Raw genomic sequence first — 56,682 nt, forward strand, 5'->3', positions numbered from 1 at the left:
GGAGGCGGCGTACGCCGCCAAGACCTACGCCGACCTCGCCCCGCTCGTCATGGACCTGCCCGGTGGCGACCCCGCCACCCCGGCCGTCCGGCACGCGGTGCGGCCGCCCGCGGCGCCGGGCCCGCCCGGCGTCCCGGTGGCCGGTCAGCGGTTCGACACCTCGGTGGCGATCATGGGCGGGTGCGACCGCAAGGGCGTCTGGCAGGTCGGGCCGACGCACCAGGCCTACGCCGTCATGGGCGGGGTCCTCATCGACCTGCGTGAGGCGGTGTTCACCAGCCGGGAGACCGTGATCACCTGCGGCGCGTTCTGGTCGGGCATCGACATCGTCGTCAACGAGCGCACCCAGGTCGTCGTCGAGGGCATCGGCATCATGGGCGCCTTCGAGCAGGCCCGCGACAAGGTCGAGGCCCGCCTCGACGCCGACTCGCCGGTGGTCCGGGTCAAGGGGGTCGCGCTGATGGCCGGCGTCACCGTCACCCGGAAGGGCCCGCCTAAGCCGCGGCGCCGCCTCGGTGGCGGCGGGCACCCACGGCTGCACTGACCAGGCTGACCAGCGGCTTACCCAGCGGCGGACCAGCGGCGGACCAGCGGCCGGGTGGGTCAGTGCGCGGTGGCGTCCTCCGCGGCGTGCTCCGCGGCCTGCGCCGCCGCGGGGTCCTCCTTCGCCGGCACCCGGCCGGCCCGCTCCAGGTCGATGGTGAGGTTGTCGCCGGTCTCGGGGTCGAAGAGGTGCATCTGGCGTGAGTCGACCCAGATCTCGGCCTCGTCGCCCTCGCTGATCCGGCTGGCGCCGTCGAGGGAGACGACGAGCTGGCTGCGCATCGTGTCGCCGTCGAGGTCGCGCTCGAGCTGGGTCAGCTGCTCCCGCACGGCACCCTCGGCCTCGAAGGGGATGTAGGCGTAGGCCTCGTTGCCCAGCCACTCCACGACGTCGATGGTGGTGGTGAAGGTGGAGCCACGGCCGCGCCGCGCGTCGTCGACCACCGAGGCGTCCTCGAAGTGCTCGGGGCGGATGCCGGCGATGAGCAGCTTGCCCTCGGGCACGAGGGCGGCCTTCTCCCGCGGCAGCTCGACGGTCCCGATCGGCAGCTCCACGGAGGTGCCGCGGACCGTGGCGGGCAGGAAGTTCATCGGCGGGGAGCCGATGAACCCGGCCACGAAGAGGTTGGCGGGGTTCGTGTAGAGCTCGCGCGGCGACGCCAGCTGCTGCAGCACGCCCCGCTTGAGCACCGCGACCCGGTCGCCGAGGGTCATCGCCTCGGTCTGGTCGTGGGTGACGTAGACGGTGGTGATGCCCAGCCGCTTCTGCAGGCGGGAGATCTCGGTGCGCATCTGCCCGCGGAGCTTGGCGTCGAGGTTCGACAGCGGCTCGTCGAAGAGGAACGCGTCGGCGTCGCGCACGATCGCCCGGCCCATCGCGACGCGCTGGCGCTGACCGCCGGACAGGTTGCCCGGCTTGCGCTCGAGGTGCTCGTCGAGCTCCAGCGTCCGGGACGCCTCACGGACCTTCTGGTCGACCTCGTCGTTCGAGGCGCCGGCCAGCCGCAGCGGGAAGGCGATGTTCTCGTAGACCGTCAGGTGGGGGTAGAGCGCGTAGTTCTGGAACACCATCGCCAGGTTCCGGTCGCGCGGGGCCAGGTCGTTGACCCGGCGGTCCCCGATCATCATGTCGCCGTCGGTGATGTCCTCGAGCCCGACGATCATCCGCAGCAGCGTCGACTTCCCGCAGCCGGACGGGCCGACGAGGATCATGAACTCCCCGTCCTGCACGTCGATCGAGACGTCGTTGACGGCCGGGAACCCGTCGCCGTACTTCTTCACGATGTGCTTCATGGTGATGGCAGCCATGGCGGGTCAACCCTTCACTGCGCCGGAGGTGAGGCCGGCGACGATCTTGCGCTGGAACAGCAGGACGATGACGACGATCGGGATGGTGGCGACGACGGCGCCGGCCGCGAGGAGCGACGCCGGACGGCTGAACGGGTCCGGGCCCACGAAGAAGGACAGGGCCGCCGGGATGGGGCGGGCGGTCTCGGTCGAGGTGAGCGAGATGCCGAAGACGAAGTCGTTCCAGGCGAAGAAGAACGTCAGGATCGCCGCGGTGAACACGCCCGGTGCGGCGAGCGGCACGATCACCTTCCGGAACGCCTGCCAGGAGGTCGCGCCGTCGACCTGGGCGGCCTGCTCCATCTCCCACGGGATCTCCCGGAAGAACGCCGAGAGGGTCCAGATCGCCAGCGGCAGCGTGAAGGACATGTAGGGGATGATCAGCCCCGGCCACGTGTCGTAGATCCCGAGCGTGCGCCACATGTCGAACAGCGGCCCCACGAGCGAGACCACCGGGAACATCGCGATCACCAGGGCCGTGGTGAGCACGAACTTCTTGCCCCGGAACTCCAGGCGCGCGATGGCGTACGCCGCGAGCGTCGCGATGACCACCGAGAGCAGGGTGGCGATCAGCGAGATCCCGATCGAGTTGAGGATCGCCCGCCGGAACTGCTCGTCCTGCAGGACGTCGCTGTAGTTCTGCCAGCCCGCGCCGCCCCCGGCCTGGGGGAGGAAGCCCTCGCTGCCGTTGGTGATCGCGGTCTGGGACTTGAAGGACAGCGAGATGATCCACGCCACCGGCAGCAGGCACCAGAGCAGGATCAGGACGAGCCCGATCGTGAGGCCGACCTTCTGCTTCATGGCGCTCATCCCTCCTGCCGGGCCGAGGACAGGTCCACGCGGAAGACCTTGACGATCAAGAACGCCACCACGAGGACCGAGAGGAACAGCAGGACCGAGAGCGCCGAGCCGATGCCGAGCTGGAACTGCTCGATGACCTGCCGGTAGGTCAGGAACGAGATCGACTCCGTGCCGTTCGCGCCGGCGGTCATCACGTAGATGTTGTCGAAGATGCGGTAGGCGTCCAGCGCGCGGAAGAGCACCGCCACCATGATCGCGGCCCGCATGTTGGGCAGGATCACCTTGTAGAGCCGCTGGAACCACGTCGCGCCGTCCACCTTGGCGGCCTCGATCATGTCCTCCGAGACCTGCGCCAGGCCGGCGAGCAGCAGCAGCGACATGAACGGCGTGGTCTTCCAGATCTCGGAGACCATGATCGCGACGATCGAGGAGCCGTACTCCCCGAACCAGTCGAAGTCGGCGCCGACGAAGGGCAGCCAGCCGTTGACGAAGCCGTTGTCGGCGGAGAACGCGAACTGCCAGGCGAAGCCCGAGACGACGGTGATGATGCCGTACGGGATGAGGATCGAGGTCCGGATCAGGCCGCGGGCGAAGATCACGCGGTGCATCACCATCGCGAAGGCGAAGCCGATCACCAGCTCGACCGCGACCGTGACGACCATGATCATCACGGTGTTGGCGGTGTCGCGCCAGAAGAGGCTGTCGGTCAGGGCCGTCACGTAGTTCTGCAGCCCGACGAAGCTGCGCTCGTCGGGGTCGGTGAGGCTGTAGTCGAACAGCGAGAGGTAGAGCGCCCGGATCATCGGGAACGCCGTGACCACCAGCATCAGCACGATGGCCGGGGCCACGAGCTTGCGACCGAGGGCGTTCTCGGCCTTCGCCCGGTCCGAGTCCGGGGTCTTCGGCGTGGAGCGCGGCTTCTTCGCCGTGGCGGTCTGCACCGTCGAGGTGGTCACAGCAGGGCCTTCCCGTCGAGGACGGCACGGAGGAACTCGGCCGACTCCTGGGGCGTGGAGTCGGGGTCAACCCCCGTCGGGGAGTGCCAGACCGACTGCAGGGCGCTCGAGATCTGGCTGTAGTAGGCGCTCTTGGGGCGCGGGCCACCGGTGTCGACGCTCTCGCGGTAGAGCGTGAGCAGGTCCGGAGGGTAGGCCTCCTGCAGCTCGGGGGAGTCGTAGACCGATCCGCGCGAGGGCATCAGGCCGTCGGTGACCGCGAGCTGGCCCTGCGCCTCCGGGGAGGTCACGCACACCGCGGCCTCCTGGGCCAGGTCGAGCTCCTCGGTGTAGGCGCCGACGCCGATGTTGATCCCGCCGACCGGGGGCCGGGACTCCTCGCCCTCGACGGTCTGCGGGTAGCGGGCCCAGCCGAGGTCGCGGAACTGCTCCTCGTCGGCCGGGCCGCCGGGCTGGCCGACCGCTCCCTCGTAGTTCTTGTAGACGAAGGTCCAGTTCGTCATGAACTCACCGGGACCCTCGTACATCGCGCCGAGGCTGCTGCCCTCGTTGGAGGTCGACAGGCCCGGCTGGGTCGCGCCGGAGTCGACCAGCTGCTGGATCACGGCCGCGGCAGCGCGACCGGCGTCGGAGTCGATGGTCACCTTCGCGTCCCGGCCCGCCTCGGTGTCCTCGACGATCGAGCCGCCGGCGCCCTGGACGAGGGAGTTGATCCACACGACGTACGCCTCGTAGCGGTCGGCCTGCACGCCCACCGTGGCGCCCTCGTCGGCGGCCGCCGTGATGACCTGCTCCCAGGTCACCGGCTGCTCCATGTCCAGGCCCGCGGCCTCGGCGAGGGACTTGCGGTACCAGAGGACCTGGGTGTTGGCCCACTGCGGGGCGGCGACGACGTCGCCCTCCCACTCGACGGTCTCGGCCGCGCCCGCGAGCACGTCCTCGTCGACCACCTGGTCGGCCAGGTCGCCCTCGAACGGCGCCAGCCAGCCGGCGTTCGCGAACTCCGGGACGAAGACCGGGTCGAGGCTCATCAGGTTGGTCGAGGAGTCCTTGGCCGCGAGCCGGCGCGCCAGCTGCGTGCGCTGGTCGGTGGCGCTGGTGGGCAGCAGCTGGATCTCGATGTCGTACTCGTCGGTGCTGCACGCCTCCGCGATCGCGGTGAGGGTCTCCTGGCCGTCGGGGTTGATGTACCAGTTGAACGTCGTCCGGCCGCCGTCGTCGCCGGAGCACGCACTGAGCAGGCCCGCCGTGCAGACCAGCGTCGCGAGACCGGCGAGCGCACGTCGGCGGCGCGGTCCGGGGGGATCGAATCGGTGCATGGGCGCCTCGCTCGGGATGTGGTCCACATCACTTGCCCGTTCCTGCTGGTCGTCACACCTGCGTCCGGGAGGAATCCCGGAGCGCCCCGTGCGGGCCCGAGCAGGACGGGACCGGCCCGGGGCACTACTGTGTGCCGCGTCACTTCACTACGGATCGTCCGGCACGTACCTGCCGGTGAAGGAGATTGAGAAGAACATGGCAACAGTGACGTTCGAAGGCGCCCAGCGCTGGTACCCCGGCGCCGACCGCGCCGCCGTCCCGGGCATCGACCTGGAGATCAAGGACGGCGAGTTCATGGTGCTCGTCGGCCCGTCCGGCTGTGGCAAGTCCACCACCCTGCGCATGCTCGCGGGGCTGGAGGAGGTCAACGCCGGCAAGATCTTCATCGGGGACCGGGAGATCACCCACACCCCGCCGAAGGACCGGGACATCGCGATGGTGTTCCAGAACTACGCGCTCTACCCGCACATGAGCGTGGCCGACAACATGGGCTTCGCCCTGAAGATGGCCAAGGTCCCCACCGAGGAGCGACGCAAGCGGGTCGAGGAGGCCGCCCGGATCCTCGGGCTGACCGAGTACCTCGACCGCAAGCCCAAGGCGCTCTCCGGCGGCCAGCGCCAGCGCGTGGCCATGGGTCGCGCGATCGTGCGCAGTCCGCAGGTCTTCTGCATGGACGAGCCGCTGTCGAACCTCGACGCCAAGATGCGCGTCCAGACCCGCACCGACATCGCCAAGCTCCAGGCCGACCTCGGCGTCACCACCGTCTACGTCACCCACGACCAGGTCGAGGCCATGACGATGGGCGACCGGGTCGCGGTGATGAAGGAGGGCGTCCTCCAGCAGGTCGACAGCCCGCTGCGCCTCTACGACAAGCCGGTCAACCTGTTCGTTGCGGGGTTCATCGGCTCCCCGCAGATGAACCTCATCGAGGCGACGGCCGTCGACGGCCGGGCCCAGATCGGCGAGTACCTCGTGCCGGTCGACCCGACGGCCGCCAAGGTCATGCAGGGCCGGATCACCGTCGGCGTCCGTCCGGAGGCGTGGCGCGTGGTCTCCGCCGAGCAGGGCGGCCTGCCCGTGCGGGTCACGGTCGTGGAGGAGCTCGGCTCCGACGCGTTCGTCTACGGCACCAGCGACGTGGAGGGCACGCCGGCGAACATCATCGTCCGCGTCTCCGGCCGCGACAAGGTGCACAAGGGGGAGACGATCCACGTCACCACCGACCCCGAGAACGTGCACGTCTTCGACACCGACACCGGTGAGCGCCTCTCCGACTGAGCCACCAGCGTGCGACGAGACCCCCGGCCGCCGGCCGGGGGTCTCGTCGCGCCAGGGCGAGGCCGTCGGGCGTCAGGCGCTCGCGCGGTCGGCGGTGCGCCGGATCGCCGCGGCGAACGTCTCGTGGAGCGCAGGGGGCATGTCGTGCCCCATCCCGTCGATGAGCAGCAGCTCGGCGCCGGGCACGGCCGCGGCCGTGGCGCGGCCGCCGGAGACGTGCACCATCCGGTCGGCGAGCCCGTGGACCACCGTGGTGGGGACCCGCACGCTGCGCAGCCGGGCGCTGCGGTTGGGCTGGGTGAGGATGGCCATCATCTGCCGCATGGTGCCGGCGGCGCTGATGCCGCGGTCCCAGGTCTCCTCGGCCCGCCTGCGCGTCTCCTCCTCGGGCTCGGGGTAGCCCGGTGAGCCGATCAGCCGCCACATCTGCCGGCTGGCCCGGACGTAGGCCTCCCGCGACGCGCGCTTGTTGCCCACCAGCGCCGGCAGCAGGTTCGGGTGCTGCCAGCCGACCGTCCGCTTGCCGGTCGTCGACATGATGCTGGTCATCGAGAGCACCCGTCGCGGCTCCGCGATCGCCATGGTCTGCACGACCATCCCGCCCATCGACACCCCGGCCACGTGCGCCGCGTCGATGCCGAGGTGGTCCAGGAGCCCGAAGGCGTCGGCCGCGAGGTCGGCCATCGTGTACGGCGCGCGCACGCGCCGGCCCGTGAAGGCGCGCACGAGCGCCGCCCGGGTGACCCGCCCCTCCATCCGCGAGGAGCGGCCGACGTCGCGGTTGTCGTACCGGACGACGTAGAAGCCGCGCGCGGCCAGCAGTCGGCAGAAGTCCTCGTTCCACCAGGTCATCGGTCCGCCGAGCCCCATGACCAGCAGCAACGGGTCGTCGTCGGGGTCGCCGAAGGTCTGGTAGCACAGCTCGACGTCCGGGCGGACCGGTGCGAAGAGCTCGGGGGAGACGGCCACCTCGGGAACGTCGGAGGATCTGGCAGACATGCCTGTCAGTGAACCAGAGGACCTGTGGACACCGGTCGTCCGGTTTGGCGGGTGAGCCAGGTCACTTGTGGGTAACGTCGGCACGTGAGCCAGCCGACACTGGGGGCCTTCCTGCTCCCCGAGGGATTCGCGCCCCCGCCCCTCGTCGCCCTCCTGCGCGAGGGCAGCCTCGTGAGCGAGGCCGGCCGCTACGCGCTGCGCAGCCGCACCGAGCGGCGTGCCCGCCGCGCCACGCCGTACGTCGGTCGCGTCCCGGCGCGCCTGGCCGACCCCGTGCTGCTCGTGCCCGGCTTCCTCGCCGGCGACACGTCGCTGTCGTTCATGGGCCGGGCGCTGCGCACGCAGGGCTACCGGACCTACCGCTCGAACATCCGGGCCAACATCGGCTGCACCCTCGACGCCGCCGGCCAGCTCGAGGCGCGGCTGGAGTCGATCGCCGCCCGCCGGGGCTCACGGGTGCAGGTCGTGGGCCACAGCCTCGGCGGGATGCTCGCCCGCGGGGTCGCCGCCCGCCGCCCCGACCTGGTCTCCAGCGTCGTCACCATGGGCAGCCCGGTCATGGCGCCCGGCGCGCACCACGGCGTGCTCACCCGCAGCGTGGACCTGCTGGTCCGGCTGAGCCGCGCCGGCCTGCCGGGGCTGATGTCGGAGGACTGCGTCGCGGGCGACTGCGCGCGGCAGTCGTTCGAGGAGAGCCGGATGCCGCTGGCCGAGCACGTCGCCTTCACCTCGATCTACTCCAAGCGCGACGGCATCGTCGACTGGCGCGCCTGCATCGACCCGCTGGCCCAGCCGATCGAGGTGACGGCCTCGCACATCGGCCTGGCCGTCGACCCGCGGGTCATCGACCACGTGGCCTCGGTCCTGCGCCGGCGGACCGTGGAGTCAGCGGTCGAAGTCGATCGCGGAGTAAGCGCGTAGCTTCTCCAGGCGGTGCTCGCTGGTGATCGAGCGGATCGTGCCGCTGCGCGAGCGCATGACCAGCGAGTGCGTCGTCGCGCCGCCGGAGCGGTAGCGGACGCCGCGGAGCAGCTCGCCGTCGGTGATGCCGGTGGCGACGAAGAAGCAGTCGTCGCCGGTGACCAGCTCGTCGGTGGTGAGCACGGCGTCGAGGTCCAGCCCGGCGTCGACGGCGCGCTGCCGCTCGGCGTCGTCGGTCGGCCAGAGCTTGCCCTGGATCGTGCCGCCGAGGCACTTCATCGCGCAGGCGGTGATGATCCCCTCCGGGGTGCCGCCGACGCCGAGGAGCAGGTCGATGCCCGTGTCCGGGCGGGCGGCCATGATCGCGCCGGCGACGTCGCCGTCGCTGATGAACTTGATCCGCGCGCCGGTCGCCCGGATCTCCTCGACCAGCTCGGCGTGCCGGGGGCGGTCGAGCACGACGACCGTGACGTCGCTGGCGCTGCTGCCCTTGGCCTTGGCCACCGCGTGGACGTTGTCGGCGACCGACTGCCGGATGTCGACGACCTCGGCGGCCTCCGGGCCGGCGACCAGCTTGTCCATGTAGAAGACCGACGAGGGGTCGTACATCGTGCCGCGCGGCGCCACCGCGAGCACCGAGACCGCGTTGGTCATGCCCTTGGCGGTGAGCGTCGTGCCGTCGATCGGGTCGACGGCGACGTCGCACTCGGGCCCGGTGCCGTCGCCGACCTCCTCGCCGTTGTAGAGCATGGGGGCGTTGTCCTTCTCGCCCTCGCCGATCACCACGACGCCCTGCATGCCGATCGTCGAGATCATCACGCGCATCGCGTTGACCGCGACCCCGTCGGCGCCGTTCTTGTCACCCCGGCCGACCCAGCGACCGGCCGCCATGGCGGCCGCCTCCGTCACGCGGACGAGCTCGAGGGCGAGGTTGCGGTCGGGCGACTCCGGGGCGACGTCCAGGCTCATGCCCTGAACCCTAGTGGTCTGCTCCACTTGCCGGCACCACCCGACCGGCGCCTGGGCAACGGCGCGGCCCGGGCGCCGTCCTGGTGGTGGGGACCGGGGACGGGTCGGCGGTCAGCGGGCGTAGACCGAGACCTCGGTGGCCTTCACCGCAAAGGTGACGGCCGTCCCCGGGGCGAGGTCGAGGTCCGCCGCAGCGTGGGCGGTCACGTCCGCGGCGAGGTCCCCGGCCCGCACGCGCACCTGGTCGCCGTGGGGCTCGAGGTCGGTGACCACGACGTCCAGCGCCGTCCGCGGACTGCCGCCCGGGGCGCCCCGGAACACCGAGACGGCGTTCGGGCGGAAGACCGCCACCGCCTCGTCACCCTCGGCCAGGGCCGGACCGCTGGGGGAGCCGGCCACCACTCGGCCGTCCGCGGCGCGGACCGCGCCCGCGGACCAGCGGCCCGCCACCATGTTCAGCCCGGCGACGCGCGCCGCGAACGCGCTGCGCGGCCGGGCGAGGACGTCCCGGCTCGGGCCGTCCTCGACGACCCGGCCCTGGTCGAGCACCACGACGCGGTCGGCCAGCAGCAGGGCGTCGAGCACGTCGTGGGTCACCAGCAGCGTCGTGCGGCCCTCGAGCACCCGCCTCAGGGTCTGGCGCAGCGCCGGCGTCACCGCCACGTCGAGCGCGGCCATCGGCTCGTCGAGCAGCAGCAGCCGGGGCTCGGCGGCCAGCGCGCGGGCCACCGCGACCCGTTGGGCCTGGCCGCCGCTGAGCTGTCCGGGCCGGCGGTCGGCGAGGTCGTCGACGCCGACCTCGGCCAGCCAGCCGCGGGCGCGGTCGCGGGCCGCCCGGCGACGCGCGCCGGCCGAGCGCGGGCCGAAGGCGACGTTGTCGACGGCGGAGAGGTGGGGGAACAGCAGCGGGTCCTGCGCGAGGAGCGCCGTACCTCGTGCGTGCGGCGGCACCTGCCGACGTCCGGTGAGCTCCTCCCCGTCCAGCACGACGCGACCCGCGTCGGGTCGCAAGAGGCCGGCGGCGACCGCGAGGACCGTCGACTTGCCGGCGCCGTTCGGTCCCAGCAGCGCGACGGTCTCGCCGTCGGCGACCTCCAGGGCGACCTCGACGTCCCGGGCGGCCACGGTCGCGGAGAGCTCGAGCGTCACAGCAACGCCCCCGACCGGCCGGGGCGCTGCCGGGCGACGCCGATGACGACGACGGCGACGACCACCAGGACCAGCGACAGCGCGACGGCGCCGTCGACGTCGGTCTCGCGCAGCAGGTAGATCTCGGTGGGCAACGTGCGCGTCACGCCCTGCAGGCTGCCCGCGAACGTCACGGTCGCGCCGAACTCGCCGAGTGCGCGGGCGAAGGACAGCACCGCGCCGGACAGCAGGCCGGGCAGCACGAGGGGGAGGGTCACGCGCCGGAACACGGTGCTCGGGCGGGCGCCGAGGGTGGCGGCGACCACCTCGTACCGCTCCCCGGCCGTGCGCAGCGCGCCCTCCAGGCTGACCACGAGGAAGGGCAGGGCGACGAAGGTCTGCGCCATGACGACCGCCGCGGTGGAGAACGCCACCTGGATGCCCACGACCTCGAGCGACTCGCCCAGCAGGCCCCGGCGGCCGAAGGTGTAGAGCAGGGCCAGGCCCCCGACCACCGGCGGCAGCACGAGCGGGAGCAGCACGAGCGAACGGAGCAGCCCCTGGCCCGGGAACGACGTCCGGGCGAGGACGGTCGCCATCGGCACGCCGAGCAGCACGCACAGCACGGTGCTCGTCGCCGAGGTGCGCAGGCTGAGCCCGAGGGCGTCGCGGGAGGACTCCGAGGTGACCAGCTCGCCGAAGTCCGCCCAGGGCACCCGGGCCACGATCGCCACCAGCGGCAGGAGCACGAACGCCGCGCCGAGCGCCGCGGGCGCCAGGACCCAGCGCGGGACCCCCGGCGTCACGGCAGGCCGAAGCCGGCGTCGCGCAGCACGCGCCGGCCCTCGGCGCCGAGCACCAGGTCGACGAACTCACCGGCCAGGTCCGGCTCGCCGCTGTCGGCGAGGGCGGCGACGGGGTAGTCGTTGACCACCTGGTCGGCCTCGGGCACCTCGATCCCCTCCACCGCGTCGTCCGCGGCGCGGACGTCGGTGACGTACACCAGCCCCGCGTCGGCCTCGCCCGAGACCACCTTGCCGAGGACGTCGGTCACCGACTGCTCCTCGCTGACCGGCTCCAGGTCGACGCCGGCCGCCTCGGCGAGGCGCTCCGCCGCCGCCCCGCACGGGACCGCGGGCGCGCACACCACGAGCCGGACGTCGCCGCCCAGGTCGTCGAGCCCGTCGACGCCGGCGGGGTTCCCCGGCGGCACGGCGAGCTGCAGCGTGTTGGTGGCGAAGACCTCCGGGGCGTCGGCGGTGAGGTCGTCGCCGACCAGCTGGTCCATGTTCGCGGTGTCGGCGGTGGCGACGACGTCGGCCGGGGCGCCCTCCTGCACCTGCGCCACGACGTCGGAGGAGCCACCGACGGACAGCTGCACCTCGACGCCCTCGTGCTGCCGCTCGAAGTCGGCCGCGAGCTGCTCGAACGTGCCGGTCAGCGACGCCGCTGCGAAGACCCGCAGGACGGTCCCGCCACCTGGTCCGGCCGACGCGTCCGAGCCGCCGCCCAAGCCGCACGCCGTGAGCGCGCCGGCGCCCAGGAGGAGGGCGGCCGCGAGGGCCGGTGCGCGCCTCACGGGCGCTCCACCACGACGTTGGTGGACTTCACCGACGCGATCGCGCGGGCGCCGGGCTCGAGCCCGAGCTCGTCGGCCGCCTCGGCGCTCATCAGCGACACGACCCGGTAGGGCCCGCAGACCATCTCCACCTGCGCCATCACCCGGTCGCGCACGACCCGGGTCACGATGCCGGCCAGCCGGTTGCGCGCGCTGACCGACGAGGCGCGCGTCTGCTCCCGGTCGGGGTGTTCGGCCAGGGACTCGGCCAGCGCGGCGAGCTGGTCCCCGGCGACCACCGTGCGACCGCCCTCGGTCGTCGTGGACAGCCGGCCGGCCTCGACCCACCGCCGCAGCGTGTCGTCGCTGACCCCCAGCAGGTCGGCCGCCTCCGCGACCCGGTACGTCGTCATGGGGCGATCATGCCGCATCTGCGGCTGATCTGCGCAGGAACGACCGCACGTGCGGCACTCGCGTGGGGGAAGAGGGCGCGGGATGCCGGTCGGCGGAACGGGGCTGCGAGGATGGACCCGTGAGTGAGACGGGCAGGCCGGGCCGCTACCAGCGCACGACGAACGGCCTGATCGCCAGCATGATCGTCTCGGTCCTGTTCGTCATCGCCTTCGTCGTCTTCCGCTCGGTGTTCCGCAACGACCTCGAGGTCGAGCCGGAGCCGGTCGACTACCTCGACGCCGTCGGAGCCGTGCAGACGACCGGCCGCGACCTGGCCTACCCGTCGGAGCTGCCCGCCGGCTGGATCGCCACGAACGTCGAGGTCTCCGCCACCGGGCAGGAGCCGAGCTTCTTCCTCGCGGTGCTCACCGACGACGGCCGCTTCGTCGGCCTGCGGCAGGAGGACGACAGCCTCGAGGACCTGCTGGAGGAGCACGTCGACGAGAGCACCGACGAGCAGGAGCCCCTGGACGTCGACGGCTCGGTCGCCCCCACCTGGGAGGCCTACGCCGACGAGGGCGGCGACACGGCGTACGCCGCGGAGCTCGGCGAGGAGACGGTCCTCGTCTACGGCTCCGCGTCCGAGGCGGACCTGCGCACCTTCGTCGAGCTGCTGACCACCGACCCGGTCGCGTCCCGGGGCTAGGCCCGGCCCCCGTCCCCGTCCCCGTCCCCGTCCTCCAGCGTGGCGTCGAGCCGCTCGCGGGCTCCGTCGAGCCAGCGCTGGCAGGCGGTCGCGAGCTGCTCGCCGCGCTCCCACAACGCGAGCGACTCCTCCAGGGTGGTGCCGCCGGCCTCCAGCCGCCGCACCACGTCCACGAGCTCCTCGCGGGCGGCCTCGTAGGACAGGTCCTGGTCGGGCTTGCTCTCAGCCATCGGTTCCTCCGGTCGTCTCGAGGGGGTCCGCCTCGACCCCGGTGGTGGTGGCGTGGACCCGGCCGTCGGCGACCCGCACGCTGATCGATGCACCGGCCGCGAGCCCGGCGACCGAGGTGACGACGTGCCCGTCGGCGTCCTGGAGCACGGCGTACCCGCGCTCCAGCGTCGCGAGCGGCGACAGCGCCCGGGCCCGGGCCCGCTGGTGGCCGATGTCGTCGGTGGCCCGGTCGAGGCGGTGGCCGAGGGTGCGGCGGGCGCGGGCGCGCAGCTGCGCCACCTCCTCGACGCGGGCGTCGACCAGCGACCGCGGGTCGGCCAGGGCCGGTCGGGAGCGCAGGGCGTCCAGGCCGGCCTGCTCGCGGGCCAGGAACCCCGCGACGAGCGAGCGCAGCCGCTCGCGGGCGGCCGTGACGCCGCGGAGCTCGTCGACCACGTCGGGGACGACCAGCTTGGCCGCGTCGGTGGGGGTGGAGGCCCGGACGTCGGCGACGAGGTCCAGCAGCGGCTGGTCGGGCTCGTGGCCGATCGCGGAGACCACCGGCGTGCGGGCGGCCGCGACGGCGCGGACGAGCGCCTCGTCGGAGAAGGGCAGGAGGTCCTCCACCGAGCCCCCGCCGCGGGCGATGACGACGACGTCGACCTCCGGGTTGCGGTCGAGCCGGTCGAGCGCCTCCATGACCTCCGCGCACGACCGCGGGCCCTGCATCGCGGCGTACGCCACCTCGAAGCGGACGGCGGGCCACCGGCGGCGCGCGTTCTCCAGCACGTCGCGCTCGGCGGCGCTGCCCGGCGCGGTCACCAGGCCGACGCAGCCGGGCAGGAAGGGGAGCGGGCGCTTGAGGTGGGACGCGAAGAGGCCTTCGGCGGCGAGCAGCTGACGGCGGCGCTCGAGCCGGGCCAGCAGCTCGCCGAGCCCCACCATCCGGATCTCGCGGGCCGCCAGCGACAGGCTGCCGCGGTTGGCGTAGTACGACGGCTTGGCGTGCACGACGACGCTCGCGCCCTCGACCAGCGGCGGGTTGAGCCCGTCGAACAGCACGCGCGAGCAGGTGACCGGCACCGAGATGTCGGCGACCGCGTCGCGCAGCGTCATGAACACCGTCCCCATGCCGGGACGGCGGTTGACCTGGGCGACCTGGCCCTCCACCCACACCGCGCCGAGCCGGTCGACCCAGCCCGCTATCGCGTTCGCGATCTGCCGCACCGGTGCCGGTGCGGCAAGGGAGGTCTCCAGGGCCATGGCCGCGAGATTAGGGGATGCCACCGACGTCTCTATCCTGGTGGCATGAGCACCGACATGGGCATGCCCCCGATCCTGTCGCCGGAGGAGGCCGAGAAGGCCGTCCTCCTCGCGGCACCGCGGGGCTACTGCGCCGGTGTCGACCGCGCGGTCGTCACCGTCGAGCAGGCCCTGGACCTGTACGGCGCGCCGGTGTACGTGCGCAAGCAGATCGTCCACAACAAGCACGTGGTGGCCGACCTCGAGCGCCGCGGGGCGATCTTCGTCGAGGAGCTCGACGAGGTGCCCACCGGCCGGACCGTGGTCTTCTCCGCCCACGGCGTGAGCCCCGAGGTCCACCGCCAGGCCGCCGAGCGCGAGCTGAAGACGATCGACGCGACCTGCCCGCTGGTCACCAAGGTCCACCACGAGGCCAAGCGGTTCGCCGCCGAGGACTACGACATCCTGCTGATCGGCCACGAGGGCCACGAGGAGGTCGAGGGGACCGCCGGTGAGGCGCCGGAGCACATCCAGCTGGTCCAGGGCCCCGAGGACGTCGCCGGCATCGTCGTGCGCGACCCGGCCCGCGTCGCCTGGCTGTCCCAGACCACCCTCAGCGTCGACGAGACGCTCGAGACCGTCGCCGCGATCCGCGAGCGGTTCCCGCTGCTGCTGGACCCGCCGAGCGACGACATCTGCTACGCCACCCAGAACCGCCAGCTGGCCGTCAAGGAGATCGCCCTCGGCGCGGACCTCGTCATCGTGGTCGGCTCGGGCAACTCCTCGAACTCCGTCCGGCTGGTCGAGGTCGCCCTCGAGGCCGGCGCCAAGGCGTCCTACCGCGTGGACGACGCCTCGGAGATCGACGAGTCCTGGCTCGACGGCGTCCGCACCGTGAGCGTGACGTCGGGCGCGAGCGTGCCCGAGTCGCTGGTCGACGGCGTGCTGGCCTACCTCGCCGAGCGCGGGTACCCGGACGCCAAGGCGGTGCACACCGCCGAGGAGAGCCTGATCTTCGCGCTGCCCAAGGAGCTGCGCCGCGACCTCAAGGCCGCGGCCGCGCAGGCCCGCTGAGGCCGGCCACCCGGCGCGCCCGAGCCTTCCGCTCGGCCGCCCTGCGGTCGGCGGCCGTGCCGGTCGCCGGCTCGGCCGCCGGCCCGACGGTCGTCGGTCCGACGGCCCCGCTGGGGCGCGGAGCCTCCTCGGTACGGGCGGGCTGGGTCGCTCGGGCCGGGCGGGCCGGTCGGCGTCGCCGGAGGACCGGGGCCAGCCGGGTCGCGAGCAGCGCGACCAGCAGGAGCACCAGCGCCGCCGCCGCACCGAGGAGCCAGCGCGCCCAGGACCGCCGGTCGCCGGCGTCCGTGCCGTCGGCCCCGGGAGCGGCGGCCACGCCGGGCAGGGCGGACGGGTCCAGGTCGGCCACCGGCCGGCCGGCGTCGCCGTCGCTGACGAGGGCGTCGCCGGTGAGCGTCTCCCAGCCGTCCCGGTCGGCCTGCTCGGCGAGCCGGAGCGCCAGTCCCGCCGAATCCGGGCCCAGGTCGCCCAGGACCAGCAGCGGCAGGCCGTCGGGGTCGCCGGCCTGGAGGGCGGCGCCCGGGGCGCCGTCCGGGTCGGGCAGCAGCGCGGTCCCGGCGGCGGCCGAGTCCTCGGCGGTCGCGCCGACCAGCAGCCCGGAGCGGTCGCCGTCGAGCAGGTCGGCCGGCTCCACGAGCCCCACCTCGAGCGGGTGGGACGCGGCGCGCTGCAGGCTCGCCACGAGCAGCGCCGCGCCGGTGGCGGCGGCGGTGCGGTCCGGGCCGTCGCCGCGGAGCGCGACGGGGAGCACGCCCGCGAGCACCTGCGGGAACTGGGCGAACCCGCTCTCGGGCTCGGGGTCGAGGCGCCCGGTCAGCACGGACGCCTCCGGGTCGATGCGGACCGTCAGCGGTGGCAGGTCGCCGGCCGTGCAGCCGTCCTCGGGGACGGCGGTGAGCACCACCTGCAGCTCCGAGCCGGCGCCCAGGCGGGAGCCCGGGATGGTGGCGGCGACCCGGAACGGCCCGCCCTCGGCCAGCGGGCGGGAGTCCAGCAGGCGCCCGTCGAGGTAGGTGTCCAGCCGGGCACCGGTGCCGGCGGGCGCCGCCGAGGTGGTGCCGGTGAGGTCGACGTCGAGCCGGTCGACCGAGCCGCCGAAGGCGTCCTGCCGCAGCTCGAGGGCGGAGACGGAGCGGCCGTATCCGGTGAGGGTGGTGTCGGCGCCGGTCGCGCCGAGGTCGGTCAGGGTGCGGCGGGCGGCGCCGCCGGCGCCGGCCGCCGGCCGGGCCGGTGGTGCCTCGACGCCCACGAGGCCGACGGCCGCCCCGCGGAGCTCCTCGCCGGACCCGGTCACCGTCGCGGTCGGGAGGCCGTGGCGGACGGCGGTCGCGGTGGTCGGCGCGCCGTCGCCGGGGGAGATGCGGAGGACGCGCTGGCCGGCGCCGGTGCGGGGCAGCACCACGTCCGCCGTCGTGAGGCCGACGGGCACGTCGGCGGGGTAGCGGGCGGCCAGGGCCGCCACGGTCGCGAGCCCGGCCGCGAGCACGTCGTCGGGGGCGGCGCGCGGGACGACCACGTCGACGCGCGAGGCGGCGTCGGGCAGGAACCCGGCCGGGTCGAGGTCGACGGCCTCGGCGCCCCGGTGCAGCAGCGTCAGGTCGGCCAGCCGTACGTCGTACGGCTGGGCGGGGCGGCAGCCGCTCCGGTCGCCCTCCGGGCGGAACCGCACACCGAGCTCGACCGTGCCGTCCGGCCGGACGTCGCTGCGGCGGACCGGCACGGCGACCCGCTGCGAGGGCTTCGCCGGCACCGAGGCGGCGACGGCGCCGTCGACGAGGAGCAGGACGGTGCCGCTCGCGTCGTCCCCGACCGTGAGCGCGCCGGTGACCCAGCGCGGCCGCACCCCGTCGGGCACGGGGACCAGCACCGTGGACGTCTGCTGGGCGCGGGTGTCGAGAGTGCCCACCAGGTCGGCGCGGGCGGCGGACGCGGGTGGCGCGGCGGCCAGCGGTCCGAGGGTCCCGACGGCGAGCGCCGTCGCGGCCACCGCGATGCCGTACCTGCTCCGACGCAGACCTGTTCCCACGAGCGCGCACCCCCCAGTCCTGGCTCACGGACCCGGGGAGCATCCCCGGCGCGGGGGCCGGCCAAACGCCCCGCGCGCGTCCGGTCTGGACGGGACTAGGCTCGCGGGGTGGCCCGCTTCGTCGACATCCATCCCGACAACCCGCAGCCGCGCCTGCTGCAGCAGGTCGTGGACGCGCTCCACGACGACGCGCTGATCGCCTACCCGACCGATTCCGGCTACGCCCTCGGCTGCCGGGTGGGCAACCGGGACGGCCGCGACCGGATCCTGCGGATCCGCGGGCTCGACGACCGGCACCACTTCACGCTGGTCTGCCGGGACTTCTCCCAGCTCGGCCAGCTGGTCCACGTCGACAACGCGGCGTTCCGGGCGATCCGGGCGGCGACCCCCGGCCCGTACACGTTCATCCTGCCGGGGATGCCGGAGGTCCCGCGGCGGCTGCTGCACCCGAAGAAGAAGACCGTCGGCGTGCGGATCCCCGACCACGTCTTCGTCCAGGCGCTGCTCGAGCAGCTGGGCGAGCCGCTGCTGTCCAGCACGCTGATCCTGCCCGGCGAGACCGAGGCTCGGACGATGGGCTGGGAGATCAAGGAGGAGCTCGACCACGACGTCGACGTCGTCGTCGAGTGCGGGGAGACGCCGTCGGAGCCGACGACGGTCGTGGACTGGTCCGAGGGCGAGCCGCAGGTGCTGCGCCGCGGCGCCGGCGACCCGGACCGGTTCGAGGCCTGACCCCTCAGGAGCCGAGCAGGTCGGTGTGCTGGCCCTGGCCGGCCAGCACCCGCTGGCGCACGTAGAGGCAGGCGAGGCAGAGCAGGTAGCCGACCACAAGCGCGAGGCTGTGGGTCGACAGGCCGGACACGACCGCCTGGACCGTGCCGTCGTGCGCCTCGGCGATGGTGTCGGGACCGGTGGTCCCCAGCAGCACGAAGACCCCGAGCATCAGCAGGGGCGGGGCGACGCCGACGACGAAGAAGTCGCGGGGGCGCACGCGCAGCGCGATCACCACGCACAGGGCCACGAAGCACAGGTCGAAGAGCAGCCCCAGGTCCTCGAAGAGCCAGACGTCCACGACCACCGCGGTCAGCGCGACGGCGAGCCCGAGGGCGACCACCTGGAAGGCAGGCTCACGCCCTTCCTCCCACAGCGTCCGGGAACGCTCCACGACTCCTCCTCGCCGCCGGTGCAGCGGCCACTCAGGCCACGGTAGGGCCGCGGTCGGCCTCGTCGGGGGCGCCGCGCCGGTCACCGCGGTCCACCGCCCGCAGCTCGACGGCCCTCGGGGTGGCCAGCTCCTCGTCGGTCACGGCGAGGTCCTGGAACCGCCGCGCCGCCACCAGGACCCGGGACTCCAGCGACCCGACGGCGGAGTTGTAGTGGCCCACGGCGGCGTTCAGGGACCGGCCGACGGAGTCGAGGTGGCCGCCGAGCGTGCCGAGCCGGGCGTGCAGGTCGCGCCCGAGCCGGTGGATGTCGCGGGCCTGCTCGGCGAGCGCCTCGTGGCTCCACCCGTGGGCCACCGTCCGGAGAAGGGCGATGAGGGTGGTCGGCGAGGCGAGCACGACCTGGCGGCTCGCGGCGTGCTCGAGCAGCGCGCCGTCGGCGTCCAGCGCGGCGGCCAGGAACGACTCGGCGGGGACGAACAGCACGACGAACTCCGGCGTCTCGGGCAGCGAGCGCCAGTAGGCCTTGGAGCCGAGCTGCTCCACGTGGGTGCGCAGCTGGCGCGCGTGCCGGGCCAGGTGGTGGCGGCGCTCGTCCTCGTCGTCGGCCGCGCTCGCGTCGAGGTAGGCGTCGAGCGGCACCTTGGCGTCGACCACGACCCGTCGTCCGCCGACGAGGTTGACCACGAGGTCGGGCCGGAGGGCGCCGTCCTCGAGCCGCACCTGCTCGCTGAAGTCGCAGCGGTCGACCAGCCCGGCGAGCTCGACGGCCCGGCGCAGGTGCAGCTCGCCCCAGCGTCCCCGGACCTGCGGCTTGCGCAGCGCCGTGCTCAGGGACTGGGTCTCCCGCCGCAGGTCGTCGACCTGCTGGTGGAGCCGGCCGGTCCAGCCCTCGCGCTGCAGGTCGAGGTGGTGCAGCTGGTCGCTGAGCCGGTCCAGGCCCTGCATGACCTCCGCGGACTCCAGCGCGCCCTCGACCACCGCGGGGCGCGAGCGCGCCCACAGCACGCCGAGCACCGCGCCCAGCGCCAGGCCCACCGCGAGCGCCAGGAAGAACGTCACCGTCTGCATGGGCGACAGCATGGTGCCGCCCACCGACAGTGCCCTGCAGAAGGGCCGAGCGGGCGGCCGTGCCCGGCGCCGGGAGGAGGGTCAGTCGAGGTCGACGACGACCGGCGCGTGGTCCGAGGCGCCCTGGCCGGCCCGCTCCTCGCGGTCGATGAACGCGCCGGTCACGCGCTCGGCGAACGGCGCGGAGCCGAGCACGAAGTCGATCCGCAGCCCGCGGTTGCGCTCGAAGCGCTGCCGGTAGTAGTCCCAGTAGGTGTAGACCTCCGGACCCGGCGCGTGCGGGCGGACCACGTCGACGTACCCGTCGTCGAGGAACCCCTGGAACGCCGCCCGCTCGCGGGGCGTCACGTGCGTCGACGTCGCGAACTGCCGGGGGTCGAAGACGTCCTCGTCGGTGGGGGCGATGTTCCAGTCGCCGACCAGTGCGGTCGGGGTGTCGCGCCACGGCTGCGCGGCGTCGCGCAGCCGGGCCAGCCAGTCGAGCTTGTAGACGTAGTGCGGGTCGTCGACCTTGCGGCCGTTGGGGACGTAGAGCGACCACACGCGCACGCCGCCGCAGGTGGCGCCGACGGCGCGCGCCTCGGACTCGGCCGGGTCGCCCCACCCCGGCTGTCCCGGGAAGCCGACCTCGACGTCCTCGAGGCCGACACGGCTGAGCACCGCGACGCCGTTCCACTGGTTGGTGCCGGCGTAGGCGACCTCGTAGCCCATCGACTGCAGGCCCATCAGCGGCACCTGCTCCTCGCGCGCCTTGGTCTCCTGCAGGGCGAGGACGTCGACGTCGTGCCGTTCGAGGAACGCCTCGACGCGGCCGATGCGGGAGCGGAGGGAGTTGACGTTCCAGGTGGCGAGGCGCACGCCCGTCAGCCTAGGGAGGGGGCCGCGGCTACGGTCGTGCGGGTGATCGTCACCTTCGACCTGTTCAGCGCGCTCACCGACAGCCGGTCCGGCGCCGCCCTCGTGCTGGGCGGCCTCGCCGCCGAGCGGGGCTGGCCGCAGTCGGGGGAGGAGCTCTACGACCGCTGGGACGGCCACAACAAGGCGCTGCAGCGGACCGCGCGGCCGCCGCTGACCTTCCACGACCTCTCCCGCGAGGCGCTGGCGCGCGCCTGGGACGAGCTGGGCGTCGACGCGTCGTACGTCGACGGCGACCTGGCCACCCTCGAGGAGTCGGTCGCCGAGTGGCCGCTGTGGCGCGACGTCGCCGCGGGCGTGGCCGCCGTGGCGCGGGACCACCGCGTCGGCCTGCTCTCGAACGTCGACGACGCGCTCGCTCGCCGCACGCGCGCCCACGCGCTGGTCGACCCCGGGCTGGTGCTGACCTCGCAGCGGCTCGGCGCCTACAAGCCCAGCCCCGAGCTGTACGCCGCCGCGGCGGCGACCGTGGCGCCGGAGCGGCTGGTGCACGTCGCGGCGTCGGCGCGCGACGTCCGGGGCGCTCTCGAGGCGGGCCTGGCGACGGTGCGGCTGGCCCGGCCCGGTCACGTGGTGGACGACGCAGGGCCGCGGCCGCCGGTCGAGGTGACCGACGCCGCGGCCCTGGCCGAGGCGGTCGCGGCCCTCTGAGGAGCCGTCGCCGCAGGGGTGCCTCAGGTGGTCGTGACCACCAGCGCCGCCCAGGCGACGAGCGGGGCGATGAGCACGATCGACATGCCCCACTGCATGAGCCGCTTGAAGACCAGCTCGCGGTCGGCGGCGTCGGCGTTGGCGACGACGAGCGCGCCGTTGGTGGAGAACGGGCTGCAGTCGACGACCGAGCTGGAGATCGCGAGCGCGGCGATCAGCCCGATGGCGTTGACCTGGTCGGTCAGCAGGAACGGCACGGCGAGCGGGATCAGCGCGCCGATGATGCCGGTGGTCGAGGCGAAGGCGGAGACGATCGCGGCGATCAGGCAGATGAGGAGCGCGGCCACGAGCGGCGCGCCGACCTCCGCGACCTGCTCGCCGAGCCAGTCGACCACGCCCTGGTCCTGGAGCAGGTTGACGTAGGTGACGATGCCGCCGATGAGCAGCACGGTGCCCCAGCTGATCTTCTCGACGGCGCCCTTGGCGGAGTCGGGGAAGACGAGGGTGAGGACCACCGCGATCGTCAGCGCCGTGAACCCGACGTCGAGGTCGAAGCCGAGCGCCCCCACCATCAGCGCGCCGAGGCCGAGGAGCGTCACGATGCGCTGGGCGTTCAGGGTGTGCTGCTCGGCGTCCGCCCCGTCGCCGGTGCCGTCGCCGGTGCCCTGGCCGGCGCCGCCGGCAGTGCGGCCGGCCTCGACGGCCGAGTGCGGCGTGCCGGCGGAGCGCTCGCGCATGACCGCGTGGCTGGCGGCCTCGGCCTCCGCGCCCATCGCGGCGACCGTCTCGGTCTCCTTGCCGCGCGCCAGGAGCGCGCGGCCGCCGAACGCGACGTAGGTGATCGCCGCGATGATCGCGGCCGCGGTGAAGGTCGTGAGGAAGAGGACGAGCTGGTTGCCCGGCAGGTCGTTCTGGTCGACGACGCCGTTGGTGATGCTGCCGAAGACGCCGATGGGGGAGAAGCTGCCCGCGGTCGCGCCCTGCACGACCATCATCCCCATCATCACCGGGTTGATCCGGTAGCGCAGCGCGAAGCCCATGGCGACCGGCGCGACGATGGCCACCGCGGCCGGGCTGACCGCGCCGATGGCCGTCACCGCCGCGCAGACGAGGAACATCGCCCAGGGGACGAGCGCCACGCGGCCGCCCACCGCCCGGACCGCGGCGTGCACGATCCAGTCGACGGTGCCGTTGTTCTTCGCCAGCGCGAAGAGGTAGGTGACGCCGACGAGGATCACGAACAGGTCGCTCGGGAAGCCGGCCAGCACGCCGTCGACCTCGAGGTCGTAGACCGCCAGGCCGACGACGAACGCCGCGACCAGGGCGAGGGCGCCCATGTTGACGCCGCGCACGGTCGCCACCAGGAACACGATCACGAGGACCGCCAGGGACACGATTTCGGTGGACACTCACTTCTCCTCGATGTGTGACGCGCGTCATGCGCAGATCGGTCGATCATGTCAGTGGCTAGGCCACCTGACAACCGGGCCACCCGTGCCTAGACTCGCGGCATGTCCGGTGATGAGTCGCGCCGCCTCCCTCCGCTGCGGCGCGAGCGCCTCTACGAAAGCCTGGCCGCGCACATCTCGGACTTCATCGAGGCGCAGGGGCTGGTGGGGGGCGACCGGCTCCCGCCGGAGCGCCAGCTCGCCGCGGAGCTGGGGGTGAGCCGGGCGACCCTGTCGCGGGCGCTCGCCGCGCTCGAGACCCGCGGCCGGATCGAGGTGCGGCACGGCGTCGGTGCGCTCGTCCGCGAGCCCGAGCCGGTCGGCGCCCCGGCGGGTCCGGGGTGGGCCGACCGGATCGGGGAGCGTCCGCGCTCGGAGGTCCTCGTCGCCCGGGAGGCGGTCCTCGCCGGCATGGCCCGGGTGGCCGCCGGTGCCGACAGCGCGCTGCGGATGGCGATGCTGGCGCCGGACGGGCGGCAGCGCTCGTTCGACCACACCTGGCGGTGCGTCCGCCGCCTCTCCGGCGACGGGCTGCTGGCCGAGCTGGACGAGGTGCTGGCCGCCCACGCCCCCGGCCCGCCGGACTCCCCGGCCGTGCACGCCCGGCTCGACCGGCTCGCGGAGGCGGTCCTGCGCGGCGACGCCGCCGCCGCGGCCACGGCCTGCCAGGGCATCCTCGACGCCTGAGCACCCGCCCCGCCCGAGGAGCGAGGCGGGGTTGTGGTTCAGTGGTCAGGCCAGTCCGCGCCAAGCCGAGTGCGCGGTCGACGGAGGGCGGGAACGGTGGACGGCGTCCTCGAGCACGTCTGGGTGGCCCTCGCCGGCTTCGGCGCCGGCCTGCTGACCTCGACCGTCGGCGTGGCCAGCCTGCTGAGCTTCCCGGTGCTCCTCGCCGTGGGCCTGCCGCCGGTGGTCGCGAACGTGTCGAACACCGTCGGGCTCGTCCCGGCCGGCGCCGGCGGTGCCGTCGGGTACCGCCGAGAGCTGGCCGTCCACCCCCGGCTGACCGCGCGCGTGATCGTGCTCTCCGCCCTCGGGGGCCTCGGCGGGGCGGCGCTGCTGCTCGCGCTCCCCTCGAGCGTCTTCGAGGCGGTCGTGCCCTGGCTCATCCTCGGCACCTGCGTGCTGGTGGCCGCGCAGCCGCGGATCTCGGCGGCGCTGCGCGCCAGGCACGGCCCGGAGGAGCGCGCGCCGCGCCTGCGGCTCTCGGCCCCCACGACGGTGTTCGTCGTCCTCACCGGGGTGTACGGCGGCTACTTCGGTGCCGGGGCGGGCGTGATGATGATCGCGGTGCTGGCCCTCGGGCTGGATGTCGACCTCGGCGTCATCGCCGGGATCCGGACCACCTCCCTGATGGCCTCGAACATCGTCGCCGGACTGGTCTTCACCGTCGTGGCCGACGTCGACTGGGCGGTCGTCGCGGTGCTGGCCCTCAGCTCGGTCGGTGGCGGCTACCTCGGCGCACGGATCGCCCGGCGCCTGCCCGCGTCGGTGCTGCGTGCCGCCGTCCTGGTCGCCGGGGTCGTCGCGGCGGTCACGCTGCTCGCCTAGGGACGGCCGGGCGCGTCACCGCCGGGTGAGGTCCTCCAGCGCGGCGAGGAGGCGGTCGACGTCCCCGGCCGAGGTGTACGCCGCCAGGCCGGCGCGCACGCCGCCGGCGTCGCCCAGGCCCGCGTGCCGCGACGCCTCGATCGCGTAGAAGTGTCCGGCCGGGGCGTTGACCCCCGCGGCGGCGAGGTGCCGGCTCACGTCGGCCGGTGCGCGCCCCTCCACCGTGAGCAGCACGGTCGGGGTGCGCCGGGCCGGGGCGCCGTGGAGCGCGACCCCGTCGATCGCGCGCAGCCCGACGAGCAGCCGCTCGAGCAGCGCGGCCTCGTGGGCCTCGACGGCGCCCATGGAGGCGGTCAGCCGCTCGCGTCGGCTGCCGGTCCCGGGCTCGACGCCGGCCATGAAGTCGACCGCGGCGGTGATACCGGCCAGCAGCTCGTGGGGGAGCGTGCCGAGCTCGAAGCGCTCGGGCACCGCGTCGGTCGACGGCAGCAGCTTGTCAGGGTGCAGGGTCTCCAGGAGGGCCGGGTCCGCCGCCAGGACGCCGAGGTGCGGGCCGAAGAACTTGTACGGCGAGCACACGAGCACGTCGGCCCCGAGGGCCACCCGGTCGACCGGCGCGTGCGGCGCCAGGTGCACCCCGTCGACGTGCACCAGCGCTCCGACCTGGTGCGCGGCGTCGGCCACGCGACGTACGTCGGGGCGGGTGCCGAGGAGGTTCGACGCGGCCGTGACCGCGACCACCCGCGTGCGCTCGGAGAGCAGGGGTGCGACGTCGTCGAGCTCGGCGGTCACCGGGTCGAAGCCCAGCCACCGCACGGTCGCGCCGGCGCGCTCGGCGGCGATGACCCAGGGCCGGATGTTCGCGTCGTGGTCGAGCCGGGTCACCACGACCTCGTCACCGGGGCCCCAGGACCGGGAGAGCGTGCGGGCGAGGTCGAAGGTCAGCTGCGTCATCGAGCGGCCGAACACCGCGCCACGGGGGTCGGTGCCGAGCAGGTCCCCGACGGCCGCGCGGGCCTCGGCGACGACCCGCTCGGTGCGCCGCTCGGCCTCGGTGGTGGTGCCCCGGTTGCCCAGGCCGGCGGTCATCGCGCCCGCCACGGCCTCGGCCACCTGGCGCGGCACCTGCGAGCCGCCGGGCCCGTCGAAGTGGGCGACCCCGAGGTCGAGGGCGGGGAAGCAGGCACGGGTCCGGTCGACGTCCACGCGGCGATGCTGCCACCCCCGGCGTGGCGCCGGTTGCGGCGACCCGGAGGCGGGCACCGGAGCAGTCCAGCACGTCGAGGAGGGAGACCGAGATGAGCAAGCTGAACCAGGTGGTAAGCCGGGTGGCGGCCGGTGCGAGGCGGACGCCGCGGACCGGCGGGGCCGGCACGGGAGGCATCGGGACCGGGCGGCGCACGCCGGGCACCGGGCGCCGGCCGCAGGACGAGGCGGTCGGGCGCGGGGTCCGCGGCCTGCTGCGCCGCTTCCGCTAGGACGTCACGCCCCGTCAGGGACCCGGTCGGTGATTCGGCCGGGTCCCTCGCGTCTCCGTAGACTGCCCGCCCGTGGCTCTCACCATCGGCATCGTCGGTCTCCCCAACGCGGGCAAGTCCACCCTCTTCAACGCCCTGACCAAGAACGACGTGCTCGCGGCGAACTACCCGTTCGCCACGATCGAGCCGAACGTCGGGGTCGTGGGCGTGCCGGACGAGCGGCTGCCGGTGCTCGCCGAGATCTTCGGCAGCGCCAAGATCCTCCCGGCCACCGTGGAGTTCGTCGACATCGCCGGCATCGTCCGCGGTGCGTCCGAGGGCGAGGGCCTGGGCAACAAGTTCCTCTCCCACATCCGTGAGTCCGCGGCGATCTGCCAGGTCACGCGCGTCTTCCGCGACGAGGACGTCACCCACGTCGACGGCGAGGTCAACCCCGCCAACGACATCTCCACGATCCAGACCGAACTCGTCCTCGCGGACCTGCAGACGGTCGAGAAGGCGATCCCGCGCCTGGAGAAGGAGGCGCGCGGCAACAAGTCCCTCGTGGCCAACCTCGACGCCGCCAAGGAGGCCCTCGGCCACTTGGAGGCCGGTACGCCGGTCATCGCCACCTCGGTGGACCGCGACCTCGTCCGCGAGCTATCGCTGCTGACCGCCAAGCCGTTCATCTACGTGTTCAACTGCGACGCCGACGAGCTCGCCGACGAGGCGCTCAAGGACCGGATGCGCGAGATCGTCGCCCCCTCCGAGGCGATCTTCCTCGACGCCAAGTTCGAGTCCGAGCTGGTCGAGCTCGGCGACGACGACGAGGCGCGCGCGATGCTGGCCGAGATGGGCGTCGAGGAGCCCGGCCTCGACGTGCTCGCCCGCGTCGGCTTCGACACCCTCGGGCTGCAGACCTACCTGACCGCCGGCCCCAAGGAGACGCGGGCCTGGACGATCAAGAAGGGCGCGACCGCCCCCGAGGCCGCCGGCGTCATCCACACCGACTTCCAGCGCGGCTTCATCAAGGCCGAGATCGTCTCCTTCGCCGACCTCGTCGAGGCCGGCTCCATGCAGAAGGCCAAGGAGGCCGGCAAGGTCCGCATGGAGGGCAAGGACTACGTCATGGCCGACGGCGACGTGGTGGAGTTCCGCTTCAACGTCTGATCCCGTCCGTTTGGCGGGCACGCTCGCGGGGCAGGTCAGGAGGCGTGAGCGCCCCCTCCCGCCGTCAAGCAGCACTCGTCGCGCTCGTGGCCGTGGCCCTCTCCGGCCTGGCCGCCTGCTCCTCGGCGGACGCGGTGGACGTCGGCGACGTCGAGGCGTACACCAGCGGGACGCCCGCCGGCACCGAGGTCTCCGTCGTCGTGCCCGTCGGCACCCTCGAGGTGGTGGTGGCCGAGCCTGCCGAGGAGATCGGCGAGCTGCGCGCGCCGGACGGGGGGAGCCTCGTCCGCGTGGCGACCCGGTTCCGGGACGGGCTGGGCCGCGCGGACGTGTGGGACCTCGCCGGCCGCGCGGGAGCCGCCCGCTCCGTCGAGCTCGCCCTCGGCGCCGGTGACCGCGACTACGGGCTGGGCGTGGTCCGTGACGGCGACGGCACGGACGCCGGTGGGTCCGTCCGGGCGCCGGAGGACCTCGTCGTGGCCGTCGACGGCACGCCCGAGGAGCTGGCCGACGGGCTGACCCTCGAGGTCGGCTACGACGGCCTCACCCAGACCGTGTCCGTGCCCGGTGGTGAGCGGACCGCCGGTCCCGCCGACGCGCTCTACGAGGACACCCCCGACCCGTCCTCGCTGCCGACCCAGGACTGCGAGCCGCGGCTGCGGCCCGCGGGCGCCACGGTCGCGGGCCTGCGCTGCGAGGTCGGCGCCGTCCGGGCGCTGCCCTACGTGCCCGACCTGGGCTGGGCCGCCGAGGGCACGACGTGGCTCGTCGTGGGGGCGGGGCTCGAGCTGCCCGGCGCCGAGGTCGACGGGGCGACGTACGCCGTGGAGTCGGTCGACCTGGCGGTCGAGGCCGACGGGCAGGCGCCCGACCTCGTCCTCGACGCCGCGGAACGGGGCGGCCGGGTGAGCGGCCAGCACGTCTTCGCCGTCCCGGCGGACTCCCCGAGCGCCCGGATCTCGATGCGGGCGCGGAGCGAGCTGCGCCTGCAGCAGGGCGCCGGCGCGCCGGCCGCCCGGCAGCTGGTCGCGACGGCGAGCACCACGGTGGAGGTGCCCGACACCGCAGCGCAGTGACCGACCGGCGTACGACCCCATTCGTCTGATCCCCGCTCCCGGGGCGCACCTGCAGGAGGAACCATGGCTTACGAAGGCATCGAGGGCGTCGACCTGGTCGAGCTCGACATCATCTCCAAGGAACGGCTCCCCGCCGTGGCGGACGACTTCCGCTCGGCCGAGAGCCTGGTCCACGAGGGCTCGACGACGGCCTTCGAGCGGTCGGGGCCGATCGGCAACTACCCGCTGGGCCCATCGGCCGAGTGGGGCCGCCTCGCCGGGCTGCTCAACGCCGCGCTCGAGACCAGCATCGGCCACCTCGACGACACCTCCGCCGCGATCCAGGTCTTCCTGGCCGACATCCTCGCGCAGGACGAGGGCGCGCAGGAGCGGATGGACAAGGCCCGCGCCGAGATGGAAGGGGTGGACCACCCGTGAGCTACGAGGAGCTCCGCAGCCACGCGGAGGAGATCAAGCGCCTGGCCATCGAGAAGACGGTCGAGGAGATCGAGGACGCCCTCGACGGCGACCCGGACCAGGACACGGCCGTGGCGATCGTCCGGCGGCAGGCCGAGGAGACCTTCGCAGGCGTCGAGGCCATCTTCGACGACTGGACCGACCTCCCCGACCCGTGGCTGCTGGGCGGAGGCACGGGGAACATCGCCGCCGCGCTTCCGTTCCTGGCCTCGTCGAGCTACCTCGACGACGCCACCGCGAACGAGTGGGCCGGGGCCGCGGGCACCTCGCACAACATCAGCCAGATCGAGCCCACCGGTGCCTTCATGCAGGGCTGGACCAGCGGGACCTCGCTCAGCTACGCCAACTTCGCGAGCCTCTTCGGCCCGGTCACCTCGAACCTCTCGATGGCGGCCCACGTGCTCAAGGGCGCCTGCGAGGCGGAGGAGGCGTTGTGGACCGAGGCCCGCAAGTCGATCGACGAGCTGGCGCACGCGACGATCGACGCCCTGGGCAGCGTCAACGACAAGGACCCGAAGGGCGTCTCGACCGCCCTCACCGTCATCGGCGCCGTCGCCGGGATCGTGGCCGTCCCCTTCACCGCCGGCGGGAGCCTGGTGGCCGCCTACTCCTTCGCCGCCATCGCCGGCGGGCTCTCGATCGGCGGGGCGTTCGTCCCGGAGGCGGAGGAGACCGCCTCCTCGATCAGCGGCAGCTCGCCCCGGGAGATCGTCGAGTCGCTGCGTGCGGAGATGACCAAGCTCAACAACGACATCATCGCCAAGGAGGACGACATCGCCCGAGCGCTGAGCGACAGCGCCGACGACTTCGAGGCCGCCTACGCGCTGGAGCCCGGGCAGTCGCCGGTGAAGATGCCGCGGCCCTCGGTGGCCGACAACCCCACGTTCGGGGGTCGCGAGTGAGCGACGTGGCGACCAACGCCCGGCGGCTGGCCGACCGCATCGCGGACTCGGTGGTCACGGTCTCCATCCCCAACGAGCGGGTCTTCGGGGAGGTGAGGGGGGAGCGACGGGTCAAGGTCTGGTTCGCGCCCGGTCACTACGCGCGGGTCGCTCCCGCACAACTGGAGCGGGAGCTCTCGACCCTCGCTCGGCTCCTCTTCGCCGCGGCCCTGCGCGAGCACGCCGTCGCGCAGAAGGAGGTCACCGGTCGCGTCTTCGAGCGGCGGATCCCGCTCGGCCGCCGCGACCGGGAGTACGCCGCGGCGCTCGAGTCGCTCGCCGCGGAGGGCGCGTCCGACGACGGGTCGGTGACGGTGCGTGCGGTCGGCCAGCAGGCCTACACCGTCGGCATCGCACCCGGTGCGCTCGACCGGCTCCCCGAGGACTCCTTCCGCCACGCCTGCGCCCAGGCGGCCGAGTCGCTGCTGCGCGACACCGAGAAGCAGGCCGCCATCGCCCGCGTGCGGATCCACGAGCCGCTGCCCGGGTTCTCCCTGGACGACCTGCGTCCCGCGGGGCGGGCGGGGCACCGCTGACCCCTCGGTCCGCCGGACCGGCCTGGGCGTGACCCGCTGCCCGGTGGCGGTGCGTCGGTGTCGCACGTCCCGGGCGGGGTAGTCCGGCACGAGCGCGCCCGTCCCGTGGGTCGGAAGGGCCCCGGTGTGCCGGACTACCCCTTCGTCGGCCGCCGCACCGCTGACCGTTGTCACGCCGGGACTGCTGTGGCATCCTTCACAGCACGCGAACCGACCGAGCGGTCGGTCTGTCGAGATCCGGAGGCGACCTTGAGCCAGCCCGCTGCTGATCGTCACTCGTTGCTCGTGGAGGTCTACCGCCAGGTCGTGACCATCCGCTTCGCCGAGCTGCGCATCCGCGAGCACGTCGAGAAGGAGGGCTTCGGGGGCTTCTGGCACCCAGGCATCGGCCAGGAGGGCCTCCAGGTCGGCGCGGTGAGCGCCATGCAGGACGACGACTACCTCTACTACGCCCACCGCGGGCTCGGGTACGCCTACGCCAAGGGGATGGCGCTCGAGGCGCTCTTCGGCGACCTCCTCGGTCGGCGGACGGGCAGCACCGGAGGCAAGGGAGGCGGCACCGTCCACTTCGCCGACGCGTCCCGGCACGTGCTGGGCCAGGGCGGCACCCTCGGCTCCAGCTTCGTGATGGGTGCCGGCACCGCGGCGGCCTCCCAGCTGCTGGGCGACGGTCGGGTCACGGTCGTCTTCTTCGGCGACGGCGCCTCCGGGCGCGGGACCTGGCACGAGGCGGCCCTGCAGGCCTCGGTGTGGAAGCTGCCGGTCGTCTGGATCTGCGAGAACAACGGCTGGGCGCTCTCCGCCCGCTTCACCGAGCAGAGCCCGACCGAGCACGTCGCCGACCGCGCCGCGGCGTACGGCATGCCCGGGGTCGTCGTCGACGGCCAGGACGCGATGGCGGTGCACGACGTGACGTCCGAGGCCATCGACCGAGCCCGGCGGGGAGAGGGCCCGACGCTGGTCGAGGCCAAGACGCTCCGCATCCGGGGGCACTACGAGGGCGACCGCCAGCCCTACCGGGACGACCCCGTGCTGGGCGATGAGATCCCCGACGACCCGGTGCACCGTCTCGGCGAGGACATCTCCGACGACGTCCGCCGCGGCATCGACGCCGAGGCCCGGACCCTGGTCGAGCAGGCCTTCGACGCGGCGCTGGCGGCGCCGCGCGCCGACCGCTCGGTGATCTTCGAGGACGTGTGGGCATGACGACGACCGGCACCGCGACGACCGGCACCGCGACCAGCACCGAGACGGACCGCGTGATCGGCTACTCGCGAGCGATCAACGAGGCGCTCGCCGAGGAGATGCGGCGCGACGAGCGCGTCTGGATGATGGGCCAGGACATCGGCCGCCTCGGTGGCGTCTTCGGGCTCACCCGGGGCCTGCTCGAGGAGTTCGGCCCGCTGCGGGTCCGCGACACCGCCATCAACGAGACCTTCATCGTCGGCGGCGCCGCCGGCGCTGCGCTCGCCGGGACGGTCCCCGTCGTGGAGCTGCAGTTCGCGGACTTCCTGTTCACGGCGGCCGACGAGATCTTCCACAAGCTCGCGAAGTGGCGCTACATGCACGGCGGGCAGTTCACGATGCCGGTCGTCGTCCGGCTGCCCTCGGGCGTCGTGGGCGGCGCCGGCGCCGAGCACTCCCAGAGCCTGGAGACGATCGCGATGCACGTCGCGGGCCTCAAGGTCGCGGTGCCCGCCACCCCCGCGGACGCCAAGGGCCTGCTCAAGGCCGCCATCCGGGACCCCGACCCCGTGCTGTTCTTCGAGCACAAGGGCCTCTACCGGGTGAAGGGACCGGTCCCGGAGTCCGACGAGCACGTGGTGCCGTTCGGCTCCGCCCGCATCGCGCGCCCGGGCGCCGACCTGACGGTCGTCGCGACCGGCCTGATGGTGGACCGCGCGGTCGCCGCCGCCGAGCAGCTGGCCCCCCGGGGCATCGACGTCGAGGTGATCGACCCGCGCACGCTCGTGCCGCTCGACATCGACACCATCGTCGCCTCGGTGGAGCGGACCCACCGCCTGCTCGTCGTCCACGAGGCCTCGCGCACCGCCGGTTTCGGGGCGGAGATCGCCGCACAGGTCCAGGAGCGGGCGTTCTTCGCCCTCGACGCGCCGGTGTGGCGGGTCTGCGGCACCGACACCCCGCTGCCCCAGGACCCCGAGCTGGAGCAGGCATGCATCCCGTCGACGGACGACATCGTCACCGCGGCGCTCGCGCTCGCGGCCATCTAGGAGCTCACCCATGGCGCACGTCCTGATGCCCCGGCTGGGCGTCTCGGTCACCGAGGGCACGGTCTCGACCTGGCTGAAGCAGGTCGGGGACCCGGTCGAGGTGGGGGAGCCGATCTGCGAGGTGGCGACCGACAAGGTCGACACCGAGATCGAGAGCACCGTCGCCGGCGTCCTCACCGAGCAGCTGTACGCCGTCGACGAGGTCGTCGCCGTCGGCGACCCGCTGGCCACCGTGGCGACCGCCGACGAGGCCCCGGCCGCCCCGCCCCCCGCCGAGCCGGCGCCCGCCGAGCCGGCCCAGCCGCCCTCGATCGTCCCGGACCCCGCCACCTTCGGCGAGGCTCCAGCGCCGACCTCGCCGCCCGCCGCGGCCTCGGCGGTGCTGATGCCCCGGTTGGGCGTCTCGGTGACCGAGGGCACGGTCTCGACCTGGCTGAAGCAGGTCGGGGACCCGGTCGAGGTGGGGGAGCCGATCTGCGAGGTGGCGACCGACAAGGTCGACACCGAGATCGAGAGCACCCTCGCCGGTGTCCTCGCCGAGCAGCTGTACGCCGAGGGGGAGGTCATCGCGGTCGGTGAGCCGCTGGCGACCGTGACCGCGGACGGCGCTGCGCCGGCGAGCGCGCCGGCGAGCGCGCCGGCTGCGGCCGCGCCGGCCGCGGCGCCGGTCGGCACGGTCCCCGCTGCACCCGCCGTCGCGGCTCCCGCGGTCCCTGCGCCGGCCGGACCGACCGTCCCGGGCGAGCCGGCCCGGCTGCGCCCCGGCCCGTTCGACCACCACCAGGCGGTCCGGCGGACCCTCGACGCCATCGCGCGCTCGGGCCGCCCGCCGGCCTCCCCGGCGGCGCGGCGGCTGGCGGCGACCGCCGGGGTCGACCTCGCCGCGGTGGCCGGCAGCGGCGGGGCCGGGCACGTCACGCGCGACGACGTGCGTCGGCACGCCGCGCAGCCCGCCGCGGTCCCCGCCGTCGCCCCGGCCGCCGTGGAGACCGTCGCGGCGCCGGTCCCCGCGCCGACCGCCCCGGCGCCGGTCGGGCCGGACGGCCTCCCGGTCGGCTACGAGGACGTGCCGTACGACGCCGTGCCGACCAGCCGCATCCGGCGGGTGACGGCCGAGCACATGTCACGCTCGCGGCGCACGGCTGCGCACATGACCACGGAGGTCGACGTCGACCTCGGGCTGCTGACCGACGTCCGGGCCCGGCTCAACGCCCAGCGGGCCGCCCAGGGACGCTCGAAGCTGTCGTTCCTGCCTTTCGTCGCCCGGGCGACCTGCGCGGCGCTCCTCGACCACCCGGACCTCAACGCGACCTTCGAGACCGAGCGGCTGCTGCGCTGGGGCGAGGTGAACCTCGGCATCGCCGTCGACACCCCGCGGGGGCTCATGGTCCCGGTGCTGCGGGGTGCCGAGCAGATGACCGTGGAGTCGCTCGGTCAGGGCATCGCCGACCTCGCCGGCCGGCTGCGGGACGGCAGGCCGGGCCCCGACGACTTCCGGGCCGGGACCTTCACGATCTCGAACCCGGGCTCGGTGGGAGCGGTCTCGGCGCCCGCGATCATCAACCAGCCACAGGTCGCGATCCTGGGGATGCCGACCATCCAGCGCCGCCCGTGGGTGGTCACGATGGCCGACGGGCAGGAGTCGATCGCGATCAGGCCGATCCTGCGGCTGGCGCTGACGTTCGACCACCGCGCGGTCGACGGAGCCGACGCCACCCGCTGCCTCGTCGACATCCGGCGGCGGCTCGAGGCGTGGGGCGTCGACGAGTACCGCTGACCCGCGACCGGGCGTGCGGCACGCCCCTCCGTCCACGGGACGAGGGGCGTGCCGCGGGCGCGGGAGTGCCCGGCGTCAGGCCGGCGGGGTCGCCCGCGCGGTCGGCAGCGGCAGCTGGTCGGTGCCCAGGCCGTAGACCAGGAAGTTCCAGAACTGGTACGCCAGCTCGCGCGAGCGCAGCCGGCCACCCGGCCGGTACCACTGGTAGGCCCAGTTGCACATGCCGAACGTCGCGAGCGCGGCCAGGTGGGCGTCGGCGGACCTGAAGACGCCGGACTCGATGCCGGCGGCGATCAGGTCCTCCACGATGCGCTCGTAGCGGTCCCGCTTCTCCTTGATCGGGCCCCGCGCCTCGGGCGGCAGCTCGCGGTGGTGCTCGAAGAACACGCGGACGTGGCCGCGGTGCGTCTCCATCAGCTCCAGGATGTCGGCCATCACCTCCAGCAGCAGCTGCTCGGGCCGCAGGCCGGTCTCCGCGCGCGCCTCGTGCCGCTCGATCAGCAGGTCGATGAACTCGCCGTGGATGGCGTGGAGGATGTCGTCCTTGCTCGGGAAGTAGTGGTACAGCGTCGGCTTGGCGACGCCGACGTCCTTCGCGATGTCGTCCATCGTCGTGTTGGAGTACCCGGACTGGTCGAACAGGCCGGCCGCTCTCGTCACGATCTGCTGACGTCGTTCGGTCGACGACATGCGGCGTCGGGCCGCTCTGTCCACTGTCTTCACGTGCGCGCGTCCTTCCGTGGCTGACGAGGTGTGACTGTAGTGCTCGTCAGCGCGACAACCGACCGGCTGGTCGGGAGATTCCCAATGACGGGTTCAGGTCGGCTCGCGGGTCGGTCACGCGTCGGCGACCGCCAGCGAGCCTCGGGCCATGGTTCCCGCAGGGGTCCGGGCGCGTCAAGCGGCGGTGAGCCTCGAAGATTTTGTGACCGGCGCCACGAGAACCCCTTGACAGTGTGATCGGGGTTACCTAGCGTCCCACCCAGTGAACCGACCGACGAGTCGGGTGGATCGAGGGGGCAAACCGATGGATCGAGCAGTCGTCTCGTTCGGCACCGCGGCACGCGGCGCCAGCTCTGCGGTCCTGGTCGACCGGTCGTGCGGGCGGTGCTCGACCTGCCGGTCGGGTGCGGGGCTCTGGTGCTCGGCCCCGGTCGACCACGGGCGCGTCGTCGGACCCGACCTGCCGGCCGCGGCCGCCGAGCGGCTGCGCACGGCGGTGCTCGCCGCCGCCGCCCTCCTGGAGGCGCCGGCCGCACGCACGACGCTCGTCGTGACCGAGCCCGGGTCGCCGACCGCGGTGCTCGCCGAGCGTCTGGTCGACGGCTTCGTGCTCGCCACGCCCTGTCTCACCGACGACGCCGTCCGGGCGCAGGTCGCCGGCCGCGAGCCGTCCGGGCGGGCCGCGGTCGTCGTGGCCGGGGCCGATGTCCGGTCGGCCGTCCGCGCCGTACGTCGCGGGGGGCACGTCTGCGTGCCGCCCGTGTCGCCCATGTCGCCGACCGCGGGGCCGAGCCGGCCGAGCGTGACCGAGCTCGTCCAGCGCGAGGTCACCCTCCTGGCCCCCCGGCAGGTCACCGACGTGGTGGACCGGCTCGCCGCACCCGACTGGGGCGCGGCGATCGCCGCCGCCTGACGCGGCTCGACCGCGACGCCGGGCCGGACCGTCACCCCCCGCAGCAACCCCCGCAGCAACCCCCGCAGCAACCCCCGCAGCAGTCCCCGCAGCAGTCCCCGCAGCAGTCCCCGCAGCAACCCTCGCAGCAATCCCGCAGCAATCCCGCAGCGATCCCGAGCACAGGAGGAAACACATGGGCCGCACCGCAGATGGCAAGTGGTCGGACGAGTGGACCCCGCCGGTCTTCTCCGTCGACGCCAACGGCAAGGTCATCGGCTACGTCAACGACCGGACCCCGAACAACTGGGGGCGCTGGGGCGACCTCGACGAGAAGGGCACCGCGAACCTGCTCACCCCCGAGCGGGTGGCCGCGGCAGCCCGGCTCATCGAGACCGGGAAGGTCGTCAGCTGCGCGATCCCGCTGGACAGCACCGGCCCCGTCCACCCCACGCGGACCGGCGTCGTGCACCTCTACGGCTACACCGGCTCCGACTTCGTCGCCGGCACCAAGGCCGGGCAGGACTACCCCAACTTCCAGGGCACCGACGACTACATCTTCATGCCGCTGCAGGGCAGCACCCAGTGGGACGGCCTCTCCCACTTCTTCTACAAGGACACGATGTTCAACGGCTTCTGGATCGGCAACGTCGAGTCCTACGCCGGCGCCCGGCGCGGCTCGATCCACCAGATGAAGGACACCCTCGTCGGCCGTGGCGTCCTGCTCGACCTGCCCAAGCACAAGGGCCTCGACCGGCTGCAGCCGCAGTACGGCATCACGCCCGACGACCTCGACGCGTGCGCCGAGGCCCAGGGCGTGACGATCGGCGAGGGCGACATGCTCGTCATCCGCACCGGGCACGTGCCGTGGTACTACCAGCTCGAGGACAAGATGGAGTACTGGAAGGTCGGTGCTCCGGGCATCACGCGGGCCGTCGTGGACTGGCTGGCCGAGAAGGACGTCGCGTCCCTCGCGATGGACAACATCGCGGTCGAGGTCGAGCCGCACGAGGAGCCGTTCGAGCACGTCTACCCGCTCCACGCGCGCCTGATCCGCGACCTCGGCCTCACCCTCGGCGAGGTGTGGTGGCTCGAGGACCTCGCCGCGACCTGTGCCGAGCTCGGCCGCTACGAGTTCTTCCTCTCCGCGCCGCCGCTGAACGTCACCAACGCGTCCGGCTCCCCGGCGAACCCCGTCGCGGTCTTCTGAGCCGCCGCCCGGGTCGGGCCGGTCTCCCGCCGGCCCGACCCGGTGCCCGACCCCGTGCCCGACCCCCTCCGCACCCCGAACCTCTCCCGGACCGCCTGCACACCTGAGGAACAGCGCATGCACACCACGCACCACGACAGCGGGCTCTCCCGCAGCCGCCGGCTCGTCCTCGGCGAGATCCTGGCGCGCAACGCCCGTCGGGCGCCGGCGCGGACGGCGGTCGTCTTCGAGGACGCCTCGCTGACCTTCGCCGAGCTCGACGAGCGGACCAACCGGCTCGCGAACGCCCTGGCCGACCGGGGCGTCGGCCACGGCGACAAGGTCGCGGTGCTGATGTACAACCGGCTCGAGGTCGTCGAGTCCTTCTTCGCCTGCCAGAAGCTCGGCGCCTGCCCGGTGCCGGTGAACTTCCGCCTGGCGCCCAGCGAGCTGGCCTACGTCCTCGAGGACTCCGACGCCGTCGCGCTGCTCACCGACGGCGAGCTCACCGCGCTCGCGCTGGAGTCGACCGCCGGCCTGGACGCCGTCCGGCTGGTCGCGACGACCGGTGCACCGGAGGGGCGCGCGGAGTCCTACGAGGAGCTGCTCGCGAGCGGGTCGGCCGCTGCGCCGGACGTCGACGTGGCCGAGGAGGACCTCGCGTTCCTCATGTACACCTCCGGCACGACCGGCCGCCCCAAGGGCGCGATGCTGACCCACCAGAACCTGCTCAGCAACACCGTCAACTGGATCCTCGAGATGGAGGCCCGCCCCGGGGACAGCTGGCTCTCGGGCCTGCCGCTCTTCCACATCGGCGGCGTCAACGGCCTGCTGCCGTTCATCTACCTGGCGGGCACCTGCATCATCACCCCCTCCACCGGGTTCGACCCGGAGGAGTCGCTGCGGCTCCTCGAGCGGCACCGGCCGTCGATGTGCTACTTCGTGCCCACCCAGTGGCAGCAGATCTGCGAGCTGCCCCGGGCGCGCGAGATCGACACCTCCAACCTGCGCCGCGCGCTGTGGGGCGCCTCGCAGGCGCCGCCGAGCACGCTCGAGCTGCTCGTCGCGACGTTCCCCACCGTCGGCATCGTCAACGCCTTCGGGCAGACCGAGATGTCGTCCAACACCTGCTTCCTCAAGGCCGACGACGCCGTGCGCAAGATGGGCTCGGTCGGGCTGCCGGCCGTCAACGTCGAGGTCCGCATCGTCGACGAGGTGGGCCGCGACGTCGCCCGCGGCGAGGTCGGCGAGATCGTCTACCGCGGCCCGACGGTGATGAAGGGCTACTACAAGCTGCCCGAGGCGACGGCCGATGCGTTCCGCGGCGGGTGGTTCCACAGTGGGGACCTCGTCCGGCAGGACGACGAGGGCTTCATCTACGTGGTCGACCGGGTCAAGGACATGATCATCAGCGGCGGCGAGAACATCTACCCCGCCGAGGTCGAGCGCGCGGTCGAGCGGCACCCCGCCGTACGGGAGGTCGCCGTCGTCGGCGTGCCGCACCCGCGGTGGGTGGAGACGCCGGTCGCGGTGGTGGTGTCCAAGGACGAGGAGCGTCCGCCCGCCGAGGAGGTCCTGGAGTTCCTGCGCGCCGACCTCGCGTCGTACAAGAAGCCCTCGGCGGTCGTGTACGTCGACGAGCTGCCCCGCAACGCCTCGGGCAAGGTCCTCAAGCGGACCCTGCGGGACAGCTACTGGGAGCTGTTCGCGGCGACGGGGCAGACCGAGTGAGCACGCCGCCGGTCGCGACCCGCACCGACGCCCGCGGGATCCGCCACTACGACGTGCCGCTGCCGGCCGACCTGGTGGACATGCTGCGACGGACGGTCGCCGCGCGCGGCGACCACCCTGCGTTCCTGGTGCCCGGGGGAGCCGCCACCTGGGCGGAGGTCGGCGCGGAGACCGACGGCCTGGCCCGCCGGATGCGCGGCGCCGGGGTCGACGAGGGGGACCGGGTGGCCGTCCTGGCCGGCAACGGGCTGCCGTTCACGGTCGCCGTGCTGGCGACGTGGACCGCCGGCGCGATCGCCGTCCCGCTCAACCACCGGCTGACGCCGACGGACCTCGCCGCGCTGCTGCAGGACAGCGGGGCGCGCCTGCTCCTGGTCGGCGACGGCCTGGAGGACGCCGCGGCGCGGGCGGTCGCGGCCGCCGGGACCGGTGAGGTGCGGGTCGAGAGCACCGACGGCGACGGCCGCTTCCTGGCGGGCCGGCCGGCCGGGGACCTCCCCGCCGCCACGCCCGGCACGGACGCGCCCGCGGCGGTGATGTACACCTCCGGCACCACCGGTCGGCCCAAGGGCGTGGTCATCAGCCACGGCAACGCGCTCCAGAACGCCGTCACCTGCACGACCGTGATCGGGCGGCGCCCTGAGGACGTCGAGCTGGTGATGGTCCCGCAGTTCAACATCACCGGTCTCTGCTCCCAGACGGTCCCGGTGGTCCTGCTCGGCGCCACGGCGTACCTCCTCGACGGCTTCGAGGCCGGCCGGGCCCTCGACGCGGCCCGCGACCACGCCTGCACCTCCACCGTGGGTGCCCCCACGATGTGGTGGCGGCTGCTCGAGCGCGCCGCCGAGCGGGACGACGACGCGCTGGCCGGCCTCCGGCTGGCCCTCTTCGGGGGCGCGCCGATGCCGACCGCCCTGCTGCAGCGGATGCGCGCGGCCATGCCGCTGGCGACCCTCGGCAACGGCTTCGGGATGACCGAGACCTGCTCGATGATCACCTACGTCGGCGGGGAGGACGCCGTGCGGATGCCGCACAGCGTCGGCCGGCCACTGCCGCTCACCGAGCTGCGGCTGCGCCGGCCGGGCACCGACGAGGACGCCGGACCCGACGAGATCGGCGAGATCGTCGTCCGCGGCGGCCAGGTCGCCCTCGGCTACTGGGGCGCCGACGGCCCGACGCCGCTCACCGACGAGGACGGCTGGATCTCCACCGGCGACGCAGCGGTGCTCGAGGACGGCTTCGTGGTCCTGCGAGACCGGCTCAAGGACGTCATCAAGCGGGGCGGGGAGTCCGTCTTCAGCTTCGAGGTCGAGAACGTCCTCCACCAGCACCCGGGAGTCCTCGACGCCGCCGTCGTCGGCGTCCCGGACGAGCAGTACGGCGAACGCGTGGTGGCCCACGTCGTCGCCAAGCCGGGATCGGACCTCACACCCGACGAGCTCCGTTCCTTCTGCCGCGACCACCTCGCCCACTTCAAGGTGCCCGCGGCGGTCGAGATCCGCGACGAGCTGCCGCGCAACCCCGGCGGCAAGGTCGTGAAGTCCCAGCTCCGCGGCGCCGACGCATGACCGCCCGGCGCCCCACCCACACCACCACCTCCTGGACCCAGTTCCACCTTGCCCTGAAGGAGCACGGAATGAAGCGCACCCTCCGCCTGACGGCGGCCGCCCTCGCGGTCTCCCTCTCGCTCGTCGGCTGTTCCATGGACAGCGACGACGAGCCGAGCAGCAACAACACCGGCAACAGCGACGGCGACAGCGGGAGCAGCGGCGAGGCCGGGGGCCCGGTCGAGGACCTCTCCGTCGGCTTCGTCGCGGTCAACCTCAACTCCCCGAGCATCAACGGCATCAAGGACCAGTTCGTCGAGGCCGCCGAGGAGAAGGGCTGGTCGGTCGAGGTCTTCGACGGTCAGGGGGACCAGGCCGCCACGAACAACGCCGCCAGCGACCTGATCAGCCGCGGCGTCGACGTCATCGTCAACAACTCCTCGCCCAACGCCCAGATGACCGGCGTGATGAAGGAGGCCGACGCGGCGGGCATCCCGTTCGTCTCGATCTACGGCGGCTTCGTCGAGGGCGTGGACGCCGAGATCGGCACCAACGAGTTCATCAACAGCGCGCTGATGACCGCCGAGATGGCCAACCGCCTCGAGGGCAAGGGCCGCGTCGTGAAGCTGAACTGGACCGTGCTCCAGGCCCTGCGCGATCGGGACGCCGGCTTCAACGCCGTCATGAGCGAGAACCCCGACATCGAGGTGGTCCGGGAGATCGAGGTCAAGGTGCCGGGCCAGGTCGACGACACCTACGCCCAGCTGACCAACCTGCTGCAGTCGGACAAGGACATCGACGCGATCTGGCTGGGCTGGGACGAGCTGGCCCCGCCAGCCGTGCGCGCGATCAAGGAGGCCGGGCTGGAGGACAAGGTCTTCGCGGTCGGCTTCGACGGCAACTCCTTCGCCTGGGACCTGATCCGGGAGGGCTCGCCGTACAAGATGGAGCCGGCGAACCCCTTCCCGCTCATGGGCGCCAAGGCGGTCGAGACCATCGAGACGATCGTCGGCGGCGGCACGCTGCCCAGCAAGGTCGTCTACATGAAGCCGTGCCTCGTCAACGAGGAGACGGTGCCGGCCGAGGGCGAGGAGCCCGACTGGGAGAACTGCGCCTTCTTCCCCGGCGACATCTGAGCCGGCCGACCCATCCACCACAGGCGACAGGCACCTGACGTGACGACACAGCACGAGCCGGGGCGGGACCCCGCCGCCCGCCCCGGCCCGCTCCTGACGGTCCGCGACGCGGTCAAGGACTACCCGGGCACGCGGGCGCTCGACCACATGGACTTCTCCCTCGACGCCGGTGAGGTGCACGCCCTCCTCGGCGAGAACGGTGCGGGCAAGTCCACCCTCATCAAGGCCCTGGCCGGGGCCATCCAGCTGACGTCGGGGACCGTCGAGATCGACGGCGCCGAGGTCGACGTGCGGAGCCCGCAGCGGGCCCAGGCCCTCGGGGTCTCGGTGGTGCACCAGCACGGCAACCTCGTGCCGGAGCTCTCGGTCACCGAGAACGTCCTGATGGTCGAGGGACTCGGCCGCCGCGCCGGCGTCCTCGTCGACTGGCGCCGGGCCCACCGGCGCACCCGCGAGCTGCTGGACCGGGTGGGCCTGCCCGACCTCGACCCGCACCGGGAGGTCAACAGCCTCGGGCCGCACCAGCAGGCGATGGTCGCGGTGGCCAAGGCGCTGGCGAGCAACGCGCGCGTCATCATCCTCGACGAGCCGACGACGTCGCTGCAGCCCGCGGAGGTCGACACCCTCTTCGCCCAGATGCGCCGGCTGGCCGAGGAGGGGATCGGGTTCGTCTTCGTCACCCACCGGCTCAACGAGGTCTTCAAGGTCTGCGACCGGATCACCGTCATGCGCGACGGCGGCCTGGTCGGCACGTGGCCGGCCGCCGAGCTCGACCACGACCGTCTCGTCGACCAGCTCGTCGGAGCGGAGAAGGCGATCGCCCACGAGGCGTTCACCGCGACCGCACCACCGCGCGAGGTGGTCCTGGAGGTGCGCGACCTGCGCGGGGACGTGCTGCGTGGCGTCGACCTCCAGGCACGCGCGGGCGAGGTCGTCGGCATCGCCAGCCTGCCCGGGGAGGGCGCCGGGGAGGTCGTGGAGTCGTTGTACGGCATCCGCCGCTCCCAGGGCGACGTCCTCGTCGAGGGCACGGTGCGCCGGATCCGCAGCCCGCAGCAGGCGGTCGCGGCGGGGATGGCGCTCGTGCCGCGGGACCGCCTCGCGCAGGGGCTGGTCAGCGAGCTGTCGGTCCGGGAGAACGCCACGCTGGCGTCCACGGCGTCGTACCGCACCGACCCCGTCCTGCGCATCATGCGCCGGGGCCGGGAGCGCAGCGAGGTCGCGGAGGTCATGGCCCAGCTCAGCCTGAAGAGCGGCGGGCTCGAGACCGAGGTCCGCACGCTCTCGGGCGGCAACCAGCAGAAGGTCGTCATCGGCCGGTGGCTGCTGCGGCGGGCCAAGGTCTACCTGCTCGACTCGCCCACCGCCGCGGTGGACGTCCACACCAAGGCCGAGATCTACGGCCTGGCCCGCAGCCTCGCCGACGGCGGCGCGGCGGTGGTCTTCACCTCCACCGAGCTCGAGGAGTTCGTCCGCGTCTGCGACCGGGTCCTCGTGCTCCACGACGGAGCGGTCGTCGGCGAGCTCGCCGGCGACGACATCACCGTCAACTCGATCATGCGACTGTCCTTCGGGAGGAAGAGTGTCTAGCTCAGCAGCAGTGGCCGAGTCGCCCCGCGCGACCGGCCCCCGGCGGGAGACGACGACGAGCGACAAGCTCATCGACGTCGTCAGCCGCTACGGAACCATCGCCAGCCTGGTGGCGTGCATCGCGATCTTCAGCCTGCTGAAGCCCGACGTCTTCGCGACCAGCCAGAACTTCTTCAACATCCTCAACCAGGTCTCGATCCTCGGCATCATCGCGCTCGGCCTCACCGTCGCGCTGGTCCAGGGCCTCTTCGACCTCAGCCTGGCCGGCATGGCCACCCTGGGCGGGTTCCTCGCCTGCAAGTGGCTCTCCGAGGGGACGATCGGCAGCCCGGTCCTCGCGGTGGTCGCGGTCATGGCGCTGGCGCTGGTGATCGGCGCCTTCAACGGCGTGGTCGTGGCGTACGGCGGCGTGTCGGCGTTCATCGTCACCCTCGCCGTCGGCTCGATCCTGACCGGCGTCGTGCTGGGCGTCTCGGACTCCCAGACCATCCTCTCCGGCATCCCCGACGGGTTCCTCGTCATGGGCCAGGGCGAGATCGGGCCGGTCCCGGCGCCGGTCGTCTTCCTCGCCGTGGTGGCCGTGGTCCTCTACGTCTTCCTCGAGCAGACCCAGCTCGGGCGCCACATGTACGCCATCGGCGGCAACGCCGAGACCGCGCGCCTCTCGGGCATCCCGGTCCGCCGCTACGCCCTCCTGGCGCTGGGGATCTCCGCGGCCTGCGCTGCGCTCGGCGGCATGATCGTGGCCGCGAACCTCGGCGTCGGCCGCCCGCAGGGCGTCGGGGACACCTACCTCCTCGACTCCTTCGCCGCCGCGTTCATCGGGGCGTCGACGCTGCGGCCCGGCCGGTTCCACATCCTCGGCACGGTCATCGGCGTGCTCCTCATCGGCGTCATCAACAACGGGCTGTCGATCATGGGCGTCGAGACGTTCTGGCAGTACGCCGTCCGCGGCATCATCCTGCTGCTCGCCGTCTTCGCCGCCAGCTTCCTGGTGATGAGGCGCCGATGAGCCAGCAGCGGCCCCGCGTCGTCGTCGTCGCCGGCGGCGCCCGCGCCGGCGGCATGGGACGGGCCATCGCGGAGTCGTTCCTCCGGCAGGGGGACACCCTGGTGCTCTCCGACGTGGGGGCGCCGCTGGCCAGCCACCCCGACTACGAGGTGGCGCCGCCCGACCACCTGGCGACGGCCGCCGCCGAGCTGTCCGCGCTGGGACCGGTGACCGCCCAGCCGTGCGACGTGACGAGCGAGGAGCAGGTCCGCGCGCTCTTCGACGCCGCGGTCGCCGAGCACGGGCGGGTCGACGTGCTGGTCAACTGCGCCGGGCTCGCCATCGGCCTGTCCCCGGTCACCGAGCTCTCGCTCGCGGACTGGCGGGTCAACCTCGAGGTGATGGCGACCGGAGCCTTCCTCTGCGCCCGCGAGGCAGCCCGGCGGATGGTGCCGCAGGGCAGCGGACGCATCATCACCATCGCCTCCCAGGCCGGGAAGACCGGCCAGCCGCTGCTCGCGGCGTACTCCGCCGCGAAGTTCGCCGTCATCGGGCTGACCCAGTCGATGGCCGCGGAGCTCGGCGAGCACGGCGTCACCGTCAACGCGATCTGCCCGGGCACCATCGACACCCCGCTGCTGGCGGTCCGGGGCGGCGTCTACGAGACGTTCTCCGGCGCGGCCGGCCGCACCGAGGAGGACTACCGCCGCCGGCTGGCCCGGCAGATCCCGGCCCGCCGGTTCGGGACGCCCGAGGACGTCGCCGCCGCGGCGCTCTACCTCGCCTCCGACGGCGCGTCGTTCGTCACCGGCGAGGCGCTCAACGTCACCGGTGGACAGGAGATGCACTGAGATGCCCCACCCGCTGGGAGTCGTCCTGCACGCCCCGCAGGACGTGCGCACCGAACCGCTCGAGCAGCCGCCCGTCGGGCCCACCGACGTGCTGCTCGACGTGGAGGCGTGCGGCGTCTGCGGGTCCGACCTGGCCTCCTACGCCCACGGGCACTACGTCGAGCCGGGCCAGGTGATGGGCCACGAGCTCTCCGCCACCGTCGCCGTCGCCGGGGAGGCGCTGTCGGGCCTCGAGCCGGGCACCCGCGTGGCCGTGCGCCCCATGCGCTCGTGCGGCCGGTGCGCCTACTGCCGCGACGGGGACACCCACCTGTGCGGCGCCACCGCCGGGCGCTCCCTCGGCTACGGCGCCCAGGGCGCGTTCGCCCAGCAGCTGCACCTCCCGGACGTCGAGGTCGGCCGCGACGTGGTACCCGTGCCGGCCGGCACCGACCCCTTCGACCTGCTCTGGGCCGAGCCGCTCGCCGTCGCGCTCCACGCCGTGCGCCTCGCCGGGGGCACCGCGAACGAGCGGGTGCTCGTCACCGGCGCCGGCGCCGTCGGACTGACCGTCGCGGCCGCGGCGATCGCCCAGGGGATCACCGTCCACGTCGTCGAGCCCGTCGAGCACCGCCGCGAGGCGGCCGAGCGGCTCGGGGCGACGGTCTCGGTGCCCGGCGAGCCCACCGAGGGCGCGCCCCACGACGCACTGCTCGACGCCTCCGGCGTCCCGGCCGCGGTCACCGCGGCCCTGCCCCTGCTCGCGCCGACCGCCCCCGTGGTGCTCGTCGGGCTGGACGACGCCCCCGTCCCGTGGCCGGTCGGCGCCCACCGGCTCACCGGGTCCTTCGGGTACGTCGACGCCGACTTCGCCACCGCCGTGGACCTGATCGTCGCCGGCCGCGTCGTGCTCGGCGACCTGGTCACCCACCGCTACCCGCTGGAGCAGGCCGGCCGTGCGCTGGACGCACCCCGGCCGGAGGACCACGTCGTCAAGGCGGCGATCGTGCCGCGCGCCTGACCCCGCCCCGGCCAGCCGGGCGGCCTCCGCCGCCGGCGGCCCCCACCCGCCCCCCGCGCCTGAACCGGCACGCTGCCGCGGCTCCCGCCCGCACCTGCCGCTAGGAGATCCGATGACCGTCCCCACCACCCCCACCGCCGTCCCGGGCCCGCCGCGCTCCTCGGTGGCCTTCGACCTCACCGACCACCGCGTCTGGGTCACCGGCGCCAGCCGGGGACTCGGCCGGGCGATGGCGCTCGGCTTCGCCGCCGCCGGCGCCCGGGTCGCGCTCACGGCCCGGTCGGCCGACACGGTCCAGCAGGTGGCCGACGAGATCGAGGAGCTCGGCGGCAAGCCGCTGGTGCTGGTCGGCTCGGTCTCCGACAGCGCCGCGGTCAGCGCGGCGGTGGAGGCCGTCCGGGAGAGCTGGGGCGGCCTCGACGCCCTGGTGAACTCCGCCGGCGTGAGCCCGATCTTCAAGCGCGCCGAGCTGGTCGACGACGAGGAGTGGCGCCACGTCCTCGAGGTCAACGTGACCGGGTCGTTCCTGTGCGCCCGCGAGGCCGGGAAGCTGATGCTCGACGGCGGCGGGGGAGCGGTCGTCAACATCTCCAGCATCCACGGCCAGGTCGGCATGGAGCGGATGGCGGCGTACTCCGCCAGCAAGGGTGCGATCGACGCGCTCACCCGCACGCTCGCACTGGAGTGGGCCGAGCGCGGCGTACGCGTCAACACGCTGTCGCCCGGCTACTTCGAGACCGACATGACCGAGGCGCTGCGCGGCCACCGGAAGTGGCGGGGCCACCTGCTCTCCAAGATCCCGCTCGGCCGGTTCGGCGTCCCCGAGGAGATCGTGTCGGCGGCGCTGTTCCTCGCCTCCGACGCCTCCGGCTTCATGACCGGCTCGAACATGGTCGTCGACGGCGGGTGGACCGCGGCATGAGCGTCGTGCCTGACGTCGGCGTGTGGGAGGCGCTCTACACGACCCGGGCGATGCGGCGGATGCGGCCCGATCCCGTGCCGGTCGACGTGCAGGCCAGGATCATGGACGCCGCGGTCCGGGCCCCCAGCGGCGGCGACACCCAGGCCTGGCGGTTCCTCCTCGTCGACGAGAGGGAGGTGCTCGCCCGGCTCTCCGGGCCCTACCGGGAGGCGGTCGCGCTGCTGTGGCGCGGCCACTACGCCGGCCAGGTGGCGGCGGCCGAGGCCGAGCCGGAGGCCGCGGCATCGGTGCGGTTCCGGCGCCTGCAGGCCAGCGTCCAGCACCTCGCCGACCACTTCGAGGACGTGCCGCTGCTCTTCTTCGCCTTCTCCCGTGGCGACCGCGACGGCAGCTCGACCTACCCGGCGGTCTGGTCCGCGATGCTCGCCGCCCGCGCGCAGGGCGTCGGCAGCGCGATGACCAACGTGCTGGACGTCTTCCGCCCCGACACCACCAAGGCGGTGCTCGGCGTGCCGCCGGACCGGGGGTGGACGCTCGCGGCGACCGTCGCGATGGGCTACCCGCTCGGCCGCTGGGGCGTCGCCCCGCGACGGCCGGCGCACGAGGTCACCTACCGCAACCGGTGGGGCGAGCCGGCCGGCTTCGACACCTCCGAGCCGCTCTGGTCACCGGACGGGCCGGCGTGACCGCGCCCGCACTGCCGCCGGTCGTCATGCCTGTCTCCGAGCCTGTCTCCATGCCGGTCTCCATGCCGGTGGCCGCGCCGCTCTACCCACCGCCGCCCTACGAGTTCCGCGCCGCCCGGCAGACCTGGGTGGTCTACGAGTCCGACCCCGGCCCGCTCGCGGCGTACCTCCCGGCCGGCGTCGTGCCGGACAGCGACCCGGCGGTCTGCGCGGCCTGGGCGTGCCACTACCCGACCTCGACGTTCGGTCCCTACCTCGAGGCCTACCTCGTCGTCCGCGTCCGGGTCGGCGACGAGCGCTTCTGGTACCAGCCGGTGATCGTCACCGACGCCGAGGCGCCGATGGCGGCGGGCCGGGAGCTGTGGGGGTACGGCAAGAAGCTGGCCGCGATCACCTGGTCCGGCCGCGACGGCGGCGGGCCCGGCACCGAGCAGCTGGTGATGACGGTCGAGCGACCGCGCGGCGTGCGCCTGATGACCCTGTCGGTGCTGCCCGAGCGGCTGCTCGGCCCCGAGGAGCTGGTCTCGCTCCGGACCGCGGAGCTGCTGCCCACGCTGAGCCACCGCCTGCTGCCGGCCTCCGAGCCGGGCCGCGGCCCGGTGGTCGACGAGCTCGTCGCCGTGGACGTGCGCGCCCGGTCGCACCGCGGCGCCGACGGGCGGCCGGAGCTGTGGCGCGGGCGGGGCGCGGTCGAGCTCGGCGCGGGCAGCGCCGCCGACCCGTGGCACGTGTTCGCGCCGCTGCGCGTGCTCGACGCCTTCACCGCGCTCACCGACTTCACCCTGCCCCTCGGGCGCGTGGTCGCCCGTCCCTGAGCGCCGGCGCCCGCCCGCCCCGCCCACGCGCCCGTTCGTCCACCCGTCCCCGAAGAAGGAGGCCCCCATGGGCTACCGCCGTACCCCCGAGGAGCTCGCCGCCGTCCGCGCGACCCTCGCCGACGTCGAGTTCGTCGGCGGGGAGTCGCTGAGCGTCGACTTCCTGACCCGCCCCGACGTCGTCCGCGACATCCTCCCCGCCGAGCTCGACCCGGGCGCCGAGCCGCGGGTGACCGTGCAGGTCAGCCGGTGGCGCAGCAGCTGCGTCGGCGACTTCGCGGCGTCCGCGGTCTACGTCAGCGCCAGCCACCGCGGCGTCGCCGGTGACTACGTGCTGACGATGTGGATGGACGACGACGTGCCGCTGCTCTTCGGACGCGACCTCTACGGCGAGCCGAAGAAGATCGGCACCTCGACGCTCTGGCGCAACGACGGTCACATGACCGGCGCCCTGGAGCGCCACGGCACCCGGCTCGTGGAGATCGAGGCCGACCTCGGGCCGGACCGCGGACCCACCGAGGTCGTGGGACGCAACTTCAACGTCAAGTACGAGCTCTGCCCGGGCGGCGACGCGCTCGCCGGGCCGCCGACCCTGATGATGGCCGAGTTCGCCCAGCGCACGACCCTCGTCCGCAAGGGCCCGGCCGTCCTGCGGCTGACCGGCACCGTCCACGACCCGCTCGACGACCTCGAGGTGCTCGAGCTGCGTGACGCGGTCTACGTGGAGACCGGCATGAAGGCCACCTGCGTGCCGCTCGGCCCGATGGACCCCGACGCCTTCCTCCCGCTCGCGCTGGGCCGCTCGGACCACTGGCCGGCGCTGGCGACGGCCCACCTGCCCGGGTGAGCCGAGCCGGAGCCGTCGGCACCGGCCTCCCTAGAGTGGGGGCATGACGGCTCCGGGAGTGGCGGACTGGCGCACCTACGACGCGCCGGCCCTGCCGCGGGTGCTGGACGCCGCGCTCCAGCGGTTCGCCGAGCAGGGCTACCACGGGACGAGCATCCGCCACCTCGCCGCCGACGCGGGGCTCTCGGTGCCGGGCGTCTACCACCACTACCGGTCCAAGCAGGAGATCCTGCTCGCGCTGATGATGGCGGTGATGGACGAGCTGCTCGAGCGCAGCGCCGCGGCGCTCGCCTCGGCACCCGAGGACCCCTCCGGCCAGTTCGACGCGCTGGTCGAGTCGCTCCTGCGCTTCCACATGTTCCGTCGGCGGCAGGCGTTCGTGGGCTCGAGCGAGATCCGCAGCCTGCTGCCCGAGAACCGGGCTCGCTACGTGGAGCGCCGCGACGAGCAGCAGCGGATGCTGGACCGCATCGTCGTCGGCGGGGCCGAGGCGGGGGTCTTCGGTACGCCGTACCCGCTGGACGCGGCGCGGGCGGTGGCGACGCTCTGCGTGGGCGTGGCGTCCTGGTACCGCGAGGAAGGCCCGCTCGCGGCGGACGAGCTGGTCCACCGGCACCTGGTGCTGGCACGGGGGCTCGTCGGCGCCTGACCGTCCCCTCCGGCGTTGACGGGCCGGGTCGACCGCTGCGAGACTGACCGAGCGAGCGATCGGTCGGCCGACTGCGCGCCCGCCCGAGGAGGCAACGATGAGTGACCAGAGGAACGACCTGGTGGCCCGGACGCGGGCGTTCGTCCGCGAGCACGTGCTGCCGGTGGACGACGAGCACGACGGCGACGTCGAGGCCGCGGGCGGCGACGGGCTGCGGGTGCGCCTGCAGGAGCTGGCACGGGCCGCGGGGGTGTTCGCGCCGCACGCGCCGGTGGACCTCGGCGGCCACGGGCTCGGGATGGTGGCCCGCTCGGCGGCTTTCGAGGAGGCCGGCTACTCCCTGTTCGGGCCGCTGGCGACCGGCATCGCCGCGCCCGACGAGGGCAACGTGCACCTGCTCGACCACGTGGCGACCGACGCCCAGCGGGCGACGTACCTGGCCCCGCTCGCGCGCGGCGAGGTGCGCTCGGCGTTCGCGATGACCGAGCCCGCCCCGGGCGCGGGGAGCGACCCCTCGGCGCTGCTGACCCGCGCGACCAAGGTGGACGGCGGGTGGGTGGTCAACGGCCGCAAGTGGTTCATCACCGGCGCCGACGGCGCGTCGTTCTTCATCACGATGGCCCGCACCAGCGGCGAGCCCGGCGGCGCCGGGTCGGCCGGCTCGGGCGGGGCGACGATGTTCCTCATGCCGGCCTCCACCGAGGGCCTCGACGTCGTCCGCCACGTCGGCACCGTGGACCGGTCGATGGTCGGCGGTCACTGCGAGGTCACCTTCACCGACGCCTTCGTCCCGGACTCGGAGGTGCTCGGCGGGGTCGACGAGGGCTTCCGGTACGCCCAGGTGCGCCTCGGGCCCGCGCGGATGACCCACGTGATGCGCTGGACCGGCGCCGCCCGCCGGGCCCACGAGGTCGCCGTGCGGCACGTGGCCGGGCGCCAGGCGTTCGGGTCGCGGCTGGCCGACCTCGGGATGATCCAGCAGATGGTCGCCGACAACGAGATCGACCTCGCGGCGACCCGTGCGCTGCTGAAGGCGGCCTGCGAGGAGCTCGACGCGGGGGAGCGGGCCTCGGCGAGCACCTCGATCGCGAAGACGTTCGCCGGCGAGGCGCTGCACCGCGTCGTCGACCGCGCGACCCAGATGTGCGGCGGGCTGGGCGTGTCCACCGAGCTGCCGGTGGCGCGGATCGCCCGCGAGATCCGGCCTTTCCGGATCTACGACGGCCCCTCGGAGGTGCACCGCTGGTCGATCGCCAAGCGCGCGGTGCGCCGGATCGAGAAGGAAGGGTCGTGAGCGGGGAGCCGGCCGCCTCCTCGCCGGAGCTGTCGCCGGACGAGCTCGCCGCGGTCGGCGAGCGGATGCTGGCGGCCGGCGCGCAGCTCGAGGGGCCGCTGACCGCGCGCCTGATCGCCGGCGGCCGGTCGAACCTGACGTACCGCCTCGACGACGGAGCCTCCGCGTGGGTGCTGCGGATGCCGCCGCGGTCCGGGCGCACCCCCTCGGCGCACGACGTCGCCCGGGAGTTCCGGGTGACCAGTGCGCTCGCCTCGGCCGGCGTGCCCGTCGCGCCGCCGGTGGTGCTGTGCGAGGACGAGGCCGCCATCGGGCTGCCGTTCGCGGTCGCGGCGTTCGTGCCGGGACGGACGGTGCAGTCGCGCACCGACCTCGACGACCTCGACGACGTCGCGCTGGAGGCGACCGTCGCGCGTCTCGTGGAGACCCTCGCCGGGCTGCACGCGGTCGACCACGTCGCGGCCGGGCTGGAGGGCTTCGGCCGCCCCGACGGGTACGCCGCACGGCAGGTGCGCCGTTGGAGCGGCCAGTGGGACATCGTCGGCGACCCCGCCCTGTCGCCGCTGGCGACCGAGCTGGGCGGCCGGCTCGCGGCGGCCGGGTTCGAGCAGCGCTCGACCGGCGTCGTCCACGGCGACTACCGCATCGACAACACGCTGCTCTCCCTGCGGTCGCCCGAGGACGGCGGGCCGCAGGTCGAGGCGGTGGTGGACTGGGAGCTCTCGACGATCGGCGACCCGGTGGCCGACGTCGCGATGATGTGCGTCTACCGCCACGCCGCGCTCGACCTGGTGCTCGGCTTCCCGACCGCGTGGACCAGCGAGCGGCTCCCGGCCCCCGACGCCCTCGCCGCGGCGTACGAGGCGGCGGGCGGGGTCCCGCTGGTCGACTGGGACCGCCACCTCGCCCTGGGCTACTTCAAGCTGGCGGTCATCGCCGCCGGGATCGACCACCGCTACCGCGCCGGGGCCACCCACGGCGAGGGCTTCGACAGTGCCGCCCGGGCCGTCGAGCCGCTGCTGGAGGCCGGTCTCCAACGGGTGTGACGTGGTCCCGAGGTGGTCCTGGTGCTTGGCGGGGGGCCTGCACGGGTAGGGGGTACGGGACCGCGAGGTGAAGGAGGACCCATGCCGCCCGAGACCATCGCCGGCCGGTACGACGTCGTGCGCGAGGTCGGCCGTGGCGGCATGGGTGCCGTCTGGCTGTGCCGCGACCGCACCCTGGGCCGCGAGGTCGCGGTCAAGCAGGTCGGCGGCCTGCCCGGCGAGTCGACGCCCCACCTGGCGCGTGCGCTGCGCGAGGCCCGCTCGTCGGCCGCGCTCAACCACCCCAACGTCGTGTCGATCTTCGACGCGATCGAGGACGGCGGCCACGTGTGGCTGGTCATGGAGTACCTCCCGTCCCGGACCCTCTCCGAGCTGCTCAAGGACGGCCCGCTCGACGTGCGCCGGGCGGCGCACCTGGGCGCGCAGGTCGCCGACGGCCTCGCCGCGGCGCACGCCCGGGGCGTGGTGCACCGCGACGTGAAGCCGGGCAACATCCTGGTCACCGACGACGACGTCGCGAAGATCTCCGACTTCGGCATCGCCCGCACCCTCGGCGAGGAGCAGCTGACCCAGACCGGGATGGTGGCGGGCACCCCGCTGTACTTCTCCCCGGCGCTCGCGCGCGGTGGCCAGCCGACGCCCGCGGACGACGTCTGGGCGCTCGGCGCCAGCCTGTACGCCGCCGTCGAGGGCCAGCCCCCGTGGCCGGCGCAGGAGAACTCGATCGCGATGCTCATGCACATCGTCGGCCACGAGCCGCCGGTGCCGCAGCACGCGGGGGCGCTCACCGGCCCGATCCGGCGGATGATGAACACCGACGCCGAGGCGCGGCCCAGCATGGCCGAGACCGCCGCCGCGCTGCGTGCGATCGCCGCCGGCAGCACGACCGCGCTCGCCGACGATGCGCCCACCGAGGCGCTCGCCGCCACGGCCGTCGCCCCGGCGGTGGTCGACCCCGACCCGACGCCGGACCCCACGCCTGCTCCCACCCCGGTCGCCCCGGTCGCGTCCGCGGCGACCGCCGCGGAGCCGGACCGTCGCCGCCGGCCCGTGGCGCTGCTGGCCGCGGCCGCGGTGCTCGTGCTCGCGCTGGGCGCGGCGCTGCTGGTCGGTCTCCTCGGCGGCGACGAGGAGGACGATCCCGGCACCGCCGGCGACCGGCCGAGCGGCCAGGCCTCGCGGACGCCGGACCGGGAGTCCGCGACGCCGAGCCCCACGCCGAGCCCGACGCCGACCCCGACGGAGGGGACCACGCCCTCGGAGGAGGAGTCGGCCGAGGAGCCCGAGGACACCGGAGGCCCCGGCACGTCGCCGGTCAGCAGCGGCAACGAGCAGCAGGTCGTCGAGGACTACTACTCGCTCCTGCCCGGTGACTACGAGACCGCCTGGGACGTGCTGTCGCCGCAGTACCAGCGCGAGCTCGGCTACGACTCCTACTCCGGCTTCTGGTCGACCATCGGCTCGGTCACCGTGGACGGGGTGGAGCCGCAGGGCGAGGGGACCGTGCTGGTGGACCTGACCTACGACGGGGGCGAGAGCGAGACCCGCCAGATCACCGTCCGCGGCGGGCGGATCGTCGCGGACGCGGTCGTCTGACCCCGCGGGGCCGCCGTCCGCCGTACCCTCAGGTGTGCGTCGATCACGGAGGGTGACGGACGGCGGTCGCGCGCTGCCGGCGTACTTCACCTCGCGCGCTCGACGTGCGCGCGCGGTCACCCGCCGGCTGCGGGAGACCGAGCGGCGGGCGGCCGAGACCAGCGAGCGCTACCGGTCGCTGTTCGAGTACCACCCCAGTGCGGTGTTCTCCCTCGACCTCGAGGGCCGCTTCGTGGAGGCCAACCCGGCGGCCGAGCGGGTCAGCGGGTACGGCGCGGACGAGCTGATCGGCATGGAGTTCGCCCGGATCCTGCTGCCGGAGGAGGTCGAGACGGTCGCCACGGCGTTCCTCGCGATCCTCGCCCGGGAGACCCGGCAGCTCGAGACGGCGGTCGTGCGTCCCGACGGCTCGACGGCCGAGGTGAGCGTCACCGGCCTGCCGATCGTGGTCGACGGGGAGGTGGTCGGGGTCTACGGCATCGCCGAGGACATCACCGCCCGCAACCGGATGCAGCGCGAGCTCGCCCGCACCCGGCGCAGCGCGGAGCAGGCCAACGAGGCGAAGTCGATGTTCCTCGCCAACGTGAGCCACGAGATCCGCACGCCGCTGACCGCCGTCATGGCGACCACCGAGCTGCTCGTCGACAGCGGCCTCGACCCCGACCAGGAGCGCCTCGCCGAGGTCGTGCAGCGCTCCAGCCGGCGGCTGCTGCGACTGGTCGACGACATCCTCGACTTCAGCGCGATCGAGTCGGGACGGGCCTCGGTGCACGACGTCGCCCTCGACCTGCCGGCGCTGGCCGCGGACGTGGTCGAGCTGGCCCGGCCGCAGGCGGAGGACAAGGGCCTGACGCTGACGCTCCTGGTGGACCCCGCCGTCCCGCGGGAGCTCACCGGCGACCCCGAGCGGCTCGCGCAGGTGCTCACCAACCTGCTGGACAACGCGGTGAAGTTCACCGGCGCCGGCGACGTCCGTGTCCGGATGGAGGTGGCCGAGGAGCGCCCGGCGAGCGTCAAGGTCCTGGTGCGGGTCGAGGACACCGGGATCGGCATCACCCACGAGCAGCAGGCCCGGCTGTTCCAGTCCTTCAGCCAGGGTGACTCCTCGATCACCCGCAGGTACGGCGGCACCGGGCTCGGCCTGGCGATCTGCAAGCAGCTGGTGACGTTGATGGGCGGCTCGATCTGGGTCTCCAGCGCGCCGGGCCGGGGGAGCACGTTCGCCTTCGCGCTGCCCCTCGGGCGCCCGGTGCTCGCCGACGACCACCTCTAGCGGTGGGGGGCGCTCGGCGCGGGGTCGGTCCCGGGGTCAGGTGCTGGCGTGGACCCAGCGGCGGAGCACGGCGTGCAGCTCGTCGGGGTGCACCGGCTTGGGGACGAAGTCGTCCATGCCGGCCGCGAGGCAGCGGTCCCGGTCCTCGCCCGAGACCCCCGCGGTCATCGCGATGACGGGCGTCCGGCGGACGTCGCCCTCGCGGCGCCGCAGCTCGGTCGTCGCGTCGTACCCGTCGAGCACCGGCATCTGGCAGTCCATCAGGACCGCGTCGTACCCCCGGGCGGCGAGCATGGTGAGCGCCTCGGCGCCGTCGCCGGCGACGTCGGCGGTGTAGCCGCGGGAGGCGAGGATGCCCACCGCGACGAGCTGGTTGATCTCGCTGTCCTCGACCACCAGCAGGTGGCCGCTGCCGGTCCGCGGGCGGTCCGGGGCAGGCGCGGCCGGGGCGGGGGCGGCGAGGGCCTCGGTGGCGACCTCGCGCAGCCGTGCCATGTGCAGGGGCTTGGCGAGGACCGGGCCGATCCCGGCGGCCCGGGCGTCGTCGAGGTCGACGGCGGGCTCGGAGGTGAGCAGCACCATCGGCGGGGCGTCCCCGCGGGCGGAGATGCGCCGGGCCAGCTCGAGGCCGTCCACCTCCGGCATGCACAGGTCCAGCAGGACGAGCGCGGGCTGCAGGCCGCCGGTCAGCAGGTCGAGCGCGGCGTCGGCGTCGGCGGCGAGGGTGACCTCCACGCCCCAGGCGCCGAGCTGGCCCTCCAGGACGAGCCGGTTGGTGGCGTTGTCGTCGACCACGAGGACGCGGCGACCCGTCAGCAGGTCGCCGCGGGCCGGGGCCGCCGGTGCGGGGGTGTCCGTCGCGAGCCGCATCGGCACCCGGAACCAGAACGTGCTGCCGGCCCCGGGCTCGCTGGTGACGCCCAGGGTGCCGCCCATCGCCCCCACGAGCTGGCGGCAGATGGCCAGGCCGAGCCCGGTGCCGCCGTACTCCCGGGTCGTGGAGGAGTCGGCCTGGGAGAACGGCTCGAAGACCTGGTCGCGCTGCTCGTCGGTGAGCCCGATCCCGGTGTCGCGCACCTCGAACCGCACCAGCACGCCGTCGTCGGTGTCCCCGTCGAGGTGCGCGGAGACGACCACCTCTCCCTCGTGGGTGAACTTCACGGCGTTCGAGGCGAGGTTGAGCAGCACCTGGCGCAGGCGGGCGGGGTCGCCCCGCAGCGCGGTGGGCAGGTCCGGGGCGCAGTAGGCGAGCAGCTCTAGCCCGCGCTCGCGGGCCTGGCCGGCGACCAGCTCGGCGGCGCCCTCGACGACCGCGACGAGGTCCAGGTCGACGGTCTCGAGCTCGAGCTTGCCGGCCTCGACCTTCGAGAAGTCCAGGATGTCGTCGATGATCGTCCGCAGCGCCTCGCCGGCCCCGCGCGCCCCCTCGGCGTACTGCCGCTGCCGGTCGGTCAGCGGGGTGTCGAGGAGCAGGCCGGTCAGCCCGATGACGCCGTTGAGGGGCGTCCGGATCTCGTGGCTCATCGTGGCGAGGAACGCCGACTTGGCCTCCGACGCGGCGCGGGCCGCGACGAGCGCCTCGGCCTCCCACCGCAGCTGGCGGGCCGTCCGGACGACGGCGACGGCCGCCAGGACCGCCGCGGCGGCCGCGACGACGAGGACGTCGGAGTCGCGGCCGAGCAGGTCGTCGACGACGAGGACACCGATGGGCGCCAGCAGCGGCACGATCGCGACCGCCATCCGGGTGCGCGCGTGGTCGCCGGCCGAGGCCTCGTCCCGGGTGGAGCCGCGGCGGGAGGGGCGCGGGCACGCCGACCGGGCGAGGAGCACCGCGCCGACCAGCCAGCCGAGGTCGAGCCAGGCCTCGGTCGCGCCGGAGAGCGGGAAGAGGAGGTAGCCGAGGTCGGAGAGGAGCCAGCAGCTGACGCCGACGGCGAACTCCAGCCCGATCCGGTCCCGCGTCGTCCGCGTGGCGAGCGCGCGGATC

At 74.0% G+C, this 56,682-nt stretch carries 56 protein-coding genes (2 of these 56 running past the window's edge); 36 read left to right on the plus strand and 20 right to left on the minus strand.

All coding sequences use genetic code 11. The features are described 5' to 3' along the window. A protein-coding gene (locus AB0N29_RS00835; protein ID WP_364863327.1) for a DUF1707 domain-containing protein crosses the window boundary here: on the plus strand, positions 1–544 show its 3' portion. The gene continues 161 nt to the left of window position 1, outside the view; the window shows 544 of its 705 coding nt (coding positions 162–705); its start codon lies beyond the left edge, outside the window; its stop codon occupies positions 542–544. Between the two features lie 59 nt (positions 545–603). Here AB0N29_RS00835 and ugpC (AB0N29_RS00840) read toward each other — a convergent pair whose 3' ends face one another. From ugpC (AB0N29_RS00840) to AB0N29_RS00855, 4 genes are read right to left on the minus strand one after another with little or no spacing between them, the layout of a single operon-like run. Then, on the minus strand, positions 604–1,851 hold the full coding sequence (gene ugpC / locus AB0N29_RS00840) for a sn-glycerol-3-phosphate ABC transporter ATP-binding protein UgpC (RefSeq protein ID WP_364863329.1): 1,248 nt from the start codon (positions 1,849–1,851) through the stop codon (positions 604–606). A gap of 6 nt (positions 1,852–1,857) precedes the next feature. Beyond that, positions 1,858–2,691, minus strand: coding sequence for a carbohydrate ABC transporter permease (locus AB0N29_RS00845; protein ID WP_364863331.1), 834 nt, complete (start codon positions 2,689–2,691; stop codon positions 1,858–1,860). 5 nt (positions 2,692–2,696) lie between these two features. Then, positions 2,697–3,647: a sugar ABC transporter permease gene (locus AB0N29_RS00850; protein WP_364863333.1), complete on the minus strand. Its 951-nt coding sequence runs from the start codon at positions 3,645–3,647 to the stop codon at positions 2,697–2,699. After that, complete coding sequence (locus tag AB0N29_RS00855) at positions 3,644–4,966, minus strand: extracellular solute-binding protein (protein WP_302269954.1); 1,323 nt, start codon at positions 4,964–4,966, stop codon at positions 3,644–3,646. The genes AB0N29_RS00850 and AB0N29_RS00855 overlap by 4 nt, the downstream gene beginning before the upstream one ends. Positions 4,967–5,162: 196 nt before the next feature. Here AB0N29_RS00855 and ugpC (AB0N29_RS00860) point away from each other — a divergent pair, with 196 nt between their 5' ends. After that, positions 5,163–6,245 carry a sn-glycerol-3-phosphate ABC transporter ATP-binding protein UgpC gene (ugpC, locus tag AB0N29_RS00860; RefSeq protein WP_302271578.1) on the plus strand — a complete coding sequence of 361 codons (1,083 nt, stop codon included), beginning with the start codon at positions 5,163–5,165 and terminating at the stop codon, positions 6,243–6,245. Positions 6,246–6,317: 72 nt separating this feature from the next. Here the strand turns inward: ugpC (AB0N29_RS00860) and AB0N29_RS00865 are convergent, their stop codons facing one another. Beyond that, positions 6,318–7,244: an alpha/beta hydrolase gene (locus AB0N29_RS00865; RefSeq protein WP_302269955.1), complete on the minus strand. Its 927-nt coding sequence runs from the start codon at positions 7,242–7,244 to the stop codon at positions 6,318–6,320. Positions 7,245–7,328: 84 nt separating this feature from the next. On the opposite strand from AB0N29_RS00865, the gene AB0N29_RS00870 reads away from it, so the two are divergent. Next, entirely contained in the window at positions 7,329–8,165 is an 837-nt protein-coding gene (locus AB0N29_RS00870; RefSeq protein ID WP_302269956.1) for an alpha/beta fold hydrolase, read from the plus strand. Here the strand turns inward: AB0N29_RS00870 and glpX are convergent. From glpX to AB0N29_RS00895, 5 genes are all read right to left on the minus strand, one after another. Then, positions 8,130–9,134 (minus strand): class II fructose-bisphosphatase, encoded by a 1,005-nt coding sequence (gene glpX, locus AB0N29_RS00875; protein ID WP_302269957.1) that lies wholly within the window; start codon positions 9,132–9,134, stop codon positions 8,130–8,132. The two genes, AB0N29_RS00870 and glpX, sit on opposite strands and share 36 nt — an antisense overlap. A 111-nt stretch (positions 9,135–9,245) precedes the next feature. Then, positions 9,246–10,283 carry an ATP-binding cassette domain-containing protein gene (locus AB0N29_RS00880; RefSeq protein WP_364863337.1) on the minus strand — a complete coding sequence of 346 codons (1,038 nt, stop codon included), beginning with the start codon at positions 10,281–10,283 and terminating at the stop codon, positions 9,246–9,248. Beyond that, on the minus strand, positions 10,280–11,068 hold the full coding sequence (locus AB0N29_RS00885) for an ABC transporter permease (protein ID WP_302269959.1): 789 nt from the start codon (positions 11,066–11,068) through the stop codon (positions 10,280–10,282). The genes AB0N29_RS00880 and AB0N29_RS00885 overlap by 4 nt, the downstream gene beginning before the upstream one ends. Beyond that, complete coding sequence (gene modA, locus AB0N29_RS00890) at positions 11,065–11,841, minus strand: molybdate ABC transporter substrate-binding protein (RefSeq protein ID WP_364863340.1); 777 nt, start codon at positions 11,839–11,841, stop codon at positions 11,065–11,067. The genes AB0N29_RS00885 and modA overlap by 4 nt, the downstream gene beginning before the upstream one ends. Then, positions 11,838–12,233, minus strand: a complete 396-nt coding sequence (locus AB0N29_RS00895) for a helix-turn-helix transcriptional regulator (protein WP_364863341.1) — start codon at positions 12,231–12,233, stop codon at positions 11,838–11,840. Before AB0N29_RS00895 ends, modA begins: the two co-directional genes overlap by 4 nt. Before the next feature lie 119 nt (positions 12,234–12,352). On the opposite strand from AB0N29_RS00895, the gene AB0N29_RS00900 reads away from it, so the two are divergent. Further along, complete coding sequence (locus AB0N29_RS00900; protein WP_364863343.1) at positions 12,353–12,919, plus strand: DUF4245 domain-containing protein; 567 nt, start codon at positions 12,353–12,355, stop codon at positions 12,917–12,919. On the opposite strand, the gene AB0N29_RS00905 is transcribed toward AB0N29_RS00900, so the two are convergent. Both AB0N29_RS00905 and xseA read right to left on the minus strand, forming a co-directional pair. After that, on the minus strand, positions 12,916–13,149 hold the full coding sequence (locus AB0N29_RS00905) for an exodeoxyribonuclease VII small subunit (protein ID WP_364863345.1): 234 nt from the start codon (positions 13,147–13,149) through the stop codon (positions 12,916–12,918). The two genes, AB0N29_RS00900 and AB0N29_RS00905, sit on opposite strands and share 4 nt — an antisense overlap. Then, a complete protein-coding gene (gene xseA, locus AB0N29_RS00910) occupies positions 13,142–14,392 on the minus strand; it encodes an exodeoxyribonuclease VII large subunit (protein WP_364863347.1) in 1,251 nt (416 codons plus the stop codon). Before xseA ends, AB0N29_RS00905 begins: the two co-directional genes overlap by 8 nt. A gap of 45 nt (positions 14,393–14,437) precedes the next feature. Here xseA and AB0N29_RS00915 point away from each other — a divergent pair, with 45 nt between their 5' ends. After that, complete coding sequence (locus AB0N29_RS00915; RefSeq protein WP_364863349.1) at positions 14,438–15,445, plus strand: 4-hydroxy-3-methylbut-2-enyl diphosphate reductase; 1,008 nt, start codon at positions 14,438–14,440, stop codon at positions 15,443–15,445. Here the strand turns inward: AB0N29_RS00915 and AB0N29_RS00920 are convergent. Continuing rightward, the gene (locus AB0N29_RS00920) at positions 15,417–17,432 is read right to left on the minus strand and encodes a hypothetical protein (protein ID WP_364863351.1); all 2,016 of its coding nucleotides are present in this window, start codon (positions 17,430–17,432) and stop codon (positions 15,417–15,419) included. The genes AB0N29_RS00915 and AB0N29_RS00920 overlap by 29 nt on opposite strands. A gap of 147 nt (positions 17,433–17,579) precedes the next feature. Here AB0N29_RS00920 and AB0N29_RS00925 point away from each other — a divergent pair, with 147 nt between their 5' ends. Then, a complete protein-coding gene (locus tag AB0N29_RS00925) occupies positions 17,580–18,203 on the plus strand; it encodes an L-threonylcarbamoyladenylate synthase (protein ID WP_302269970.1) in 624 nt (207 codons plus the stop codon). Between the two features lie 4 nt (positions 18,204–18,207). Here the strand turns inward: AB0N29_RS00925 and AB0N29_RS00930 are convergent, their stop codons facing one another. The 3 genes from AB0N29_RS00930 to AB0N29_RS00940 all read right to left on the minus strand — a co-directional run bounded on the left by AB0N29_RS00930 (position 18,208) and on the right by AB0N29_RS00940 (position 20,563). Beyond that, the gene (locus AB0N29_RS00930) at positions 18,208–18,636 is read right to left on the minus strand and encodes a DUF6542 domain-containing protein (protein ID WP_302269971.1); all 429 of its coding nucleotides are present in this window, start codon (positions 18,634–18,636) and stop codon (positions 18,208–18,210) included. Between the two features lie 31 nt (positions 18,637–18,667). Next, complete coding sequence (locus tag AB0N29_RS00935; protein ID WP_302269972.1) at positions 18,668–19,705, minus strand: DNA recombination protein RmuC; 1,038 nt, start codon at positions 19,703–19,705, stop codon at positions 18,668–18,670. 81 nt (positions 19,706–19,786) lie between these two features. Continuing rightward, complete coding sequence (locus AB0N29_RS00940) at positions 19,787–20,563, minus strand: exodeoxyribonuclease III (protein WP_364863354.1); 777 nt, start codon at positions 20,561–20,563, stop codon at positions 19,787–19,789. Between the two features lie 42 nt (positions 20,564–20,605). On the opposite strand from AB0N29_RS00940, the gene AB0N29_RS00945 reads away from it, so the two are divergent. Further along, entirely contained in the window at positions 20,606–21,271 is a 666-nt protein-coding gene (locus AB0N29_RS00945) for an HAD-IA family hydrolase (RefSeq protein WP_364863356.1), read from the plus strand. Positions 21,272–21,294: 23 nt separating this feature from the next. On the opposite strand, the gene AB0N29_RS00950 is transcribed toward AB0N29_RS00945, so the two are convergent. Then, a complete protein-coding gene (locus AB0N29_RS00950) occupies positions 21,295–22,680 on the minus strand; it encodes an SLC13 family permease (RefSeq protein ID WP_364863358.1) in 1,386 nt (461 codons plus the stop codon). A 102-nt stretch (positions 22,681–22,782) separates the two neighbouring features. Between AB0N29_RS00950 and AB0N29_RS00955 the strand changes: the two genes are divergently transcribed. After that, the gene (locus AB0N29_RS00955) at positions 22,783–23,406 is read left to right on the plus strand and encodes a GntR family transcriptional regulator (RefSeq protein ID WP_302269976.1); all 624 of its coding nucleotides are present in this window, start codon (positions 22,783–22,785) and stop codon (positions 23,404–23,406) included. 96 nt (positions 23,407–23,502) lie between these two features. Beyond that, positions 23,503–24,270: a sulfite exporter TauE/SafE family protein gene (locus AB0N29_RS00960; protein WP_364863361.1), complete on the plus strand. Its 768-nt coding sequence runs from the start codon at positions 23,503–23,505 to the stop codon at positions 24,268–24,270. Positions 24,271–24,285: 15 nt separating this feature from the next. On the opposite strand, the gene AB0N29_RS00965 is transcribed toward AB0N29_RS00960, so the two are convergent. Further along, positions 24,286–25,476, minus strand: coding sequence for a cysteine desulfurase-like protein (locus AB0N29_RS00965; protein ID WP_364863363.1), 1,191 nt, complete (start codon positions 25,474–25,476; stop codon positions 24,286–24,288). Between the two features lie 92 nt (positions 25,477–25,568). Here AB0N29_RS00965 and AB0N29_RS00970 point away from each other — a divergent pair, with 92 nt between their 5' ends. The 9 genes from AB0N29_RS00970 (at position 25,569) to sucB (ending at position 33,917) form a co-directional block, all read left to right on the plus strand. Then, positions 25,569–25,748 (plus strand): hypothetical protein, encoded by a 180-nt coding sequence (locus tag AB0N29_RS00970; RefSeq protein WP_302269979.1) that lies wholly within the window; start codon positions 25,569–25,571, stop codon positions 25,746–25,748. Positions 25,749–25,820: 72 nt separating this feature from the next. Then, the gene (ychF, locus tag AB0N29_RS00975) at positions 25,821–26,897 is read left to right on the plus strand and encodes a redox-regulated ATPase YchF (RefSeq protein ID WP_302269980.1); all 1,077 of its coding nucleotides are present in this window, start codon (positions 25,821–25,823) and stop codon (positions 26,895–26,897) included. 44 nt (positions 26,898–26,941) lie between these two features. Then, positions 26,942–27,973, plus strand: coding sequence for a hypothetical protein (locus AB0N29_RS00980; RefSeq protein ID WP_364863366.1), 1,032 nt, complete (start codon positions 26,942–26,944; stop codon positions 27,971–27,973). Between the two features lie 63 nt (positions 27,974–28,036). After that, a complete protein-coding gene (locus tag AB0N29_RS00985) occupies positions 28,037–28,390 on the plus strand; it encodes a hypothetical protein (RefSeq protein WP_364863368.1) in 354 nt (117 codons plus the stop codon). Further along, positions 28,387–29,331: a hypothetical protein gene (locus AB0N29_RS00990; RefSeq protein ID WP_302269983.1), complete on the plus strand. Its 945-nt coding sequence runs from the start codon at positions 28,387–28,389 to the stop codon at positions 29,329–29,331. The genes AB0N29_RS00985 and AB0N29_RS00990 overlap by 4 nt, the downstream gene beginning before the upstream one ends. Continuing rightward, entirely contained in the window at positions 29,328–29,906 is a 579-nt protein-coding gene (locus tag AB0N29_RS00995) for a hypothetical protein (protein ID WP_364863370.1), read from the plus strand. Before AB0N29_RS00990 ends, AB0N29_RS00995 begins: the two co-directional genes overlap by 4 nt. 285 nt (positions 29,907–30,191) lie before the next feature. Then, positions 30,192–31,112, plus strand: a complete 921-nt coding sequence (locus AB0N29_RS01000) for a thiamine pyrophosphate-dependent dehydrogenase E1 component subunit alpha (protein ID WP_364865413.1) — start codon at positions 30,192–30,194, stop codon at positions 31,110–31,112. Further along, on the plus strand, positions 31,109–32,140 hold the full coding sequence (locus AB0N29_RS01005; protein WP_302269985.1) for an alpha-ketoacid dehydrogenase subunit beta: 1,032 nt from the start codon (positions 31,109–31,111) through the stop codon (positions 32,138–32,140). Before AB0N29_RS01000 ends, AB0N29_RS01005 begins: the two co-directional genes overlap by 4 nt. Before the next feature lie 10 nt (positions 32,141–32,150). Beyond that, positions 32,151–33,917 (plus strand): 2-oxoglutarate dehydrogenase, E2 component, dihydrolipoamide succinyltransferase, encoded by a 1,767-nt coding sequence (sucB, locus tag AB0N29_RS01010; RefSeq protein WP_364863373.1) that lies wholly within the window; start codon positions 32,151–32,153, stop codon positions 33,915–33,917. Positions 33,918–33,992: 75 nt separating this feature from the next. On the opposite strand, the gene AB0N29_RS01015 is transcribed toward sucB, so the two are convergent. After that, positions 33,993–34,577, minus strand: coding sequence for a TetR/AcrR family transcriptional regulator (locus tag AB0N29_RS01015; protein WP_364863375.1), 585 nt, complete (start codon positions 34,575–34,577; stop codon positions 33,993–33,995). Between the two features lie 367 nt (positions 34,578–34,944). On the opposite strand from AB0N29_RS01015, the gene AB0N29_RS01020 reads away from it, so the two are divergent. The 18 genes from AB0N29_RS01020 to AB0N29_RS01105 all read left to right on the plus strand — a co-directional run bounded on the left by AB0N29_RS01020 (position 34,945) and on the right by AB0N29_RS01105 (position 54,695). Further along, positions 34,945–35,553, plus strand: coding sequence for a hypothetical protein (locus AB0N29_RS01020; RefSeq protein WP_364863377.1), 609 nt, complete (start codon positions 34,945–34,947; stop codon positions 35,551–35,553). A gap of 175 nt (positions 35,554–35,728) precedes the next feature. Next, positions 35,729–36,742 (plus strand): cyclase family protein, encoded by a 1,014-nt coding sequence (locus AB0N29_RS01025; protein WP_302269990.1) that lies wholly within the window; start codon positions 35,729–35,731, stop codon positions 36,740–36,742. Positions 36,743–36,859: 117 nt separating this feature from the next. Continuing rightward, positions 36,860–38,452, plus strand: coding sequence for a long-chain fatty acid--CoA ligase (locus tag AB0N29_RS01030; RefSeq protein ID WP_302269991.1), 1,593 nt, complete (start codon positions 36,860–36,862; stop codon positions 38,450–38,452). After that, positions 38,449–40,020: a class I adenylate-forming enzyme family protein gene (locus AB0N29_RS01035; protein ID WP_364863380.1), complete on the plus strand. Its 1,572-nt coding sequence runs from the start codon at positions 38,449–38,451 to the stop codon at positions 40,018–40,020. The genes AB0N29_RS01030 and AB0N29_RS01035 overlap by 4 nt, the downstream gene beginning before the upstream one ends. A 68-nt stretch (positions 40,021–40,088) precedes the next feature. Next, a complete protein-coding gene (locus AB0N29_RS01040; protein ID WP_302269994.1) occupies positions 40,089–41,135 on the plus strand; it encodes a sugar ABC transporter substrate-binding protein in 1,047 nt (348 codons plus the stop codon). Between the two features lie 39 nt (positions 41,136–41,174). Further along, positions 41,175–42,725, plus strand: coding sequence for a sugar ABC transporter ATP-binding protein (locus tag AB0N29_RS01045; RefSeq protein ID WP_364863382.1), 1,551 nt, complete (start codon positions 41,175–41,177; stop codon positions 42,723–42,725). Positions 42,726–42,735: 10 nt separating this feature from the next. Next, the gene (locus AB0N29_RS01050; RefSeq protein ID WP_302269997.1) at positions 42,736–43,737 is read left to right on the plus strand and encodes an ABC transporter permease; all 1,002 of its coding nucleotides are present in this window, start codon (positions 42,736–42,738) and stop codon (positions 43,735–43,737) included. Next, the gene (locus AB0N29_RS01055; protein ID WP_302269999.1) at positions 43,734–44,567 is read left to right on the plus strand and encodes an SDR family NAD(P)-dependent oxidoreductase; all 834 of its coding nucleotides are present in this window, start codon (positions 43,734–43,736) and stop codon (positions 44,565–44,567) included. Before AB0N29_RS01050 ends, AB0N29_RS01055 begins: the two co-directional genes overlap by 4 nt. Position 44,568: 1 nt before the next feature. After that, the gene (locus tag AB0N29_RS01060) at positions 44,569–45,567 is read left to right on the plus strand and encodes an alcohol dehydrogenase catalytic domain-containing protein (RefSeq protein WP_364863385.1); all 999 of its coding nucleotides are present in this window, start codon (positions 44,569–44,571) and stop codon (positions 45,565–45,567) included. Between the two features lie 112 nt (positions 45,568–45,679). Further along, the gene (locus AB0N29_RS01065; protein ID WP_364863387.1) at positions 45,680–46,489 is read left to right on the plus strand and encodes a glucose 1-dehydrogenase; all 810 of its coding nucleotides are present in this window, start codon (positions 45,680–45,682) and stop codon (positions 46,487–46,489) included. Further along, positions 46,486–47,175: a nitroreductase family protein gene (locus AB0N29_RS01070; protein ID WP_364863389.1), complete on the plus strand. Its 690-nt coding sequence runs from the start codon at positions 46,486–46,488 to the stop codon at positions 47,173–47,175. The genes AB0N29_RS01065 and AB0N29_RS01070 overlap by 4 nt, the downstream gene beginning before the upstream one ends. Then, entirely contained in the window at positions 47,172–47,990 is an 819-nt protein-coding gene (locus AB0N29_RS01075) for an acetoacetate decarboxylase family protein (RefSeq protein WP_364863391.1), read from the plus strand. Before AB0N29_RS01070 ends, AB0N29_RS01075 begins: the two co-directional genes overlap by 4 nt. A gap of 67 nt (positions 47,991–48,057) precedes the next feature. Continuing rightward, positions 48,058–48,837 carry an acetoacetate decarboxylase family protein gene (locus AB0N29_RS01080; protein WP_364863393.1) on the plus strand — a complete coding sequence of 260 codons (780 nt, stop codon included), beginning with the start codon at positions 48,058–48,060 and terminating at the stop codon, positions 48,835–48,837. 43 nt (positions 48,838–48,880) lie between these two features. Further along, positions 48,881–49,486 carry a TetR/AcrR family transcriptional regulator gene (locus AB0N29_RS01085; protein WP_302270006.1) on the plus strand — a complete coding sequence of 202 codons (606 nt, stop codon included), beginning with the start codon at positions 48,881–48,883 and terminating at the stop codon, positions 49,484–49,486. Positions 49,487–49,583: 97 nt separating this feature from the next. Further along, entirely contained in the window at positions 49,584–50,780 is a 1,197-nt protein-coding gene (locus AB0N29_RS01090) for an acyl-CoA dehydrogenase family protein (protein WP_364863395.1), read from the plus strand. Continuing rightward, entirely contained in the window at positions 50,777–51,826 is a 1,050-nt protein-coding gene (locus tag AB0N29_RS01095; RefSeq protein ID WP_364863397.1) for a phosphotransferase family protein, read from the plus strand. Before AB0N29_RS01090 ends, AB0N29_RS01095 begins: the two co-directional genes overlap by 4 nt. An 81-nt stretch (positions 51,827–51,907) precedes the next feature. Then, on the plus strand, positions 51,908–53,422 hold the full coding sequence (locus AB0N29_RS01100; protein ID WP_364863399.1) for a serine/threonine-protein kinase: 1,515 nt from the start codon (positions 51,908–51,910) through the stop codon (positions 53,420–53,422). Between the two features lie 52 nt (positions 53,423–53,474). Further along, positions 53,475–54,695, plus strand: a complete 1,221-nt coding sequence (locus AB0N29_RS01105; protein WP_364863401.1) for an ATP-binding protein — start codon at positions 53,475–53,477, stop codon at positions 54,693–54,695. Between the two features lie 36 nt (positions 54,696–54,731). Here AB0N29_RS01105 and AB0N29_RS01110 read toward each other — a convergent pair whose 3' ends face one another. Then, positions 54,732–56,682: the 3' portion of a response regulator gene (locus AB0N29_RS01110; protein ID WP_364863403.1), read on the minus strand. 554 nt of this gene lie beyond the right edge of the window; the window shows 1,951 of its 2,505 coding nt (coding positions 555–2,505); its start codon lies beyond the right edge, outside the window; its stop codon occupies positions 54,732–54,734.

The organism is Nocardioides sp. NPDC092400 (assembly GCF_040684155.1).
In the GTDB taxonomy this organism is placed as follows: Bacteria; Actinomycetota; Actinomycetes; order Propionibacteriales; family Nocardioidaceae; genus Nocardioides.

Bases quoted from the DNA above. Each gene is read 5' to 3' on its own strand.
- ugpC (WP_364863329.1), bottom strand. From the start codon at position 1,851: ATGGCTGCCATCACCATGAAGCACATCGTGAAGAAGTACGGCGACGGG.
- AB0N29_RS00845 (WP_364863331.1), bottom strand. From the start codon at position 2,691: ATGAAGCAGAAGGTCGGCCTCACGATCGGGCTCGTCCTGATCCTGCTC.
- AB0N29_RS00855 (WP_302269954.1), bottom strand. From the start codon at position 4,966: ATGCACCGATTCGATCCCCCCGGACCGCGCCGCCGACGTGCGCTCGCC.
- ugpC (WP_302271578.1), top strand. From the start codon at position 5,163: ATGGCAACAGTGACGTTCGAAGGCGCCCAGCGCTGGTACCCCGGCGCC.
- AB0N29_RS00865 (WP_302269955.1), bottom strand. From the start codon at position 7,244: ATGTCTGCCAGATCCTCCGACGTTCCCGAGGTGGCCGTCTCCCCCGAG.
- glpX (WP_302269957.1), bottom strand. From the start codon at position 9,134: ATGAGCCTGGACGTCGCCCCGGAGTCGCCCGACCGCAACCTCGCCCTC.
- AB0N29_RS00895 (WP_364863341.1), bottom strand. From the start codon at position 12,233: ATGACGACGTACCGGGTCGCGGAGGCGGCCGACCTGCTGGGGGTCAGC.
- AB0N29_RS00905 (WP_364863345.1), bottom strand. From the start codon at position 13,149: ATGGCTGAGAGCAAGCCCGACCAGGACCTGTCCTACGAGGCCGCCCGC.
- xseA (WP_364863347.1), bottom strand. From the start codon at position 14,392: ATGGCCCTGGAGACCTCCCTTGCCGCACCGGCACCGGTGCGGCAGATC.
- AB0N29_RS00915 (WP_364863349.1), top strand. From the start codon at position 14,438: ATGAGCACCGACATGGGCATGCCCCCGATCCTGTCGCCGGAGGAGGCC.
- AB0N29_RS00935 (WP_302269972.1), bottom strand. From the start codon at position 19,705: ATGCAGACGGTGACGTTCTTCCTGGCGCTCGCGGTGGGCCTGGCGCTG.
- AB0N29_RS00955 (WP_302269976.1), top strand. From the start codon at position 22,783: ATGTCCGGTGATGAGTCGCGCCGCCTCCCTCCGCTGCGGCGCGAGCGC.
- AB0N29_RS00970 (WP_302269979.1), top strand. From the start codon at position 25,569: ATGAGCAAGCTGAACCAGGTGGTAAGCCGGGTGGCGGCCGGTGCGAGG.
- AB0N29_RS00985 (WP_364863368.1), top strand. From the start codon at position 28,037: ATGGCTTACGAAGGCATCGAGGGCGTCGACCTGGTCGAGCTCGACATC.
- AB0N29_RS01005 (WP_302269985.1), top strand. From the start codon at position 31,109: ATGACGACGACCGGCACCGCGACGACCGGCACCGCGACCAGCACCGAG.
- sucB (WP_364863373.1), top strand. From the start codon at position 32,151: ATGGCGCACGTCCTGATGCCCCGGCTGGGCGTCTCGGTCACCGAGGGC.
- AB0N29_RS01020 (WP_364863377.1), top strand. From the start codon at position 34,945: ATGGATCGAGCAGTCGTCTCGTTCGGCACCGCGGCACGCGGCGCCAGC.
- AB0N29_RS01025 (WP_302269990.1), top strand. From the start codon at position 35,729: ATGGGCCGCACCGCAGATGGCAAGTGGTCGGACGAGTGGACCCCGCCG.
- AB0N29_RS01030 (WP_302269991.1), top strand. From the start codon at position 36,860: ATGCACACCACGCACCACGACAGCGGGCTCTCCCGCAGCCGCCGGCTC.
- AB0N29_RS01040 (WP_302269994.1), top strand. From the start codon at position 40,089: ATGAAGCGCACCCTCCGCCTGACGGCGGCCGCCCTCGCGGTCTCCCTC.
- AB0N29_RS01055 (WP_302269999.1), top strand. From the start codon at position 43,734: ATGAGCCAGCAGCGGCCCCGCGTCGTCGTCGTCGCCGGCGGCGCCCGC.
- AB0N29_RS01060 (WP_364863385.1), top strand. From the start codon at position 44,569: ATGCCCCACCCGCTGGGAGTCGTCCTGCACGCCCCGCAGGACGTGCGC.
- AB0N29_RS01065 (WP_364863387.1), top strand. From the start codon at position 45,680: ATGACCGTCCCCACCACCCCCACCGCCGTCCCGGGCCCGCCGCGCTCC.
- AB0N29_RS01070 (WP_364863389.1), top strand. From the start codon at position 46,486: ATGAGCGTCGTGCCTGACGTCGGCGTGTGGGAGGCGCTCTACACGACC.
- AB0N29_RS01080 (WP_364863393.1), top strand. From the start codon at position 48,058: ATGGGCTACCGCCGTACCCCCGAGGAGCTCGCCGCCGTCCGCGCGACC.
- AB0N29_RS01085 (WP_302270006.1), top strand. From the start codon at position 48,881: ATGACGGCTCCGGGAGTGGCGGACTGGCGCACCTACGACGCGCCGGCC.
- AB0N29_RS01090 (WP_364863395.1), top strand. From the start codon at position 49,584: ATGAGTGACCAGAGGAACGACCTGGTGGCCCGGACGCGGGCGTTCGTC.
- AB0N29_RS01100 (WP_364863399.1), top strand. From the start codon at position 51,908: ATGCCGCCCGAGACCATCGCCGGCCGGTACGACGTCGTGCGCGAGGTC.